The sequence below is a fragment of the Microbulbifer mixtoriginis (SeqCode) genome (assembly GCF_052467705.1).
Genome location: NZ_CP174322.1, coordinates 2,589,661 through 2,647,331, shown reverse-complemented (window position 1 = coordinate 2,647,331; position 57,671 = coordinate 2,589,661). Strand labels below are relative to the sequence as shown.

Sequence of the window (57,671 nt, the reverse complement as noted above, 5' to 3'; positions counted from 1 at the left end):
GTTTCCTTTACCGGCGAAGTGGGTACCGGCAAGAAAGTGATGGCCGCAGCGGCTTCCAACCTGAAAGAAGTCACCATGGAGCTGGGAGGCAAGTCCCCGCTGGTGATCTTTAATGATGCCGACCTGGAGCAAGCTATCTCTGCTGCCATGCTGGGCAACTTCTACACCCAGGGCGAAATCTGCACCAACGGCACCCGGGTATTTGTACACCGCAGCATTCACGATCAGTTCCTCGCTCGTCTAAAAGAGCGTGTTGAACAAAATATTATTGCTGGTGATCCGATGAATCCGGACACCAACTTCGGCGCGCTGATCTCTGCCAAGCACCAGCAATTGGTGATGGACTACATCAGCAAGGGGAAAGAGGAAGGCGCGACCTTGTTCTGCGGCGGCCACACCCTTTCACCAGAAAATTCACCTAACGGTTACTTCGTTGCTCCCACCGTATTCACCGACTGTCATGACGATATGACCATTTGCCGCGAAGAGATCTTCGGCCCGGTAATGTCGGTACTGGTCTTTGATGATGAAGACGAAGTGATCCGCCGCGCTAACGATACCCGTTTGGGCCTCGCCGCCGGCGTATTTACCCGTGATATCACTCGCGCCCACCGTGTGATCCACCAGATGCAAGCGGGTATCTGCTGGATCAATGCCTACGGCGCTTCCCCGGCAGAAATGCCGGTGGGCGGATACAAGTTATCCGGAATCGGACGCGAAAATGGACTTGCGACCCTGAACCACTATACCCAGCTAAAAGCGGTGTATGTGGGCCTGGCACCACTGGAAAGTCCATTTTAAGCGGTACCCTGTATGAGTGAGTTTGACTACATCATTGTCGGCGCCGGCTCTGCCGGTTGCGTTCTGGCCAACCGCCTGTCTGCCCAGGAAGATAAAAAAGTCCTCCTGGTAGAGACCGGGGGTAGCGATCGCAGCATCTTTATCCAGATGCCCACCGCACTATCCATTCCCATGAATACCGATAAGTACGCCTGGCAGTTTATGACCGAGCCAGAGCCGTACCTGGACAACCGCAGCATGCATTGCCCCAGAGGCAAGGTGCTCGGTGGCTCTTCCTCGATTAACGGGATGGTTTACGTGCGCGGGCACGCCAAAGACTTTGATGAGTGGGCACAGCACGGCGCCGAAGGCTGGGACTACGCCCACTGCCTGCCCTACTTCAAACGCTCTGAGACCTGGGCTTTCGGCGGTGACGATTACCGTGGCGACGAAGGTCCACTGGGGGTCAATAACGGCAATGAAATGGCCAACCCCCTTTATGGAGCCTTTATCGAAGCCGGTAAAGAAGCTGGCTACGACTACACCGCAGATTACAACGGCGAGCAGCAAGAGGGCTTTGGCCCCATGCATATGACGGTAAAAGATGGAAAGCGTTGGTCTACCGCCAACGCCTACCTAAAGCCGGCCATGCAGCGCCCCAATTTGACGGTATTGACCCACGCCACTGTGCATAAGGTGATTCTGGAAGGTAAACGCGCAGTCGGAATCAAACTTGAACGCAAGGGAAAGATCCTGGAATTCAAGGCGCAGCAGGAAGTCATCCTCAGCGCAGGTCCCATCGGCTCCCCTCACCTTCTTCAGCTCTCCGGAATTGGAGATCCCAAAACACTGGCAGAAGCCGGTATCGCACTCCAACACGAACTCCCCGGCGTTGGCCAAAACTTGCAGGATCACCTGGAATTCTATTTCCAGTTCCGTTGCAACCAGCCGATTTCCCTGAATGGCAAGCTCGACCCTTGGAATAAATTCCTGATCGGTGCTCGTTGGATACTGAAGAAGGATGGCCTCGGAGCCACCAACCATTTCGAGTCCTGCGGTTTTATTCGCTCCAAAGAAAACGTGGAGTGGCCGGACCTGCAATATCACTTCCTGCCAGCAGCCATGCGCTATGACGGCCGCGAAGCTTTCGATGGCCACGGCTTCCAGGTGCATATCGGGCACAACAAGCCCAAGAGTCGCGGCAGGGTCAAAGTAGTGAGCAGCGATCCCAAGCAATCCCCTTCTATCCTGTTTAATTATTTGCAGGAGAAAGAGGATATTGAGGGTTTCCGCGCTTGTGTGCGACTGACTCGCGAGATTATCAATCAGCCGGCTTTCGACGAATACCGAGGCGATGAAATCCAGCCCGGTACCGATATCCAGACTGATGAACAAATTGACGCTTTCGTACGGGAATCCGTCGAGAGTGCTTACCACCCATCCTGCTCCTGCAAGATGGGCACTGATGCAATGGCAGTGGTAGACCCGGAAACCCGTGTACACGGTTTGCAGGGTTTGAGAGTTGTAGATTCCTCCATCTTTCCGACCATTCCCAACGGCAACCTGAATGCGCCCACCATTATGGTGGCGGAGCGGGCTGCTGACCTGATTTTAGGGCGCCCCGTATTGGCGCCCTCCAAGGCACCGGTAGCGACCAAGGCTACCAGCACTCAGCGACCTGGCCGCCCTGCGCGCGCTCAGTGAGCTGAATTTACGTCGGCGCTCTGGCAGAGATTTGACTGCCCCCTTCAAACGCGACGGGGATATTCAAATCTCGCACAGCAATGCCCTCTGGGGGCGCCGGCATACCAATAACTAGCTGGAGACTCAGCATGACAGCTTGGCTTTCCGCGGGATTATTGTTTACCTTCACGGCAATAATTTTCTCGCTGATTAAATGGGGAAATGTGAAGATGGTCGGGGTAACCCCGGTCAAAACCTTCACTTTTATAGCGATCCTTTTCACCTCCGGCCTCGATGTAGGCCTGATCATGTTCCCCCTCACCGAGTTCGGTGGCTACGCAGACTTAGCCAATAGCCCAGAATATGGTTTCACCAACCCACTCGCGATTGAGTTTGGTTTTTGGGCCTTCCTGATCTGGGGCTTCTACTTCCTCACCTGTTTTTACTTCTGCATTATCGAACCTAAAGTTAAATTCTTTGAGTTGGGCCCAGTAAAACTGATTAACAATGTGGTGATTATCGGAACCTGCGCCTTTACCGCTTACTTGCTGCTTAGCAACTTGCCCTGGTATCTGCCGCAAGTTGGTGATGGTGAAACCATTGTGGGCACCTTCTACCTGATCGTATTTGCAGTGATCGCCGCAGCGGTCTACTCATCCACCAGCCTGCGCTATGTGCGCTTCCTCAGCCTGGCAACTACCTGGATGTTTATTGGCTTGATCGCGGTCATGTGGGTTGGCGCCTTTACCGGTGAGAACGGTAGCGTTGGCGACTTTGCCTCCACCTTTGCGCTGCTCGGCGGTTACTTTGGCAACATCCACCAGTTCGTGCTGCCGTTAAATGACTATCACGAGTTTTACCTGTTCTGGTGGTTTGCCTGGAGCATTATGATCGGCCAGTTTACCTCCCGCTTTGTGGGTGGCCTGCGCACTTACCAAGTGCTGGCGGCGATGCTAATTTTCCCATCCATCCCCATCGCACTCTGGTTCACCGTGCTCTACTACTACTCCAGCCAAGGCCTGGATACCAGTGGCTTCTACAACCTGGCTATGGTGATTGTGGGTATTACCTTCGTGATCAACTCGCTGGATTCCCTGATTCGCCTGTACACCGACAATCTGGGCATGACCGTTGCGCGCCTGGGCAAGTGGAAGTACTTCGTGCTGAACCTGGCTGCAATGAGCCTGCTCACCCTGTTGTTCAAGCTGGACTTCCTACAAATCCAGTGGATCGGCGCTTTGGTGATTGGCATCTTCTTCTGCTGTCTGGGTTACATCCTGGTGAAGCGCTTCAGAGCGGTAGCTGCTATCGACTCCTCGCCTAAAGAAAACAAAATCGACTTTAACAAGATCGAACTGGCGAGCTAACTGTTGAAATCCCCCACCCTCTTAGGTGGGGGCTACAAAATATAAATAAGCGGTAATTTAACAATGAAATCGACGTTGAAACTTTCTGCACTCACTTGTGCTTCCCTGCTGGTACTTGCTCAGCAATCCCAAGCAGAGCTGTCTTCTACTGTAAATCTGACCACCGACTACACCTTTAATGGTGTTAGCCAGACCAAAAGCGACCCAGCCCTGCAGGCAAGCCTGGACTACGGCTTCGATAACGGTTGGTACATTGGCTCCTGGGCTTCCAATGTGGATTTTGTAGGTGATGACGTCAATCTCGAGCTAGATTTCTACGCTGGCAAATTCTTACAACTTAATGACAAGGTAAGTCTGGATACTGGTATTGCTTACTACACCTATCATGGTGATAAGGATGTCTCTAGAAACTATGACTACCCAGAAGCTTATACCAAGCTGGGTTATAGCTCCAACCTGGGCGAGTCCGAAGTGAATGGCTGGTACAGCTGGGACTACTTTGGTCTGGGCGGCAGCCACTACATTATGATGCTGGCTCACACTTTTGAATTTGCAGAGGGGCATAACGTTCGTTTCAGTGTGGACCGCTCTACCTCTACAAATTTGGACAACTGGAGTTGGGGCAATAATAAAAAATCCTACAACCACTACCGTGTAGAATACATGACCTCTCTAAACGGTTTTGATTTCAATATTGCTGCTGAGAACACTACTATCGATACGAAGGATACCGACGAGCGTATCGTTTTCTCTGTCGCTCGCACTTTCAACCTGTAAGGTTAGAAGTTTATACCGGGGCCTGAGCCCCGGTATTCTCACTCTTAAAATCCTAAGACCTCTCCCCCGCACTTCCCTGTTTAGCGTTTTCAGAAGAACCTAAAGTGGTTCCATCTTGCTCGCCCCCCTCTTCTTGGCTCCATGGCACCTTTGCGGATAACTTTTCAAGAACTATTTCCTTTTCAATTAGAGTTGGGTGGGAGCCCAAGTCATGCCGTGCAACTTTAACGATTGAGAGACAAAGTAATAGAGCAACTAATAATAGAGGGATGCCTGCAATAATGCTCGCTGCCAATAACGCTTCGAATCCACCCAGTATCATTAAGGCAATCGGCAGTAATGCCAAGGCAAATGCCCAAAAAATTCGGTTCCAGCGAAGAGGCTCTGTGTCTACCTCATTTTGTACAACTGAGGCGAGGATATGGGAAATGGAATCAAAGGTAATAGCAGTAAAAACCAGTGCAACCAATGTATACACCAGTACCACCCACTGACCTGCTGGCAAAGTCTTCAGTATGGCGAAAATAGTGGCATTGGCTCCCTGGTTGTTTAGGAGCTGCACCAGATCAAGCTTCCCAGAAAACTGCAAATATACCCCATAGTTGCCAAGAACCATATAGAAAAGAAAACAACCGAGGGTCCCAAAAAATATAGAACCAATGATCATCTCTTTTATTGTCCGCCCCCGAGAGATATGGGCGATAAAAAGGCCAACGCTTGGTGCGAAAACTAACCACCAAGCCCAATAGAAAACAGTCCACTGTTGAGGAAAGCGAAAGTAGGAAAGTTGCTCAAAATATGAGAAGGATTCAGTCCAGGTAGCCATTCGCAGGAAGCTGTGTAACATCCGCCCTAATGTCTCCAGCCCATTATTGAGTATAAATAGAGTTGGCCCAGCAATAAGAACAAAGAGCAATAATAATAGGGCAAGCCACATGGTAAAATTAGAAAAGGTTTTGATCCCGCGCTTCAAACCAACAAAAGCACTGTAACCAAACAATAGAGCGCAGAGTATAAGTACAGCTATTTGTGTCTCAAGTCTAATAGGTAACCCTAACAACTCATGAAACCCCTGGGTGATTAAGGGTGCAGCTATACCCAACCGGGTAGCGACGCCACCCAACATACCGAATACCAAAGAGATATCGATAAGCTTTCCAGTGGCACCCTTGGCCCTGTGCTCACCCAGCACCGGGACAAGAGCCTGGCTAAATTTTAATACCCTACTTCTGCGCACATAGTAAAAGTAAGCGATTGGCAGCGCCGGGATTAGGTAGATGGACCAAGCCAGAGGGCCCCAATGGAATATGCCATAGGCCACTGCCCAGCGGGCCGCTTCCGGTGTATTTGCTTCAACCTGAAATGGCGGTTGCTGATAATAGTAAACCCATTCAACCATTGACCAATACAGAATGGAGGCGCCGATGCCACAGCTTAGCAACATGGCAACCCAAGAAACTGTCGAGAACTCAGGGGATTCCTTCTTGCTTCCAAGCTTGATGCGGCCGATATCACTAAAAGCAATATAAGCCATAAAAAGAATCGACCCTATTCCCAGTAAAAGGTAGAGAATACCAAAACGTTCTGTTACAAACTCCTTTGCCGCCAAAATCCACAGTGAGCCCAAATCTGGAAACAAGATCAAAGGCACTGTCGTTATCAGTAACAATAAGATTGCCCCAAAAAAAGTGGGCTTATCAATCAGCTCTCTTGACCCCTTACTCAACGACTATCTCCATTCCGAAGAGCAACAACTTAGGTTTTGGGTGTGGTTAAATTACGCCAATAATGAGAACGACACTTCTAATAACCAATTGGGCGTCAATCATCCACTAGAACGGCACATATCTCCCTGTACGGATATATTTTTAAAAATCAGCCACAATCCAGTATATCTGAACTTATACATACAATGATCATGAAGAACGGCGTCGGAAACGACATGCTATTGATGCTGAGGTTAGTTAAACATGTCCCACTACATAATTTTTGCATTGATTGTCTTTGTCCTAATTGCCTGTGGCAAAGACTCTTTGAGAGATATCACGGAGCAAGATTTTCAACCAGGGGCTGAAACAGGCATATTTAATGTATCTCAGAGCGAGTGCGAGTTAATGATGTATCGAAAAATAACAACAAAGGAATCCCCGGTTGGTTGCGAAAGATTAAAAAAAGTAGTTTTTGATTTTTATCCTCTACCCGAGGATTCAGATATTGCTAGCGCACTGAACAGTGAGCATGGTTTAAAAAATAAAAACGATACAAATAGGCAAAAAGGAGCGATTATAGTTCTTGATGTTGTTGCCGATAATGTTCTCGCTCTATTTGGAGAACTCTATCAACGGCAGTTCCCTATTAAGTCTGCTATCCCAATAGAATACTTCAGTAAAAAGGAGCGAAAAACAGAGGATATGAACAATTCTCTGGCATTTGATTCTCGACCAATTACCGATGGCAGCAAATGGTCTGAACATGCTTATGGGGTTGCGATTGATATTAATCCAATGCAGAACCCTTATCTTTATATTGATAAATCCTCTAAACCAATCTTGATACCAAAAAACACGAAGGAAGGTTACTTAAATCGAGCAAAGTATCGAGCAGGAAAACCGGTTCGTGCCGGGATGTCTGAAGATGTAACCTCTCTATTTGCCATGTATGGTTTTGCCGTTTGGGGCGGAGATTGGGATGTGCCTATTGATTACATGCACTTCCAGGTGGGATCTCGCCAGTTTATCGAACATCTAGTAGCTCTACCTATTGAGCAGGCAAGGCTACTGTTTGAAAATTACACGAGCCAATTGAGGCAGTGCTTTGAGCATGGAAAAAGTATTAGCGATGTTAACTTCCTTAGAAAGTATTGTGTAGACAAGGTAAGTGCAGCTTTTGAGCCGCGCCAAGATAAAGTAAAGGGCACCAGTAATATATAGTGCCCTTCTGCTCCCGCTGACTATACCCCTAGTTTAAACCTCCCACAGGCTTCAGCTGTTTGTTATCGTTTATAAACGAGACGGATGACTACCTGGATCCCCTTCAATATGTGGTTTGTCGTCATGAGATACCCCATGGGGGGAAGAAGCCGGCAACTCCCAATCCCCATCTTTACTCCAGGGGTCATCCTTAGGGAAATCCTCAATGTAAATTTCTTTTTCTTCGTAACTGGGCTGGTAGCGTAAATCATAGTGAGCCGCTTTAACGATTGAGATGCATAACAGAAGCGCAACAATCAGAAGTGGGACACCTCCAATGACACTGGCTGTTTGCAAGGTATCCAGCCCACCAAGAAACATCAGTGTTACGGGCATAATGGACAGGGCAAATGCCCAAAAGACCCGATTCCAGCGCACTGGCTCCTCATCTACTTCTTTCTGTACTACTGCGGCAAGAATATAGGAAATAGAATCAAAGGTAGTGGCTGTGAAGATCAGTGCAAGAATGGTATAAATCAATATTACGAACTGACTCGCTGGCAGAGTCTGTAAAACGGCAAATATTGCTGCAGTTGCTCCCTGATGGTTCAATACCTGCACCACATCCAATTCACCTGAAAACTGTAAGTAGACCCCATAGTTCCCCAGAACCATAAAGAACAAGAAACAGCCGAGAGTGCCAAAGAAAATCGAGCCGACTACCATTGCCTTTATGGTGCGGCCTCGGGATATTCTGGCAATGAACAAGCCTACGCTTGGTGCGAAAACCAGCCACCATGCCCAGTAGAATATGGTCCAATCTTGAGGAAAATGAGTATCAGGAAACTGTTCAAATTGTGCGAAAGGTTCAGTCCAGGAAGCCATATGGAAGATGTTGTCAAGTACCCTGCCCAAAGCATCCAGGCCGGTATTCAACATAAACAGGGTGGGACCAACAAGAAACACGAATACCAACAATAATACTGAAAGCCACATATTAATGTTGGAGAGGGCTCGAATACCGTTCTTTAGACCCACAAAAGCACTGTAACCAAAAATAAGTGTACAGATCATAAGCACAATAACCTGTGTACCCAAGTCTCTAGGTACTCCCAATAGCTCATGTGCTCCCTCGGTAATCAGTGGGGCGGCAATACCCAATGTAGTGGCCCCTCCTCCCAGCATGCCAAAGATAAATAGCACATCAATTAACTTGCCAATACCACCCTTCGCGCGTTCTTCACCTAGCACGGGCATTAGCGCTTCACTAATCTTCAGCACACTGTGGTTTCTGACATAGTAAAAATAAGCAATCGGCAGAGCGGGAATCAGGTAAATCGCCCAAGCTAATGGCCCCCAGTGAAAAATGCCATAGGCAACGGCCCAGCGCGCAGCCTCAGGTGTTCCCCCCTCAATTTGGAAGGGTGGAGTTTGATAGTAGTAAATCCATTCCACCATCGACCAGTATAGGATTGAAGCTCCAATACCAGAGCAAAACAACATGGATGCCCAGGACACTGTAGAAAACTCCGGATCTTCTTCCGAATTACCGAGCTTTATCTGGCCTATATCGCTAAATACGATATAAACCATAAAGAGGATGGCCCCTACCCCCAGTAATAGATAAAAGACGCCGAGCTGGTCGGTAACAAAATCCTTTGCGACTTTAACCCATACTGATCCGACTTCAGGGAAAACAATCAGTGGAACTGTAACTAGCAAAAGTAGTGCAAGTGATCCGAAGAATGTTGGCTTATCGATAATTTCTCTAAAACTCTTAGTCAATGCACTTCTCCGAGCAGTGTACAAAGCCGACAAAATAAAAGTGGGTTCGATCTCCGAAAGGAAATGAAGACAGATGGTAGAATGGAATAACTTTTATAGAGACGGAATACGATTGGTTAGATATGATTATTATTTGGTCCGCAATTTTAACAGGAAGGCTATTAATTTCAATAACAGGCTGTTTTTAGTGTTCAAAAGCAAAACAATCTGGCCATCAAACAAGAGCTTAGAAGATAAGATATAAGACACTAACCTCTGTAGCCTACAGCTTTTATAACCTCTTTATGAGTACATCCTGACTACGTATCATTCCCAAATAGATCAGAATGTATGCAGACTCTGGAATTCAAGCGTAAAGCCTATATGCGCACTCATAGGTATTTTATAGTGGGCTCATATACCCTTCTCACTGAATTGTCCCCTAAGACTGAGGGTATATAAGCCTTTAAAGATCCTTTTTTCTGGAAGCTTCTTTACTACCACCTTTCTTTACAGAGCTACAAGCCGCCCCCCAATCGCCCTCTTCACTCCAGGGGGTATCTTCTGGCGGGTGTTTGATATAGATTTCCTTTTCCTCGTAGCTCGGCTGGTGACGTAAATCGTAATGAGCTGCCTTTACAATCGATACGCAAAGCATTATTGCAACAAGTAGCAACGGAACACCACCGACAATACTTGCTGTTTGTAGGGCTTCCAGCCCACCCAAAAAGAGAAGTGTAATAGGCATTACCGATAATGCAAACGCCCAAAACAAACGATTCCAACGAGCTGGCTCATCATTCACTTCCTTTTGAACAACGGCAGCGAGTATATAGGATATAGAATCAAATGTAGTGGCTGTGAAAATTATCGCGAGTAAAGTGAAAACAATAATGACCAAATTGCTCATAGGGAGTGTTTGCAAGATGGCGAATATTGTTGCAGTACCCCCCTGTTGGTTGAGGAGCTGTACCACATTCAGTTCACCTGAGAACTGCAGGTAAACCCCATAGTTTCCCAGAGTTAGGAAAAATAGGAAGCAGCCCAGGGTGCCATAAAATATTGCGCCAACAACCATAGCTTTTATGGTTCTCCCGCGTGATATGCGAGCAATAAACAATCCAACACTTGGGGCGAATACCAACCACCAAGCCCAATAGAAGATGGTCCAGTCTTGAGAGACGTAGGTTTGAGGGAATTCTCTGAATCGACCAAAGGGCTCTGTCCATGTGGCCATATGAAGAATACTGTTAAGCATTTTCCCCAAAGAATCCAATCCCGCATTAAGCATAAATAAAGTAGGGCCAGCAATAAGGACGAAAGCCAATAAAAACATCGCAAGCCACATATTCAGGTTTGATAAAGTCTTAATTCCCCTTTTAAGCCCGGCATACACACTGCAGCCAAATATTGCAGTGCAGAGCATCAGAATAAAAATTTGTGTAGTCAGTCCTGTAGGCGCACCCAATAGTTCATGTGCACCCTCAGAAATCAAGGGCGCAGCAATTCCTAATGTCGTTGCCCCACCACCTAACATACCAAAAACAAAACAAACATCTATCAACTTGCCAATAGACCCTTTTGCCCGCTGCTCACCTAAAACAGGCATAAGCGCCTCACTTACTTTTAAGACATTGCGGTGCCTTACATAGTAAAAGTAAGCAATTGGTAGAGCCGGAATCAGGTAAATCGACCAGGCAATAGGACCCCAATGGAATATACCAAAAGCGATTGCCCAGCGGGCAGCCTCCGGAGTAAGCCCTTTTAATTCAAATGGCGGCGTTTGGTAATAATAGATCCACTCCACCATTGACCAGTACAAAATAGATGCCCCAATGCCTGTACAAAAAAGCATGGAGGCCCATGACAAGGTGCTAAATTCTGGCTCTTCTTCAGGTTTTCCAAGTTTGATTTGACCGATATCACTAAAAATGATGTAGGTCATAAACAGTAATGCACCAACTCCCAGCAACAGATAAAAAACACCCAAGTCATCCGTTACAAAGTTCTTCGCGTTCAGAATCCACTTCGCACCCAATTTTGGATAAATAATGAGCGGAAGGGTAACCATGAGAAGCAAGCCAAGCGCCCCAAAGAAAGTTGGCTTATCGATGATCCGCTGAAAGTTTCCTGCCAATACTTCTCTCCAGGATACTCAAAGAACTGATCAGGCCAATTAAAAGAAACGTGCTTGTCAGCCTGGAGTTAAAATGTGGGGCTGAATCCGTTTGTTTTGGGTAGAGGCAAACTGAGTAGCTTGCTAGCAAGTTTAGCTGCCTACGAATTAGTCAGCCAAGGCGATAAGTTCATTTTAGAGGCAGCTTGGGGCGAGACTGCCTGGACATACTGCCGCAAACTGCCATTTGCGGTCTAACAGATTCAAAGTAAGGGCTGGAAATTTAGTAAAAGGGAGGCTATTTGCCCTGAATCGCTCAATTAGAGCTTCATCTAGAAGTATAGCCAGCCCAAGACTTGTCTAGGGTTTTAGAGAGTTCTCCAGCTGAGAAAACTGCCCCTGAATCACCGCTTTCTCCTGAATCAGGGTGCGGTTCTCATCGGCGAGTTGTTCGAGGCGATCTTTTGTAGTGGTAAGCTCCAACTCTAATCTGTTTAGGGCACTCTGTTGTAGTTGCACTTCCTTCTGAGCCGAAGAACCTTCACGTTGCAGCTTAGAGATTTGCTCGCGCAAGCTAGCCACCTCTGCCTGCCTGTCTTTCAGCTCACACGCCTGCTCTTCTGCCTGCCCCCTTAGGTTTGCAGCCTCTGTACTAGCCACCCCAACCTGTTCGCTAAGCTGCTGTTTCTCTCGATTGATTTCAGCAATTAGCGCCTGTCCCTGCTTGTAAAGCAACTCCTGCTCGTTGAATCTACGCTCTGAGAGGGTCAGCTGTTCAGTAAGTACTGCGATCTGCCCCTTCAGTTGCTCCGCAGCTGAGCGATACTGGTCTCTCTCATATTGCCGGTCATTGGCAGTACGCTGTTGAAAGTGCTCAAAGTGTTCGCGGACATCCCTATTTTCCTGCTTTACTTCCTCAATCATCACTTTTTGCTCCGCAATACGCTGCAAAGCTTCCTGCTTCTGGTACTCACTTTTTTCCAGGGCAGTCTGGGTCTCTTGTAAGGACTGCTTGAATCTACGCTTTTCCGCCTCGGTCGACGAAAGCCTGTGCTCAAGATCACGAATACTGGCGGCCTGCTGGTTACTAGTGGCTCTCAACTCCTCTAACTGTGAAGTGATCTCTTTTTCCTGTACGAGGAACTCCTGCTGAAGCTCCTCTACCTGCTTGCTTGCCGCTTCCTGGATCCTTTGGTGTAGGCCTTTCAGTGCATCCACCAGGTCTCGCGGGAGCCCACTACTATCCGTATTGCTCGCAGATTCACTGCGCCATCTTTTAAGCAGAGGGGCAATAGTGCTTTTGCTGCCGGTTCCCAACTGTGCCCTCACTCGATCAACGGTGGGCTCTTCTCCACGGGCCTTGATGGCCTTGGCGGCCTGAACAATATCCAGATACGTGACCCCAGTGCGTGCCATAAGCTTCACCTTAGATTATTTCGTTACAAATTACATAATACGTAATATTACATTATTTTATATTTTTTCATACCTGAAAAATGCCGCTGCATAACCTTCGATAATGACTATTATCGCAGGTTATATTTCTGTAAGATTCCCGTAATAACGTACCTCCAGTACAAACAGGAGGTTTCCCAGCAATTCGAGCATCATGAAACATCACAAATCTCTTACCGCCAAAAAGCATCTCGAAAAGAACACTCCCAGTACACACGGGGGCACTGGTGTATTGTTGACCGATGAGGACATTCAGAAATACCTGAGTGCCGCCACATCCGATAACACCCGCAGGGCTTATCGCTCGGCAATTCGCCAGTTTGAAAAATGGGGAGGGAGGCTACCCACAGATGGCAGCACTTTGGTGCGCTATGTACTCGGCCGCGCTGAGGAGCTTAATCCTCGCACTCTAGACCTTCACCTCACCGCAATCGGGCAATGGCATCAATACCAGGGAATGCTAAACCCCGTCACAGATCCATTGGTTCAGAAAACCATGCGTGGTGTCCGTCGCACTCACGGCAAACCTAAAGAGAAATCAAAAGCCCTCAGCCTGCAGCATATTGCTAGCATGACCCGATATTTACGCACTCAACCCCAGACGAGGAAGAGCGCACGTGATCTGGCTCTTATCCTGGTAGGGTTCTTTGGTGCCTTTCGTCGCAGTGAGCTAGTGGCTATTCAGGTGGAAAACCTGGTATGGGAGGAGGAAGGCGTGATCGTAAGGCTTCCCAAGTCAAAAACAGACCAAAGTGGCGAAGGAATGATGCGCGCCCTGCCCTTTGGCGCTCCTGAGGCTTGCCCTGCAAGAGCTCTGAAAACCTGGCTCAAGGTCAGCGGCATTGAAAGTGGGCCCGTATTTCGAGCGGTGAACCGGTGGGATACGGTGCAAAGCAGGCAGCTAAACCCAGCAGCAATTAATGACTTACTAAAAAACTTGGGTACCTCCTGCGGATTCGATTTTGTTGACGAGTTAAGCAGCCACAGCTTTCGCCGTGGCTTATCGACCTCTGCGGCTCGGGAAAAGATTGGTTTTGAGCTTATCAAGAAGCAAGGTGGCTGGAAGAGCGACGCCACCGTGTGGGAGTATATTGAGGAGGGGCAGCAGTTTAGTGAGAACGCCTCGGCCATCCTAATAAAGAAAATGGCAGAGCTTCTCTAAGCTGCAACCCTCTCCTTGCTAGATTGTTGCTTGATGATTCTTTGCGTCTTTCGCTCCTTTTCGAAAGACGCGGCTATTTCCTTTTGATGGGAGGGCCAACACCTATTGCTTCTTATGTGTCGCCTGGAAGACGGACTCCCACTCCTGATCAAATTTTGCTGCTGCTGGTATAGGGCCTGGAGCCCTCTTGAAAGTCAAAACTCCCACATGCGCTTCGTGAACTTGAGCATCAGAAGTCACCTCCTCGGTAAACCCCTGCATTATTCCGCTACTGTCGAGAGTAAAGTTGCCCACGCTTTCATCTGATACGTCGACAGTCACTATACGAGTGGTATCACCGGAGTTCGAAAAGACAAAGATACCGACATCCTTATTGGTAGTCGCTCCATTTTTTGTCTCTTCGTGACCGCCCAATTTATGCTTAAAGTCAGCAGGCTTCTTGAAGCTGTCAATGAAGCGGCCACCCCCACCGGTTTTAGTTTTCTTAAGGACTTTGAAAGTTCGACAATAAATATCCTTACCTACATCCAAAGCGTCTTTTTGGCTTTCATATAAAATAAACGACTCCCCATCGACAGCACACCAAGTGCCATCTAAAGTATTTTTCATGTCAGGATTTGCACTCAATGGAGCAGAGTAAAGAGCTGTCAGAATGAAAACGGCCGGTAGGAACCTATAAGTCAGAGGTAGATTCGCCTTCATGGTGCACCTCGGTAAGTCGCTTGTGAACTTTAAGTAAATAAAGTAGCGGATTAACCCAGGTACCTCCTAAAATTTTCAGACTTTTAGTGGAAGAGAAGCGCCAATTCAAATTTCAGCTAGCAGGCCTGTAGCTCCCTGCCCATTTCGCTCTCATTATCAATCGTTGAAGTTCACCACTGGGATCTATGGCAGCGAGAACAGCAGTCGCGCTAATCTCATGCCTTTAGCCATTGGTTGTTGGAACCAACCGGCAGCTTTAATAGCTCCCTGGCTGCTATACCTGTATTCAAATCTCGACACTTGCTCAATAGTTGATGCAAAAGGAGCTCTGAGATGCCTCTCAACAATCAACAAATCAAAGAGTGCGAATCCAGCCACTGGGATTTCTCAGATCTGAAAGCACTGTTCCTAAACTGTACCCTCAAGCCAACGCCAGAACTCTCCCATACCGACGGACTAATTCGTATTTCACGAGAGATTATGGAAAGAAATGGCATATCGGTAAGCCTGCTCAGGCCCGTTGACCATGATATCGCCTTCGGTGTCTATCCAGATATGACCGAGCACGGCTGGGAAAACGATGACTGGCCAAAAATTTATCACCAGGTTAACGAGGCAGATATTCTCGTTATCACAACCCCGATCTGGCTCGGTGAAAAATCCTCTATCTGCACACAAGCCATAGAGCGCCTCTACGCCAACTCGTCAAACCTTAATGATCAGGGGCAGTATGCCTATTATGGAAAAGTCGGCGGCTGCCTGATAACAGGTAACGAAGATGGCGCTAAACACTGTGCAATGAATATCCTTTATTCCCTGCAACACCTGGGTTATGTCATTCCACCACAAGCAGATGCCGCCTGGGTTGGCGAAGCCGGTCCAGGCCCCTCTTACCTCGACCCCGGTTCTGGCGGTCCACAAAATGATTTTACCAACCGGAATACCTCCTTCATGACCTGGAACCTAATGCATTTGGCCCGAATGATAAAAGATGCGGGGGGTATACCCGCCCATGGGAACCGGCGCTCTGCTTGGGATGCAGGTTGCAAGCCCGACTTCTCCAATCCCGATTACCGATAACTACGTTCGGAGCAGGCAGTAATGGGGTGAAATGGCCAATCAAGGCTGTAATTTACTCTGCCCATTTACAAAATGGGCCACCTAAAGATACATTGCGCACCTTCCTTCTTATTACAGCCCACTGATTTCGCCTTCAACTGGCCCAGTGCTCTCAATGCACCTACCTAAACAGATGGGCTTATAAGGCTACAACCTAAGAAACAACCAAAAAAACTGAGGTCTACCACCCCGAATGAATCCCGAGTTACTGGAACAGATTTTCCACAGCAAACTCTTTATTACTCTCTGTGTAGTTGCCGTCATTCTTTTAGTCCGCGGCTTACTGACCCTTGCCATTGCTCGCAGTAACTGGGCAAAAGCCGATAAGCGTCGTAGGATCAACACCGTACACAACATCGGCAACCTGCTATTGGTCATCGGTGTAATTGCCGTTTGGGTGACAGAATTACGAGATTTTGCCCTCTCTATTGCCGCCTTTTCTGTAGCGATTGTCCTCGCATTGCGAGAGGCCGTGCAGTGCTTGGTGGGTGGCCTATACCAAGCCAATATGCGCTCCTTTACTGTTGGCGATTGGATTAAAGTGGGCGACCAATTTGGCGAAGTTACTGATAGTGACTGGTTAAGCACCACGCTTTTGGAGATTGACCCCCATGGCCTCGGCAATGGTTATACCGGAACCACTCTCTATATTCCCAATAATGCTTTTTTTACTCAGCCGGTAAAGAACCTGAATTTTATGCGCCGTTATATCGAGCACACTTTCTCGATAACCCGTGAGCGCAGTGAGATTAACCCCTTTGAAGCCAAGAAGTTTATTGCCGAACGACTGAAAGAGCACTGCGAATCTTTTCGGGAAGTTGCAGAGCGCTACTGCAAGCTGATTGAGAATCGGATGGGTGTAGAGCTCTCAGGCCCTGACGCAAAAGTAAGCGTGACCACTAATGATCTTGGCCATGATGTCATCACCGCGACCGTATTTTGTCCGCGTGAAGAAGCAACCAATATCGAGCAGCTGGTAACTGAAGATTTTTATGCTTTCTGGTTTGAAAAAACCAAGCAACTAAAAGACAGCGCCTAACGCCTTATCACGCACCAACATGTAAGCTTTCAAGTTGTTGGCGGATTATTTCCGCCAACCGGCGCGCTGCGGGCGATATGTCATCGCGATTAGGAAAAATAAGATACAGAGGCTGCCACCTTTCTTGCCCTCCTTTTAAGGGGAGAGGTTTGAGTGTTCCATCGGCCAGCTCCCCAAGAATCTTATCCTGCGGCAACCAAGAAAACCCATAGCCCCTACAAGTTGCCCCGATTACCGTTGCCATATTACTCAGCGTCCATCGCTTGGCAACTTCAACTGTTAGGGTTTCACTATCGCTTTGGGGGTTTGAATCTCTAACGATCAGGTGCCGATGACTGCGCAGATCCTTCAGGGTTAGTTCGCGTTCCAGTTGATGTAATGGGTGACTGGGGTGGGCCACTGGGATAATACGTGCCGGTGCTGGCAGTAACTCGCCATTGAAACCGGGAGGAATTCTCGGATCAATCGCAAAGTCCACCTTTCCCTCGGTAAGGGCATCGAGGGCACCGCTAATCACCACTTCGTAAACCTCTACTCGGGTATGTGGGCTCTCTTGGCCAAATACCTCCAGGCAATCTAGCAATAGCCAAGTTGGAAACAGCACTTCCACAGAAATTGACACCAGCGACCCCCAACCCACAGAAGCACGCCGGGCAGCCATTTCCATTGCCGAAGCATCTTCCAGTAATTGTTTGGCATGGCGATATAACATTTGCCCAGCAGCCGTAAGTGCCGCTTTGCGACCAGTGATTGTAAATGCCTTTACATCGAGGATGGATTCCAGCTTTTGTACCGCATAGCTCACGGAAGACTGACTCTTGTGTAGGAGTTCCGACGCCTGTACATACCCTCCCCCTTCAACAACCGCAACTAAACAACGCCATTGCTCCAGAGTGATCTTTGGGCTTAAAGCCGGGTTCGCTAACTGATCAGTCATGTATCGGATTTTTAGATGGATTTCAGCAAAATTTTCTAATTTTTTATCTAATTAATCAATGATTCAATAGTGCTCAAGTTAAATGATTCATAAGGAACCCGTCATGACAAAGTTGCTCAATATCCAATCCAGCATGTTTCAAGCCGGTGGCCAGACCTCCCAATTGGCGGCAAAGTATATTGAGCGCTGGAAGGCGAATAATCCGGAGGGCGAAGTTGTGCAGCGTGATCTGGCAGCAGATCCGGTACCGCATTTATCCTTGGATCGCTTCCAGGCCTTCAATACCCCGGCTGAGCAACGCACTCCAGATCAGCAGGCGGTTGTTGATTTTTCAGACAAACTGATCGAAGAAATCTCTTCAGCAGATATCTTGATCCTCGGCGTACCTATGTACAACTTTACAATCCCCTCTATCCTGCACACCTATTTTGACCATATCGCCCGAGCCGGCATCACCTTCCGCTACACGGAAAATGGGCCAGAAGGGTTACTGAAAAATAAAAAAGCGATCATCTTTGTTGCTCGGGGGGGCTACTACGGTGACAACCATGCACAGAGCACATTTTTGCGGCAGTTCCTCGGTTTTGTGGGCATCACTGATGTTGAGTTTGTTTACTCCGAAGGGCTTGCCACTGGTGAAGAGGCAAAAGAGAAAGCCACCACTGCGGCAAATGAACGTATTGCTGAACTTGCTTAAACGAAGAATTATTCCTGAATTAAAAAAGCCAGGCTCTATTCTCAAGCCTGGCTTATACAGCGTAATTTCTGCGAAGTGGCCTTACTATGTGTCAATGTCAGCAATTCTCGGCATGGAGCTTACAGGCAGGCCAGCTATCCATAAGAAACCTGTAATGGAAACTCAAGCGGGCGGTATCTACTTCACAAATACAAACTTGTCTTCACTCAAGACCTGTTCACCATCAAAACGATAAGCAACCAGTTTGCCGTTACCCGCCACGGAATAATCGAGACAAGCAACTTTCTCGGTTAGAGGTGCTGGCACACCTTTAAGCCAATAGTGACCGATAAAGCAGGGCTTATCTGCTTTAGGGTAATAAGGAATACCCCAAGGCACAGGCAAGCTAGCGGCGGAACCGATATCAACACCACGCGGTAACGCTATCTCCCCCAGCGCTTTTGCAGAAGCGTTCCACCATTGAACGCGGACAGCAGAGCGCCGATTACCATCCTTATCCAGAAAACTCACTCCTTGAGGCAGTTCAATTTCACACCCTTTGAGCAAAGTTTCCACCGCTTTGAAGGCATCACTGCCCGGGGAGCTAGCTTGCAGCAAAAGCTCAGACGTTAACCTGCCGCTATTGGTTCTCGATGCTAAAAAATTGACTTTCTCCTCGTCCCAGCAAGCGTGTACCGCACGCAGAGGGCCAAGATCAAGCCACAGAGGCAATGATCTGAAGAAATCCAATACCTGAGATTTTTCTGGATCGTTATCCGGGTACTCATTCAAAAAAGCCTGGTGCTGTTTTGTATTTTTATCGGTATGTGGGCGCAGGGGCTTGCCATTGACTTCGGTATGATAAGCCAGGGCGTTAAACTCGTGATTGCCCATAATTGCTTTGGCATGATCATTATTTACCATGCTCATAACTACCTTTAGGAGTTTGCGATGCTCCACCAGGTGCTCACCGCGGTCGATAAAATCTCCAAGAAATATGACCTTTCGCTCAGGGTGAGCATAACCACTGCTTGTTTCCCGATAACCCAGCACATCGAGCAACTCAATCAATGCGCTGCCGTGACCATGGATATCGCCAATAATGTCGTACTTGCAGTGTTCCATCCTGCTCCTGCCTCTAAAATACAAGAAAGCTTCAGTATCAAAATCCCGCTTTTTTTGTATCAAGGATTACTCTGTTCATTTTATGAAATGAACGCATTTCTCGGAAGCTGGGCATGGGGCGAAGAAATTAGCCGAAACTACTGCCAGCCTGGGAATTACTGAGTTCACTTACATTTAAGGTGTGCTCAATCAAAGAGCGAATGCAAAAAAGCCAGGCCGGAAAGTGCGGCCTGGCTTTTCTCAGGCTTGAGACTTACAAAGCTTCCGCAGCTTCTATCTTTTTATTGGCAAGAACTTGATCCTGCCCAGTATCAGTACTGCTAGCTTTACGCCCAAACAGTCTCTGCACCACTACAAAGAACAGCGGTATAAAGAAGATTCCAAGCAGAGTGCCCACAACCATTCCCCCCAGTACCCCGGTTCCAATTGCCCGTTGTGCGCCGGAACCTGCACCAGTGGCTATCGCCAGAGGAAGAACCCCCAAGCCAAAAGCCAAAGAGGTCATCAAAATTGGGCGCAGCCGATCACGGACTGCGCGCATAGTCGCCTGCACCAGCTCCATTCCGTTTTCCAGATTTTGCTTGGCAAACTCCACAATCAGAATGGCGTTCTTACTGGTCAAGCCGACAGTGGTCAGCATAGCCACCTGGAAGTAGATATCCCTCTCCATGCCGCGCAAACTGTTGGCAAGCACGGCACCGAGAATACCGAGCGGTGCCATCAATAATACGGCGGTCGGTACTGTCCAGCTCTCATAAAGAGCCGCAAGGCACAAGAATACAATCAATAATGACAGGGTATAGAGCAGTGGTGTTTGTGCACCGGCGGCGCGCTCCTGATAGGAAAGACCGCTCCATTCAATGCCAACCCCCGCCGGCAATTGCGCTACCAAGCTCTCCACTTCTGCCATGGCCTCACCAGAACTGACCCCCGCTGCGGCCTGGCCATTGATCTGCATGGAGGGCACACCGTTATAGCGTTCCAAGCGGGGAGATCCATACTCCCAGGAAAAACTGGCAAAGGAAGATAGAGGCACCATATCGCCTTTATCATTGCGCACAGACCAAAGCTGGAAGTCTTCCGGCACCATGCGATATGGCGCATCCGCCTGCATATAAACCCGCTTGACCCGGCCGCGATCGATAAAATCATCGATATAGGAACCACCCCAGGCGGTACTCAGTGCGCTGTTAATATCGGCAATAGACAAACCGAGGGCCGCAGCCTTGGCGTTGTCGATTTTCACCCGAAACTGCGGCGTGTCCTCCTGGCCGTTGGGGCGTACGTTAGAGAGTAATTTACTCTGCCCGGCCATCCCCAAGAATTGGTTGCGGGCAGCGGTCAGTGCTTCGTGCCCCAGATTGCCGTTATCTTTCAAGTAAAAGTTAAAGCCACCAGAAGAACCCAACTCTGGCAGAGGCGGCGGCGCAAAGGCAAAAGCCATGGCATCTTTAATTTGCATCAGCGCGCCCATAGCACGCATGGCTACTGCGCCAGCACTTTGCGACTCTTCTTCCCGCTCAGACCAGTCTTCCATATTCACAAAGGCGATACCGGTATTCTGGCCGCTACCGGCAAAGCTAAAGCCCTGCACCGAAAATACTGATTTCACGGTGCCCTGCTCATTATCCAGGAATTGATCTTCCACTTTGCGGATGGATTCCATGGTGCGTTCCTGGGTCGCGCCCACGGGTGCCTGCACCATAGAGAAGAGCACGCCCTGGTCTTCATCGGGCAGGAAGGAGCTGGGTAAACGCAGGAATAAGAAGGCCATCACCGCGGAAAGGGCCACAAACAACAGCATAAAGCGGCCGCTACGTTTTAGGATGCCCTGCACTCCGCCCTGGTAGCGCCTACTGCCGCGCTCAAAGTTGCGATTGAACCAACCGAAGAAGCCTTTCTCACCGTGGCTTTCACCTTTTGAAAGTGGTTTTAGCAAGGTGGCACATAGTGCGGGGGTCAGGATAATCGCCACTAATACGGACAAGGCCATAGCAGCAACAATGGTTGCTGAGAACTGCCGGTAAATTACGCCAGTGGCGCCATCCATAAATGCCATTGGCACAAACACCGCCGACAGCACGACACCAATTCCGATCAGTGCTGGGGTAATCTGATGCATGGATTTTTTAGTGGCTTCCTTTGGCGATAAGCCCTCTTCGCGCATCACCCGTTCTACGTTTTCCACCACCACAATAGCGTCATCCACTAGCAGTCCGATGGCCAATACCATAGCGAACATGGTGAGCATATTGACTGAGAAGCCCAGTGCTGCGAGTACGGCAAAGGTACCCAACAGCACCACCGGTACTGCGATTGTAGGGATCAGGGTTGCACGGAAATTCTGCAGGAACAGATACATCACCAGGAAGACCAGCACAATCGCTTCAATCAATGTGCTGATCACGCCTTTAATGGAGACCTCGACAAAGGGCGTGGTATCAAATGGTACGACAGAGGTAAGCCCCCGAGGGAAGAAAGGCTCCAGTTCTTTGAGCTTCGCTTTCACGCCTTCGGCGGTGTCCAGTGCGTTGGCACCGGTGGCCAGGTTAATGGCGATACCGGTAGCCGGCTGACGATTGTAGCGGGAAATAAATTCATAATTCTCTGCCCCCAACTCAACGCGGGCGACATCGCCAAGCCGCAGTATTGAGCCATCATCATTAGCTCGTACCACGATTTCCCGGAACTGTTGCGGGGTTTGCAGGCGCTCCTGGGAGGTAATAGAGGCATTGAGTTGCTGCCCTGGCACCGCCGGTGCGCCACCAAGGCTGCCCACTGTGACCTGGGCATTTTGGGCCCGGACCGCCGCGGCTACATCATTCGGTGTCAAATCGTAAGTGGTCAGCTTGTTGGGATCGAGCCAGATACGCATTGCATATTTGGAGCCGAACACCTGCACATTACCGACACCTGGCACCCGGCTAACCGGGTCCACAATCGCTGAGTTGATGTAATCAGCAATGTCGTTGCGGTTCATACTGCCGTCTTCGGAGACAAAACCTGCAACCATCAAGAAGCCACCACGGGACTTACTGACATTGACCCCTTGTAACTGCACCTCTTGGGGCAACAGCGGCATTGCCAGCTGAACCTTGTTTTGGACTTGCACCTGTGCGGTATCCGGGTCGGTACCATTCTCAAACGTAAGGGAGACAGACACACCACCGTTAGATTGACTGACAGCAGACATATAGAGAAGGCCATCGAGCCCTTTCATATTCCGCTCCAGAATCTGCGTCACCGAATCTTCCACCACTTTGGCGGAGGCGCCGGGATAACTGGCCTCAATATTAATAGAGGGCGGTGCGATATTCGGATAGCGCTCCACCGCCAACTTGCTGATAGACAATGCACCTGCCAGCATGGTGATAATTGCCAGAACCCAGGCAAAGATGGGCCGGTTGATAAAAAAGCTCGCCATAACCCCTACCCTCAGGAACCCTGCTCAGCAGCAGCGTTGTCGTCACCAGCTGCTGCAGGTACCTGTTTATCCTCACGTTCACTAGGCTGCACCGGCGCACCGGGGCGAATTTTCTGCAATCCAGCCACTACGACACGGTCACCGGGCTCCAGCCCCTCTTCTACCAACCAGCGGTTACCGACTGTGCGACTGACCCGAACAGAGCGTTGGGCAACAATATTCTCTTCATTGACCACCATTGCCGAAGTGTTACCTTTCGGGTCCCTTGCAATACCTTGTTGAGGCACCAGAATGGCTTTTTCCCGTACACCGCTACCGACTATCGCGCGCACGTACATGCCTGGCAGCAGCATATTGTCTGGATTGGGGACAACGACTCGCAGCAACACACTGCCAGTAGAGGGATCGACACTGGCTTCGGCAAACTCGAGCTTGCCTTGATGTTCAAACTCACTGCCATCTTCCAGCAAAATCTTAACTGGCAGGTTTGTGGCATCTGCCAATGTACCCGCCTGGAGGGCCCGACGCAGGCTGACCAGCTCTGCTGCGGACTGGGTAACATCCACATAGATTGGGTCCAGCTGTTGCACAGTGGCCAAAGTTGCGGCCTGATTGGCCGCTACCAAGGCGCCCTGGGTAACACTGGATTTACCAATACGGCCAGTAATCGGCGAGGTAATCTGGGCGTAGTCCAGCTGGATCTCGGCTCGGTGTAACTCCGCCCTGGCAGCTGCAACAGAGGCGCGGGCTTCCTGCAAGTCTGCCTCCGCGACATCATTCTCCTGCTTGCTGACCGCGCCACTCCTAACAAGGCCTGCGGTGCGCTCGGCCTTAAGACGGGCGATATTCATGGCCGCATTTGCCCCCTGTAATTTAGCGCGCGCACTATCCACATCCGCTTGGTAAATGGCGTCATCCAGCTGATAAAGTGGCTGATTTGCATCGACACGCCCACCTTCACGGAACAATTGCTGTTTTATGATGCCATTTACCTGTGGACGAACTTCCGCCACCTTGAAAGGTGAAGTGCGACCAGGCAGCTCTCTGGTAAGCGTAACCGGCTCGGATTCCAGCGTAACCACAGTCACCTGTGGCGCGGGCATCGGTGGCGCAGCGGTTCTTTCATCACAAGCGGCAAGCAATGCACTAGTGATCAAAAGACTGATAAACGCTTTTTTATTGAGCATGGTTACCTCGATCAGGGCTGACGGCCTGGATACTGCGGTCAGTTCGGGAGAAAAAGAGATGGTGACAGGAAGGTCAAACTCCAGTGGCCACGCATTTTATGTGTAGTGATGAAATCCGATCAACTATTCATCAGCGCATGAATATCGACTAACATGCGCTTTTACCCAGTGTTTTCAAGGGTTTGCACTAAAGTCTCATTTGTTTTCATGCGGCGAACAGCCGTGAATATGCGGTCAAATGAGGCGATTACGATAATGAAGAAGCTGCATTGCCCATGGCTAAATATAGAGAAGAACAAATACTTAACACCCGAGAGCGTATCTTAGACGCCGCGATTCGTGTTTTTCACGAATCTGGCGTCACCCACGCCTCACTAACGGCAGTCGCAGAGCTTGCCGGAGTCACTCGTGATTCCCTGCATAGCCATTTCCGCGACAGAGTTGGGTTACTCAAGGCTCTAACCGAGCGCATGCGCCTGCCCGGTGAAGACCTCTGCACGGCGGCCGGTGATGATGAGTTGAAGAGAGACCCTCTAGGCACCCTGCGTACCCGCTGGATATGGCTATTCGATGAGATTGCCTGTAATGATGAATGGCAGCGCTTACTGGAGATTATCTTCCTACCATGCGACCCAATCAGTGAAGTATGCGAGTCCACTCACCGCATTAAGCAAGGCCGCACAGAGCGGCTGGAGCGAATGGGAGAATTGTTGGAGATTGCACTATCAGTCGGTCAATTACCTGCTGACCTGGATTTGAAACTGGCCCAACAAATGCTTCACGGAGGCCTTTTTGGTGTTCTGGAAGACTGGCTTCTTTCTCCTCGCTTTGTAGACCTTGGCGACTTAGGCGAACATTATTTTGATGCTCTCCTAGATATGATTCGCTTCTCCCCAGAACTGCGTCTAAACAGGCAGCAAGCACGAACTTTGCACTGAGCAGTGTATTGAGCAAATTCGAATTTTCTTCCTATTGGGGCAAGTCAACTAACTGCTGCTTGCCCCTAGAAGACAATCAGCCGAGTTTACTTTTCGAATCTACTAATTGTGCACCGCTCGCATCTCTTACTGCATAATTAAAACCCGGGTGAATACAGTGAGCACCGTAATTACCGGCTTTATCTAAAGCCAGGAAACCCACCTGGAACTTCTTATAGTCCCCTAGCTTGCGCGCAATACGCTCCACCGCCTCACGACAGGCTTCCTCCGGTGTGTAGCCATGACGCATCAGCTCCACTACTTGATGGCAACCGACAGTCTTGATCATTAGCTCGCCCATACCCGTGGCAGTAGCCGCACCCACTTCATTATCGACATAGAGTCCGGCGCCGATAATCGGTGAGTCCCCTACCCGCCCGTGCATCTTGAAAGCCGCGCCACTGGTGGTGCAGGCACCTGAGAGGTTGCCGTCCTGGTCCACGGCTAAGATGCCGATAGTATCGTGGTTTTCTATATTGATTACCGGCTGGTAACGGGACTCGCGCTTCCACTCACGCCAGGCGGCTTCAGCTTTTGGAGTTAACAGGTTCTCAATGTCAAACCCCTGTTCAACTGCAAAACGCTGTGCGCCCTCGCCGACCAACATTACATGTGGAGTTTCCTCCATCACCTTTCGCGCAACCGAGATGGGATGCTTGATACCCTGTAAAAAAGCCACTGAACCACAATTTTGTTTGTCATCCATAATGCAGGCATCAAGGGTCACTACACCATCGCGATCGGGAAAACCGCCATAGCCAACACTGGTTACCTGCGGGTCAGCTTCCGGCACCCGAGCACCTGCCTCTACGGCATCCAAAGCCCTGCCACCTTCGCTGAGAACCTGCCAAGCTGCCTCATTGGCTGGGCCCCCATGGTTCCAGGTTGATATGACTACGGGCTTTTTTCCCTTCTTCGTATAACGCCTTGCCATAGCTGCCACTGAAGAGGTTGCCAGGGCGCCAGCAGTACCCAGGAAGGAGTATTTCAGGAATTTTCTTTTGCTGATCACAATGATTTGTCTCAAGTGGAAAGCGCACAGAGACATTACTGTATCTGTGCGCCGAAGTTATGGCGGGATCAGAAGCTGTAAGTCAGCCCCATATAGGCGCGGCGACCTGAGTAGGAGGAACCCAAGACTCTGTTTTCTTCCCCCCAATATCTATCCACCTTCTCTTCGGTGAGATTAATAATGGAGGCAGTGAGAGTTAGGTTTTCCATCAAACTATAAGAAGCATTTACATCAAGCTGATCATACTCATCAGTAAACGTATTCACACCGTTGCTATAGCCATCCGCATAGGCGCTGCGATAGTTGTAAGAGGCTCTCACACTGAAAAGGTCATTCTCGTAGTACACCGAAAGGTTGTATTGATCTTTAGAGGTACCCGCAATTTCTGTTTTGATTGTTTCACCGCTTTCGAGGTCAAGATTGGCCAGTTCTGTGTCCGTATAGGTATAGTTGGCAAAAACTCCAAAACCGTTATCAAAGGCATATTGCACAAACAGCTCGGCACCCTGAGCGGTGGCATCGGTGCCATTAACAGGCATCGACATATTTACATTCCAAATGTCACCATCTATTTCCCTGGTTACCAGGGAACTGCCGTTAATGACGAATGATGCAATATCCTTCCTGAACAGGGTTACTCCCATTGCGGAAGCATCGTCGAAGTACCATTCCAGACCCAAATCAAACTGATCCGCTTTGTAAGGTTCCAATTCGGAATTCCCCGCAAATCCATCTCTTACGGTCGCTCCTGGCAGTGGGGCGTGTATTGATTCAGAGCCACCGAGGTCATCATAATTAACTCGGGCAACAACCCTTGCGAGGGCTGCACGCATTACTAAATCATCGTTAATATCCCAAGCGATATTGGCGCTTGGCAGAAAATCGGTGTTACTGCTATCGCGAATATTGGGCTCATCTTGCAAAACCCCGTCAATATTGTCATATGTTCGGGCATATTGCTTGGTCTGCACCGCGCGAACACCAAAATTACCGCGCAAAGTGGCAGAAGCAAAATTTTGCTGTACATAGGCCGCAGTCACTTCCTCACCGATGCGATAGTCCTGGTCCCGTTCTACGGTTACTGTAGGATCACCATAAGTCTCATAGAGAAACTCTTTTAGCTTCTCAAACTCCAGGTGGGCAAAGTTGGGCACTTTGACACCACCAATAATATTATCGAGTGGGCCACTGGAAAGGATATCAATCGTATCCGGAACGCCATTAGGGTCGGTGTGGAAAGAATCGTCCGGCCACCAGGGATAACAAAGACCATCTTTACCGTCTTCATTCGGCCAGTTAATAGTCGGACACGGCGGGTTATCATCATCCCAAGCTTGTTTAGTAATGCGTCGGTTAATTTCGTGGTCGCGGTATTTGAGTCCTACATCAAGGGAAGTCAGCCAGCCGTAATCCATATCGATAGATACATCTAGCTGGTAGTAGTTTTCATCATCTTCACTACTGGTCCAGTGCGAAGAAAACCAATCGTATAAGGGGTAAGTATTGGGGTCTCCCAGATCGGCACTGGTATCAATCTCTGCAGTACCACTGCTTAGGTCCCAGCTCCAGTCAGTCACAGTGCCATAGCGAGAGTTTACTGAGGCAAACAATTTCTCCGAAGGTCCGCCTTCCGCACTGGTGCTGCCCACAACCAATCGCACGCTATATCCATCTCCTTGGTAAATAGCATTAAAATCCAAGGTATCTGACACATATTCAGCTCGCGTGTAGTCACCAGCGACTTGAGGAGACTGCAATTCGGCCTGGCCTCTGTCCAACATGCCAATACCGAGTAAGGTATCGCCATCCTCATCAAATTTAAGGCTGCCGGGTGCAACTGCATCACCATAGTTCCACTCTGGAAATACAATACGGTAATTCTCTGAGTTGCCACCCTGCTCAAAGCGAAAATAATTGACACCTAGCTCAAGTTGTTCAACCGGACGCCACTGAGCACTGAGCTGAATTCCCTCGCGGGTACGCTCCTCTTCAAAAACGCTACCCACTACGGCTCTGGGGGCATAGAAATCCCGGTACTCATTACCATCGATATCTACCATAGCCCCCCTGGCCTCTACACCATCATGGGGCTTTTCATCACCTTGCCATCCCCAGTTTTCTGTGGTGGTGCTAATCACCCGATTCTGACGGTCTTGCTTGGAATAACCAACTAATACACCAAAGGTTTCCTGATCATTTTTCCATGAGTAAAAACCCGTGTATTGTGGCTCATACTTCTCAGTGACATCCGCGTAGGTTGTTTCAACCGATAGCATGCCCTCTCCCGCGTCCAGATCCAGAGGTTTGCGGGTATGCAAAATGACAGTACCACCGATTCCGCCTTCATCCAGCTTTGCCTCAGGGCTCTTATAAACATCTGTACGGGCAATCATTGTTGCGGGCAACAAGGAATAATCTAGCGAGCGTGACGGCTCATCGCCCGGAGTAGCAATATAGTTACCGTTCAGCTGGGTAAAGGTAAGCTCCGGAGCAGTACCGCGGATACTCACTTCCGCACCTTCACCACCACTACGTACGATAGAGACTCCTGGCACCCTCTGTAAGGCATCGGCTACGTTTTTATCGGGGAACTTACCAATATCTTCAGCGGTAATTGAGTCCACCACCGCATTGGAAAAACGCTTTACATCGAGGTTTTTCTCCATGCTCTGTCGAATGCCCAATACCTCTACTTCTTCAAGAGCCAAGTTTTCTTTTTGGGCTTCCTCTGTATTTTGCGCCTGTGCCATGCCGACGACACTGCATAACACCAGTGCACTGGCGGATGTGCGAAGTAACTCCGCCCTGCGGTTTTCTTTTTGGGTTTTCTCTTTCATAGATAAGCATCACTTTTATTATAATTTTTGAGCCTTCCGTGCACCCTCTAAACTCGGCATACCCTCATACCAAGTTTTCGGAATAAGCCCGGTTTCAGATCTATCCATCCCTGGCTTACTTTTATAGGCAACCCCTTTCCCAGGGGGTTGCCTTACACGGTTATCAGCTTTCTAAGCCGAGTCGTTTTAATACTTCAGGCGGTGCGCCAGGGAAGCTGGCCATAGGCCTATTACCTACATAGCCAATATCCGCCATGCCTTCCTCGGTGGTGTAGAATGCGGTAGATACAAGAACTCTTACCTTGGCAAAGAAACGTGCACCGGCTTGGAATTCTGGCTTCGCGTTACGAGTCCATTTGATGTCCTCGCAGATTGCATTTTTTTGAGATTCATTCAGCTCAACAAATGGGCCTTGGTACCTGCGCCTGGACTCTCCATCTAGCCAGACCACCCCTCCGCGAATAGTGACAAGGTCCGCCTTATTGTTGGAATAAGGTGCGCTGACATATTCATTGATGTAATGGTGTGCACCTACTGAAGAAGCGCTCGGTGAAATTTCATCTGCAGGTATAATCACATCGCAAAGCGCTGCGAGTACCGCCAACTCACGCGCATCTAATTGCATTTCCCATGGTACGACGGGGTTAAGCAGATCAGGATCTGTTGGTGTACCCCTGGCTAAAGTTTGTTTAGGTGCGTCAAGATTCTTAACCGCTGGTTTTGTTGCTGCTTTATCTTCCTTCAACTCAACTTTTGGTGCTGCTTTCTCAGAACAACCGATTACTGGGACCGCAGCCGCAGTAGTAGCAATCAAACGCAGGGCATTACGGCGGCTCAGGTTTGTTTTATCCTTGCTCATATCAAATGTTCCTCTTTTTAAACTGTTCCACGATGTAGTCACAGGTACGCCAAGCCAGCGCCATAATGGTCAGGGTTGGGTTTTTATCGGCATTGGAAACAAAGGGAGCACCGTCGGTTAAAAAGAGGTTCGGAACCTCCCAAGACTGGCAGTAAGGGTTGAGCACAGAGTCTTTTGGGTTGGAACCCATTCGCGCGGTGCCAACTTCATGAATAATCGCACCACCGTTGATAATGGCCTTGGCACCATCGGTCTGTACTGTTGTGGTCACATTGCCGCCCATACCCTCGATAATTTCGGCGAAGGTTTTGTGCATGTGGGCAGCCTGATTTAGCTCCTGGTCGCTCCACTTCCAGTGGAATTTCAGAACCGGGATACCCCACTGGTCAACTTGATTCTTGTCAATTTCACAGTAACTATCATCATTAGGGATCATTTCCCCACGACCATCGAACCAAACAAAGGAGCCGTAATAGCGTCGGCAGGCCTTTTTCAAATCTTTACCATAGGCACCTTCGGTAAAGTCACCCATACCACCGAAGGCACCTGCTCCAGGCATACTGCGGCCACCACCGAATTCAATGTGATAACCGCGCGCAAAATTCAGGTCTCCGCGCAACTGCTCTTTATATAGCCACCAGGGCATATACATATGCATTGCCGACGCGCCGTCTTCGTTGTGGGCGGGCATATTTTCCAGGGCTGGAATTTGGCCACCGACTCCGGCACCCACAGTATCCATCAGGTATTTACCTACAACACCACTGCCGTTGGCGAGACCGTCTGGGAATAAGGTACTTTTTGAATTGAGAAGAATACGCGATGTCTCGGCGGCACTGGCCGCGACGACAACGGCGCGGGCACTGGCAAACTTTTCCTGACGGGTATCTTTATCAATGTAAACAACCCCGTTGGCTTTGCCTTTCTTATCAACGGTAACTTCGCGCACCATCGCGTCAGTGATGATGTCTAGGTTGCCTGTAGCCAACGCAGGAGGCAGTAGTACTGTGGTGGACTGGAAATTTGCCTTGATGGAACAACCGCGACCACAGGGTGTGGCCCAAAAACAGGCAGCGCGGGATTTCATCGATTCGCGGGTTACATCCTGGGCAAGCTTATTATCGGGGAACAGTTTCTGCGGAATATTTTCATGGTCGAGGCGCTCACTGAGAATCGCCAAGTGTGAGGGGATCACGGGGATACCCAGCTTATCACAAGCTTTTTTCGCTAGCAGTTCATAAGCACGGGGGCTAGGGGGCGGCAATAATACGCCGTCGGAAGAGTCCGGAGTATTTTCCAACCCCTCATTGGTGCCGTAGACACCAATAAGCATCTCGGTTTTATCGTAGTAGGGTGCCAGGTCTTGGTAGCTGATGGGCCAGTCAAAGCCGAGCCCATCCCTTGAGTAGGGCTTAAAGTCGTATTCACCCATACGCAGGGAAATACGCCCCCAATGGTTCGTGCGGCCACCCAGCATACGCGCTCGCCACCAGTCAAAACGTCGACCTTTCTCTTGAGATCCCTGGGTATAGGGCTCGCCGGGTACCTGCCAGCCACCATCCACTGTCGCATCGTAAAAACCGAACGGTTTTTCTGGCGTACTACCACCGCGCAGGGGTGCGTCTTTGGGCAAGTTAAACATAGGGGTTTCTTTGACCGGGTCGTAGGATCGTCCCGCTTCAAGCAGCAGTACCTTTAAACCGGCTGTGGCCAGCACATAGGCAGCCATGCCGCCCCCAGCACCAGAGCCGACTATTAAGGCGTCGTACTCTTTATTCTCGATATCTTCACTCGCCATAACATCTCTCCTACATGATCATTTATTTTTCTTCTGACCGGATAAATTCTATCAGCTAGAAATATTTTCCTGTAACCGGTTACATTTTTGGAAAATTTTTCTGCTTTTTTCCGCGCTTATAAAGTCTAGATTTAAAATTTTTAGCGTTGGAGTCTGATTTCTTAAAGAAAACAGACATTAAAGTACATATTTTTACGTCTGGAGAAATTAAAAATATGTAACCGGTTACATGCGAAACTAAATTTTATCAATTTTTTTCATTTAGTTGCGCGGGCAGCTCCACCTTCCTGCCAAGCTGCTCAAGCAGCTGCTTAGTTGCCAGGATTCCATGGTCCTCATCTCCCGGCCCTTCAAACTCAATGCCGATATAGCCTCGATAACCCGCATCGCGAATGATCCGTAACATCCGAGCAAAATCCGTATTGATTTCAATTCCCGCTGAATCGAACTCAAAGCTTTTGGCACTAACACCCTGGGCGAACGGCATCAGTTGCTGAACCCCCAAATAGCGATCGTAATCTCCGAAGTTTCCAAAATCCGGCAAGCTGCCACAGTTGGACATATCTACACGCTGAAGGACCTGTGACAACCACTCCCCGTTCGATGAATAGCCACCATGATTCTCAACAATCACGTTAATATTGAAATCCTGGGCGAATTCCGAAAGCGCACGCAGCCCCTCAACAGCAGCCTTACCGACTTCTTCGCGACTCCCCTGCCCTGCGGCATTGACACGCACAGAGTGACAATTGAGGTACTTAGCCGCTTCGACCCATTTGTAATGGTTCTCTATGGCCTGCTTTCTCTTGCCTTTATCGGGGTCGCCTAGGTCGCCTTCGCCATCAACCATAATCAACAGACTGCGAACATTATGGTCTTCTGCTCTAGCCTTCATTGCAGCGAGAAACTTCAAGTCCTTTGCCTGATCCTTAAAGAACTGATTGACATACTCAACCGCTTCAATGCCAAAGACTTTGCGTGTTTTTACTGGAAAGTCCAGAACTTTAAGAGCTCCACTTCGCAGTTGCCGATGCAGGGACCACTGGGCTAAAGAGATTTTGAAAAAGCGTTCACTTGCAGTGCTGTGGCTAAGACGACTAAACCCAATAAGGGGAGCAGCAAGCCCCAAAGCTGCCAGCCTTGCACTATTTGCCAAAAACCGCCTTCTATTGATAGTCATTGCCGCCCTCCTATTTGGGAAACCTCAGCAGCAGATTTTGAGGGAGATTCAGCAGAGAAGCCTTCTTCTCCGTTATCCTTTAAAGAGCGGCGAAAGCCACTGATTGCTCCCCCCAGGTCTTCTCCCATACGACGAATCTTGCCGCTGCCAAACAGTAAAACTGCAAGCACCAGTACTATCAGGATTTGCCAGAGACTGATTCCTGAAATACCCATGAGCTTATAGCTCCCGAATTTTTATATTGCGATACCAGACCTTGTCACCATGATCCTGCAAAGCGATATAGCCGCTTTCAGAGCGTGCGAAATCTGGATAATTCGAAAACTTGCTGCCCGCCAAACGCTTGCCCCAATCCTCTGACCAAAGCTCGTAGCTAACAATCTTGTTGCCGTTCAACCAATGTTCGACCTTTCCGTTCTCTACGCGTATACGAGTTTGGTTAAACTGCCCCGCAGGTTTGACACTCTCTTCACTGGGCGCATACATATCAAACACTGAGCCGGCGCTGTGGCTTGGCTTTTCCAGATTGGGAAACGCAGCATTGTCCAACACCTGGTATTCCATGCCACTCATCCAAACTGGCGCATCTCCATCAGCGACACGATAAATAATGCCACTGTTGCCACCCTCAGAAATTTTCCACTCCAGCTGCAATTCAAAATCCTCGAATTGTTCAGCTGTTACCAGGTCCCCAGCACCCCCGGCAGTTAAGACCAGATTGCCATTAACAACCTGCCAGGCCTCTCCAATTTGCGAGCCATTTGTGCCAGTCCAGCCCTGTAACGTTTCTCCATCAAACAGGTAACGCCACTCTCCGTCCACTTGTTGGGTACTCGACACGGGCACCCGCTCGCAACCTGCAGCACCCAGCATCACTGCTGCTGCAATCGCTACGGATAGTTTGGATCTGGCTTTAGTAAGGTTTTTCATCATTATTATCTCCACACCTAACGCTGTTATCTAATCAATGCCGCTCTTTTTAGGGCAACAGTCCATGGGAATCTGCGGCTCTCACTTGTCCGAACAAGGACCTGTGCTCTCCCGTTCCACCAGCTCAAATGGCAAAATAGTCCGGCTGGATTTCAATGGCTTGCCATCGATGATCAATCGCAGCGTTTCCATTGCGTAACGGCCTAACTCCTCTGCGGGCTGGTTGATCGTAGTCAAAGGCGGATCTGTGAATTGTGAGAATTCAATGTTATCGAACCCTGTAACAGACACATCTTCCGGCACCCTGAGGCCCATTCTCTTCACTTGGTGCACAGCACCAATTGCCATCTCATCGTTCATACAAAAAATGGCAGTCGGCCGATGAGGGGTCGATAGCAAAGTCTCTGCGCCTTTCTGCCCAGAGGTCATGGTGAATTCCCCATGAACAACCATTTCAGGATCAAGTTCTAACCCACGTTTTTTTAGCGCCTCGGAAAATCCGGACAGCCTGTCTCGCACTATAGGGCTCTGCGAGGGCCCGGTAATAACCCCGATGCGACGGTGTCCCATCTTCATCAAGTGCCGCGCAACTTCCTGGGCCGCACCATGGTTATCCAACTCCACCACTGGATAACGATCATCTTCTACTATGCGCTCACAGGCATTCACCAAAGGAACAGATGCAGCCAGGTTTGCGTCCTTCTCTGCAAACGGATAACGACTACCAAGCTGGATAACACCATCCGCTTGATTGGTTAGCGCCATACCTGCATAAAATTGCTCATTGCTGGAATCCCCTTTTGTGTCCCCCAGCAGCACCGAATAGCCTTGATCCTGTGCAGCTTTCTCAATCCCGCGAATGACCCGAGAAAAAAATGGATTAGCTATATTGGGAACCAAAACCATCACTGCGTATGACTTGCCCGAACTGAAGTTCCGCGCAAGGAGGTTCGGCCGGTAGCCCGCCTCCTCTACAGCCTTTAGCACCCGCTCTCTGGTTCGCGGAGAGACCATCTGCGGATCTTTCAATGCTCGGGATACGGTCGCGACCGATACGCCGGAGCGGCGTGCAACTTCGCGAATGTTTGACATAATTTCCTGCTAATTACCTGTTAGAAGCGGGTTATTTTCGCACAGATGGATACCATCTACGGATTCCCCACTGAAACGGCTGCTTCTGATTTGCTGGCTGCTTGCCTTCGATCCCAAAGCCAAATAAAGGCAAAAATGGGGAGCAGGATAAGTGGAACTACTGCCAATGACTGGAATGACTCAACAGAAGCGGTGGCTAATACCGCATCTAACTCATCCCCACTCAACTTTTCAAAGGCTTCCAAGCCCCCCGCTGCCTCAATCTTGGCATTGTCAAAAATAGCGCCAAGCTTTGGCAAAACAAATTGGATAGACATACCACCGGCAAAACCCAGCAATCCCAGAAACAATGCCCCACCGCGCACAAAACGCTCGGAGACTGTGGCCAGCATAGTGGGCCACATATAACAAACACCAATGCCCCAGACAGTCGCTGCCAAAAATGCAGTTACTGGCGTCCTAGCCATACCCAGGCAATAGAGCCCAATTGCGGCAAGGAGACTGCTTAACCATAGAAGTCCAATAGGAGACAGTTTCTTTGCCAGCCGTCCGGCAAAGTGGCGCATCACAAACATCAACATACTGACATAAACAAGGATAAGAATACCCTTCATGCCAACTACTCGGGATAGGGTCAGGTCTACCCACTGCCCAGGGGCCAGCTCGGTTGCGGCGGTCAGCCACATACACACCCACAGCAGGATAAACATCGGCTGCTTGAATACCTCTTTAAACATTTCGCCATAACTGATACCTGAAGAAACCCGTTCAGTAACTGGGAAATCTGTTTTAGCCACAAGCCAAGCCATAACAACAGCCGGCAGTGCCAACACGACAAGGTTCAACTGCCAGGGAAGCTCGAGGGCAGAGATTGACAACCCCAGTAATCCTCCAACCACAATGCCCGCAGGCCACCAGGCATGTAGTACGTTTAAACGTTGCGTTTTATTTTCTGGGTCGACTGCAGCAACCATAGGATTACTGGCTGCCTCCACGGCACCCCAGCCCAAGCCTGTCAGTAACAGGCCCGCTAGTACCAGGTTCTCCACCCCCTCCCCTGGAGCCACAAAAGACGCAGCAATAATAAGCAAACTGCCCAATACATAGCCTATAGATGAGAGCATCAGCATTCGCTTGATACCGACCAAGTCCACAAGTGCGCTTCCAAATAGAAGTGTGAAAGCAAAACCTGTGAAAGTGAAACCCAGAGCTTCACCAAGCATGGCGGTAGAGTTGGCAAGATCAATATGATCGTAAATGTCGCTTTGGAGATCACCGGCGATTGAAGCCCTCACAGCAAATCCGAGGCCAATCATAAAAATCGAGAGGTTCCCCACAAGAAAGACATTCTTATGCAGGGATTTTGTCTGTGTACTCATCTATCCAGTCTCCGCATGATTTATTGTTATTGGTTATTCACTTGGTTTGGAAAAATTTAATCCAATCCTAAAATCCGACGATTTCGCGCACGATCTGTTTCTGCACCAGCAAAATCATCAAAAGCCTTGCCTGCCACGGTAATCAGGTGATCCCGAATAAATGGTGCACCCTCACTGGCCCCCTGTTGTTGATCCTTAATGCAACACTCCCATTCGAGTACCGCCCAGCGGTCGTAACCGTATTGGGTCAAGCGGCTGAAAATCCCACGGAAGTCCACCTGACCATCGCCCAGGGAACGGAAGCGGCCAGGTCTATCAATCCAAGGGGCATAACCGCCATAAACTCCGGCCCTACCACTCGGATGGAATTCAGCATCTTTCACGTGAAACGCCTTGATTCGCTCGTGATAGATATCGATAAAAGCCAGGTAGTCCATCTGCTGCAAAAGCAGGTGGCTGGGGTCATAGAGGATATTCGCTCTTGGGTGGTCCTCCACTTCGTAGAGAAAACGTTCAAAGGTCAACCCGTCGTGCAGATCTTCACCGGGGTGAAGCTCATAACAGACATCAACTCCAGCACTGTCAAACGCATCCAATATAGGGCGCCACAGCCGGCCCAGTTCGCGAAAGCCCTCTTCCACCAACATTGCGGGGCGTTGGGGCCAGGGATAAAAAGTATGCCAAAGTAGTGCGCCAGAAAATGTAGCGTGCGACTTAAGCTTTAAATTGGCACTGGCACGAGCAGCCAACATCAGTTGATTGCTCGCCCACTCAGCGCGGGCTGGCAAGTTGCCTCGCACTTCCTCTGGGGAAAAAATATCCAGCATCTCTTTATATGCTGGATGCGCTGCAACCAGCTGGCCCTGCAAATGCGTGGACAGTTCTGAGATTTCGACTCCCGCCTTCTCACAGATTCCCAAAACATCATCACAGTAAGCCTGGCTACTGCTGGCTAATTCCAGATCAAAGATGCGCTTGTCCCAAGTGGGAACCTGAATGCCTTTATAACCCAGATCCGATGCCCAGCAGGCCATAGACTCCAGTGAAGCCGGTTGGTCGCTCGGAGGGAGGAACTGGGCGAGAAATATCCCGGGCCCCTGAATTCTGGGTGCCTTCATTTATTCTTATCCTTTTTACTGCTGTACTTATTTACCTCTGCAACCAATCAATCCTTCCTGGGTGATCAGCTTGCTTCTTTTGAAAAGCACAATGCTGTCTTTCCAAAAGCGGACTGGCACTGGGCCGACATCGACACCTCCCTGTGCCGTACTAACTGCCGGACTTCCACCCTGCCAGAGGTTCCTAAATTATTTGAAAATGAATCAATACGATTTAGCGGCTTATTCCCAATATGGCGACAGCGCCACCCAAGAAGAACTCGCACGGCTGCTTTCCAATGCACCGCGCACAAATGCCATAGCACGGACACCCGCATCAATATCCCCCACGACAGAACTTTCTTTAATGGGCTGTTCTTGCCGGCGGCATCGAACCTGGGCAGCAAAGTCGCGGTAAATATTCGCAAAGGCCTCTATATAACCTTCAGGATGCCCCTGCGGGGTTCGACAAAGAGCTCGGACCTCGTCATCCAGGTATTCACAGTCTGCACCAGCCTTCAAAAGGGCCACTGGCTCCCCCCTACGCTTTAACTGCAATTGATTGGGAGATTCCTGCTCCCAGAACAGCGAACCATGTTCGCAATAAACGCTGATATTCAGGTTATTCCCTTCCCCACCACAGACTTGGCTGGCTGTCAGGGTGCCGCGCGCACCCTGATCTAATTTAAATAGCGCCGCACCATCATCATCCAGAGCCCTTTGGTCGACTACTGATTGCAAGTCCGCACAGACCTCAGAGATACGCTGACCGGTAAAGAATTCGACCAAGTGGTGAGCATGGGTACCAATGTCGGCAAAACAGCCGCTTTCTCCCGAGCGTGTGGGATCTGTCCGCCAACTGGCTTGTTTACTTCCGCTGGAGTCGCCAGCCAATGCCAGCCAGCCTTGTGGGTAGGCAACAGTTACCCGGCGGACTTGCCCTAGCTCTCCCCTGGCTAAGATTGCCCTGGCCTGTGTCGCAAGTGGATAAGCCGCATAGGTATGAGTCAAACCATAGAGATGGCCGCTCCGTACGACCTCGTTTTTGAGCGCAAGGGTTTCCTCAAGTGTGGAAGCAGCTGGCTTATCAGAAAGAACATGAAACCCCGCTCGCAGTGCGGCAATAGAAACTGGGAGATGTAAATCATTGGGAGTTACTACAGAGACAAACTCTATGCGCTCATCAACAGGACGCTGGGATTCCTCCAGGAACATCTGCTCATAACTCTGGTAAACGCGCTCTGGGTTAAGGCCCAACTTCTCTCCACTGCTACGGCCATGCTCGGGATTACTGCTAAAACATCCCGCCACCAGCTCTATCTCACCATCGAGGGAGGCTGCCATACGATGGATAGCCCCAATAAAGGCACCCTCTCCACCACCGACCATGCCCATTCTTATTTTGTTTCCCATACCACTTCCCGTATAGCTGCCTCTGGCAACCAGGTTCTTATTATTTTGAGTCTCTATCCGGCCAAGTATCTTGCCTCGCTATTGGTCCATTTCTTCTTTCACGGACCCTTGCAGCAAAATGTAACCGGTTACATTTTGTTTTTAAGATACAGAAAAAACTCACCGTTGCAAGCAACAGTTTCATTGCATGACGTTTATTTTGCCTCTTAGAGCGATGTATTTATATCCACACCGAACAGAAACCAATCAAATTGATTAACCCGAAGAGGTTAAAGTTAACGGTGATAACCTACTTTTCGAGCGAAATCTTCCCAGCACAGCCAATTGAGTTTGTCGCTCTGCCACTTATTTTCTATGGGATGGCCAACCCCCGAACCTGGAGATAATCCACTATTAGCGCCCGGCTGGGGGTGACAGCTTTTGAACTTGGTACGCACCCAGTTTCCAGCATCATCGGCGACATTAGCAGCCAATCCCCAATGGTTTGGCCACACTGCGAGAAAATTTTTCACGCCATAATCATCCAGTTGGTATGGAGTGGGATAATCCAAGTGCACTAATAGATCACCATCTGGTCCCGGTGCATCTGTTTTCCAGCCTGCATATACCGACCACTGGCAGCCCTGCGCCCAAGCCTCAAAAGCCACCATCGCGCTGGAAAGGCGCTCAAAAGATGCACAAAGTAGATCATTCTCTATTTCTGGCGGGATACACATATCGACAACACCCGCCTTGAACCTGGGAACTTCTGGGTTAAGCGTAAGAATCCAGAGCCCTTCCCCATCCTCCAGCGGGTGGTACATCACCACCAAGTCGATCAACAAAGCTGAAACTGGCGGGATATTGGGGCCGCGGGCTAAGAGCATATGCAGAGGTCTTACTAACTGGGCATTTTGTATCTGCTCCTCTGCCACACCCAAGTGCCGAATTACTTCAGCATTCCCCGCACCACAGGCAGAAATCACCAGCTCTGGTTTTAACTCACACGAGCGACCATCCATATCCAGAGTTACTTGCTCAATCCCTGCCCCCCCAAGCTGAAACGAGGCCAACCTCCCACGATAGATTTGCTTCCTCAAAGGTTCGCTCACACTGCGATAGGCTGCAGCTCCATCAAAAATAAGATCATCAGGAAATCTGAACCTGCGATTTGATGGCAAATTATCCGGATCAAAGATCTCGGGCAACTCAACTTCCTCAAAGGGAATAGCCGCTCTGGCCCAGTTATCTTCAACAGTGTTTAGAAAGTCCGGAGTCAGCGCTGCATGGAAATCTGTTATGCGACTGTTCACGCCGCTAGTCGCAAGTTCTTTGTGCCAGCGCTGCGCGGCACATCGGTAAATTTCAGCAGCTTGGGGGTTAGCCGCATTCCAGCCGGAAGAGAAATAACCGTGGAAATGTAGAGACTCGGCGTCACCGAACTCATCGTCGACCAGTACCACCGAGTACTCTGGTATCAGCTCTCTCATCAGGGTTACCCCCTGAATACCACCTCCTAGGATCAGTACATCAACGGGAATTTCCTGTGACATAGGATGGCCTGCTTAATGATTTGGCATGATTGGAGTAGTTATCAGCCCTAGTTTCCGCAATGAATTTGCGACGATGCCGGAAAAACAACTTCAATCTATCTCGTTTGATACCTGCTTGTTGCTGTTTTTTTATTCAACTATTTTCAATTTCCGGAGATCTGGGGCGCCGTAACCTCGCGAGAAGAGCCACCTAAATGCAAGAACATAAGACAAAAACCCACCCACGATACAAAGAAGGTACCAAAACCAGATTGGAAACTCATAGCCCAGTTTATGTAGAACGGAAAACGGCATGTAAATTGGAAGGTTGATAAGGATTGCTCTCCAGCTAACCGCCCATGTCAATGTAACTACGGCCGATAGTGATGGCGTTTTGCTCACTGTTGCTCCCTTGCTACTGCGCTAATGGATAGGCAGTTAGTCAAGATTGCCTTTTTTGTCAATCGATTGGCCTAAATTCAGCGGGCAATGCTGGCCATTCTTGAAGTTATTGTGAAACTTTGCCCCAACCGGACAATTGATTAATCCGTTCCAGCTTGCCTTCCGTAAAGAGTTTGCCATCGCACAATTGGTACGGTGGAAAGTGATTCAATCCAATGACAAGGAAATGTGAATATGAAGGGTTTGGCAAAAGGTTTGGGGGTTCTTCTATTGGCTTTTGGAGCGCATCTCTCCTGGGCTGATAATGAGTCTGAGCTTGAGACGGTTCCCTACGTGGACGTCTATCAGTACGTTGGCAAGTGGTATGAAATAGCCCGATTGCCACAGATCTTCCAGCCTGCTTGTACAGCAGTCACGGCAGACTATGGTCTCAACGATGATGGCACACTCAGTGTTTTCAACTTTTGCCGAATCCTACACCCGAAGTACGGTTTTCCCATCAGCGTGCAAGGTACCGCTACCCCTCTAGATGATACTAATAGCAAACTTGCGGTTTCATTCTTCGATGGGAAAACCAATGGTAATTACTGGGTTCTAGAGCTAGACCCAGCATATCAATGGTCCCTCGTGGGCGACCCCGATCGCAGCAGCCTTTATCTTCTAAGTCGAACTCCACAACTGGATGAGGCCATTGTAGATGAACTGCTTGAATTAGCTGTCACTAAGCACGGTTACAATATCGACCACATCATAATGACCAAGCAGCTACCAAATTAACCCAATGAACCAAAGGCGAGCGGAGCTTTTGCTTCACTCGCCCTCTGAAAGTTAGAATTTACATTAAGTTTTAAAAAATACATATATATCAATTAGTTAAATCTATTTATTAATGTATTTTCTAGCTTAACTGTGTCCTTTCACACCACATTCGCAGGCCATAGCGTCTACTCTTACTCACCGTCATTTCTCACAATCACATAACCATTTCTCTCTCCCGCAGCCTCTTGGCCACTCTCGTGAAAAAGGTCATCTAAATATCTGGGACAGCTGTGATAGCAGAAACATGAGGAATCTGTACCCACGATATCTGCAGAATGCAAAATCACCGGCAACTCCGCCAAAAGATATCTCACTGCTATTGAAACCATCTCGACAGTAACTTCTTCTTCTGCAAGATGGTGCTCCAGCACCCATCTACTAGCCTCCAAGCAACCCTCGCGGAAACCATCATTCAAGTGAAACTCCTGCTCAAACTGATAGAGCCAGCGAGAATAGAGCTCAGATTGTTTCAACCACTCGGAGTCAACCAATTCACTGTCTACAGCACACGAGCCCGAAGCGCGATAGACCTTGTTATGCAGATAGTGGCACTGTCGTCGAGCTCTTTTTCTCGCCTTCTCTTCCTCATAGCCAAGTGCGATCTGTGTATATTCAGCAGCATTATCGGGAATAAAAAACATGACTCGCTTAAAGTGACTTTGCGCCCACTCTGCAAGCCGAGCAATCTGCCCCTCGGAAAAGTAGCTGTTGAAAGGACTTACACCTATTACCGCTAGGTCAGCCATCTCATAGATTTCTTGTGAACGCGACGTTGCAAATTCAACCTTCATCCTACAACTCCATGGAACAGCACTAAGGAGCCAGTAGATCGATTCAGTGCAACATTTTTACCGGGAATAATGAGCAGTATTAAGCAGAAAAGGTTGACCTGAACCGCAATTAACTCTCGCCTAGATGCTTACCTTCAATATCAGTACATATGTCTTAGATATAAATAATCGGTAACCAATCCCATTAATTGAGCCCTCGGGCGTGACCGTTAAGCCACGTTGAAGCAGTACGCATTTAAAAGGCCTCTGAACTAATTCAGAATGACTCTGCGGGACTTGAGGATTGCCGCTGCTTGGCACAGCTCGCCGTAAAAGAAAATTCGGCCTTAGGGGCCCTTCTTGTAAGTCTTTTAGAGCAGTTCACTCTGTGTTGCGATTTCATTCTGAGGGCTAGATATCCTTGCGAAGCCGCACTTTCACCCGAACCACTCAGAACGCTAAAGACATCCCGGAACTGTTTAGGGGCTCTTAAAACAGCGGGCGTATCAACTCAATTCCTTTTCTTGCTTTATCGGTATCCATTTTCCCTGCACTCAATCACTCTATACTCGACTAACCGGTCAAAAATGCTCTTCCGGCGTAAAAATCATCAAAACCGAGCCGTGCCAACCGCCTCCATTTGAGACCAAATGCCCTAAATAATGGATAGCAGGAAACTCTATTTTGCTAAATGTGCCTAATGTGGAAAAGATCCATCTCTGATTGGAGGTATTTCATGCCCTTCGGAGCTTTCAGCCTTTATACTTGTCCTAAGCTATAGGTCGCTAAGCCATAAAGGCTGGTCGCCTATGAAGTAGGACGTATAAAGAGACTCCCTATGCTTACCAATCGGATCGCCGCTCTATTTTCCGGCTTCTTGGTCATTGGCCTGCTTTCCACAACCGCTCTGGCAGAGACCGAGCCTCTGGCTCCTGAAAAGGACCAGGGCAGTACTGCCAGGGAGATTGTCGGCAAGCTAGAAATGCTGCACTACAACAAAATCAAGGTCGGAGACGAAATGTCGGAAGACCTTTGGGACGAGTACATTGATGCTCTAGATCCCACCAAAAGCTACTTCCTCGCCTCAGACATCAATGAGTTCCGCGAATGGCAAACCAAGCTGGATGACCAGCTACGCGCTGGCAATGTCAAAGCAGGCTTTGAGATTTATAACCGTTTCCGCCTGCGTATGGGCGATCGGTTGGACAATATCCTATCCCAGCTCGAAAAAGGCTTGCCCGCTTTCGATTTCGATCGCGATGAATCCCTCGAACTCGACCGTGAGGAGAGTCAGTGGCCTACCTCCATCAGTGATGCCGATGATCTTTGGCGTAAGCGCCTGAAGAGCAGCGTCTTAAACCTGAGGCTCACAGGTAAAGAGGATGAGGATATTCGCGATTTGCTGGAACGCCGCTATAAAGGTCAAAAGAAGCGCCTTGAGCAGCAAAACAGCAATGACGTATTCGAGCTCTATATGAACTCGTTGACTCGCCTTTATGATCCCCACAGTAACTATCTGTCCCCACGCTCCCTGGAAAACTTCAACATGAGCATGTCGTTGTCTCTGGAGGGCATCGGTGCCGTGCTGCAAGGGGATGAGGAATACACCAAGGTTGCCCGATTGGTAGCAGGTGGTCCTGCTGACCGCACCGGTAAGATCAAGCCTAACGACAAGATTGTAGGGGTCGGCCAGGATAAGGATGGTGAAATGGTCGATGTCGTCGGCTGGCGGCTGGATGACGTGGTGGATCTAATCCGCGGTAAGGCCGGCACCTTCGTGCGCCTGGAAACTATTCCCACCGGCGGCGACGGCACGCACAAGACCATCCTGATCAAGCGCAGTAAAGTGAAGCTTGAAGATCAGGCTGCCAAGAAGGCCGTATTCGAATTTTCAGATGGTAAGAAGAGCTACAAGATCGGTGTAATCAATTTGCCGACCTTCTATATAGACTTTGACGCCTACCGTCGCCGCGACCCCAATTACAAGAGTACTACCCGCGATGTGGCTAGATTGCTCAGCGAACTGAAAGAGGAAAAGGTAGACGGTATCATTCTGGATCTACGCAACAATGGCGGCGGCTCCCTACAGGAAGCCACCATGTTGACCGACCTGTTTATCGATCAGGGTCCAGTAGTACAAATCCGCCACGCTAATGAGCAGATTTCACGGCACAACCGCTCTCGCTCTCGCGCAATGTATCGCGGCCCGCTGATGGTATTGATTAACCGCCTCTCGGCATCAGCTTCCGAGATTTTCGCCGGCGCCATCCAGGACTACAACCGCGGCTTGGTTGTTGGCAATCAATCTTTTGGTAAAGGCACCGTGCAAACCATGGCGCCCCTGAAAGAAGGCCAGTTAAAAATTACCCAGTCCAAGTTCTACCGTGTATCCGGTGATAGCACCCAGCACGCGGGCGTGAAACCCGATATCCCCATGCCGCAACTTATTGATGCGGAGAGTGTTGGTGAAAGCGCTTACGATACCGCCCTGCCCTGGGACCGTATCCACGCCGTACCTCACGCCAAGTACTTTAATCTGAAGACTCTGATTCCTAATCTGCTCACCAAGCACAATAAGCGCACAGCATCAGATCCGGACTTCATATTCCTGCGCGATCAATTCAAGTTTGAGAGCGAACGCGCCGACAGAAAGCATCTCTCCCTTAATGAGGTAATGCGAGAGCAAGAACGTGAAAACGTAAACCAGCGCCTGCTCTCCATGGAGAACCGACGTCGCGAAGCAAAAGGGCTTGAACCCTACAAAAGTTTCGAGGCTTATGAAGAGAGTGAGTCTGAAGAAGTGGCAACTATTGGTGGCCCTGTGGAAATCAAATTGGAAAAAGATCCAATCTTGAACGAAGCGGGCTATATAATGGCGGACTTTATTGGACTGGCTGACAAAGCCAGCAAGGCACCGCCGCAAGTCGCCAATTTCTAAAGATGTGATGCCCTTTGGGTGTGCCAAGCGCACCCATGCGCACAGTAAACAATTAGGTCGGGCTTGCCCGACCTTTTTCATTTGGGGGAAGAAATGAAAGTCGTTTCCTTTAACGTCAACAGTATTCGCACTCGCCTGCACCAAATGCAGGCTCTGGTAGATAGCCATCAACCCGATATCATTGGTCTCCAGGAAACCAAGGTCACCGATGAGGACTTTCCTGTAGATGCCATTCGCGACCTGGGTTACGAGCTAATCTATTTTGGCCAAAAAACACACTACGGTGTTGCCCTGCTCTCACGCCTACCATTTATCGATCGCGAATATGGCTTTCCTACCGACGACGATAACGCCCAGCGCCGTATGGTCATGGGAAAGTTCGATATTGGCGGCAGTAAACCTCTCACCGTCATCAACGGCTACTTTCCCCAGGGCGAGAATCGTGAACACCCAGTAAAATTCCCGGCGAAGCAAAAGTACTACGCTGACCTCGATACCTATCTACAAACCACCTGCGATCCCGAAGCCCCGGTGCTGGTTATTGGCGACATGAACATCTCTCCGAGTGATCAAGATATCGGTATCGGCGAGCCCAATCGCAAGCGCTGGCTGCGCGACGGCAAGTGCAGCTTCCTTCCAGAAGAGCGCGAATGGCTGCAGAAAATTGAGGCCTGGGGCTTGGCGGATACTTTCCGTGCAATGAATCCTGATACAGATGATGTATTTAGCTGGTTTGACTATCGTAGTAAGGGTTTTGACCGCGAGCCCAAGCGTGGGCTGCGGATCGACTTGATTATGGCTACAAGCCCTCTGATGGAACATTGTGTGGCGACAGGGGTCGATTATGATATCCGCGCTATGGAGCGCCCCTCAGACCATGCGCCGGTCTGGGCAGAGTTCAAGCTCTAAGCATTTAGTGAATAACCGGGACCTGCTCCCGGTTTTTTTGGTCCTTTGAATATTCGCTTTTCCATATATAATGCCCACTAAGTTGAACGGATTGCCGTTCTGGAGCGTTCCTATGAAGAGGCGCATCCTGTTCGTCTGCTCAGGAAATTCAGCGCGTTCGTTAATAGCTGAGGCTTTATTGCGCTACTACGGGGGAGAGCTCTTTGAGGTTTTTAGTGCAGGAACAGATCCCACCCCCGTGGATGTCCGAGCTATAAAAGCCCTTCAGCGCTTCGGCATTCCGATCAAGGGACTGTGTTCCAAAAGCTTGCAAGAGGTAGCTGACCGGAACTTTGATTTGGTCATTACCCTGTGTGACAAGAGCCATAACGAGTATGTACCCACCGCTGGGCACGGTAGGCTGATTTCATGGAATTTTGAAGACCCTGCCAGTCGGCATTGCTTCAAACCTTTTTACACAACGGTGTTGGAACTGAGTACCCGCATCAAACTTTTTGTACTGGTGTATAACAAGGCCGTGAAAGCGGCATAAACAAGATTTGGGGTAAGCCTTGAACCCAGTTCAGTTCTACAAGTGCCTGGCAGACGATACCCGCCTGCGCACGCTTCTACTGATCGCCCACGAGGGAGAACTTTGCGTGTGCGAGCTCACTGCTGCTATGGGTTTGAGCCAACCCAAAATATCTCGGCACTTAGCCCTACTCCGCGGCGCTGATTTATTGCGGGACCGCCGCCAGGGACAGTGGATCTTTTACCGCATCAACCCTGAACTGGGCAGCTGGGCCAAATCGATCCTTCAAGACACTTTGCAGGCAAATCAGCACTTTATTGCCGAAGATCTTCGCAACTTGATCCTAATGGGAGATAGGCCCCAAAGAGCTAGCCTATGCTGCTAAGTCACGGCAGTAGGTATTTTGCTGGCAAGTAATATCACTAAGTCGCTGAAAAAATTTACCTGGATATATGCGATTTTTCATATATTCAGATTACTCAGGAGTTACAACATGGCTATCAAAGTCGGAATCAATGGATTTGGTCGTATCGGTCGGCTTGTGCTGCGCGCAGCCTGGGACTGGCCAGAATTGGAGTTTGTGCAAATCAATGACCCCGCTGGAGACGCTTCCACCCTTGCTCATTTACTGAATTTTGATTCGGTACACGGGCGTTGGCAGCATTATGCAGAAGCTAAGGGCAACACAATTACGATTGCTGGCCAGGAAATAAGTTGTAGCCATAATCTCGCCATTGCCGACACAGACTGGAGTGCTTGTGACCTGGTTATTGAAGCCTCTGGGAAAATGAAGACTAGCGCGCAATTGGAGGGCTATTTAAAGCAGGGGGTAAAGCGTGTGCTGGTTTCGGCTCCCGTAAAAGAAGACGGGGTACCAAATATTGTTTTGGGGGTGAATCAGAACATTTATGATCCAGCCAAGCATCAAGTTGTTACTGCAGCCTCCTGCACCACGAACTGTTTGGCCCCGGTGGTAAAAGTGATACATGAAAAACTGGGCATCAAGCATGGCTCTATCACTACTATCCACGATATCACTAATACCCAGACAATCCTTGATGCGCCCCATTCAGATCTGCGCCGCGCAAGGGCCTGTGGAGCCAGTCTGATACCCACTACTACCGGCTCAGCCACAGCAATCACCGCCATCTTCCCGGAGTTGACTGGCAAGCTGAACGGCCATGCCGTAAGAGTCCCACTGGCCAATGCCTCCCTGACGGATTGTGTTTTCGAAGTAGAAAGGGAAACAACTGTGGATGAAGTTAATAACCTACTGAAAACCGCAGCAGAGGGCGAGCTGAAAAATATTCTCGGTTATGAGGAACGTCCTCTGGTATCTGTGGATTACAAAACCGACCCACGTTCCAGCATTGTTGATGCACTGTCCACCATGGTGGTCAATGGCACTCAAGTGAAAATTTATACCTGGTATGACAACGAGTGGGGCTATGCCAACCGTACTGCAGAGCTGGCTCGCCTGATTGGATAAGCCAATGTCCTGGATCCCACCAATAAAAAACTGATAAATACCCGCGGGGCTGGCCTGATCTTCAGGCCAGCCCCTAGTAGTTAGAGCCAAAACCCATGCAGTTTTTCTCCACCCTTTCGCCCTCGGTACGCCAATATTTATTGGTGACTGGTAACTATTGGTCTTTTACTCTAACCGATGGCGCACTGCGCATGCTGGTGCTTCTGCATTTCCATACCCTTGGGTACACCCCTCTCGAAATAGCCCTACTGTTTCTTTTCTATGAGTTTTTTGGAGTGGTCACCAATTTGGTGGGCGGATGGCTCGGTGCCCGGCTAGGCCTTAATCGCACCATGAATATTGGTCTGGCATTACAGATTTGCGCTTTAGCTATGTTATTAGTCCCTTCCAGCTATCTCAGTGTGCCTTTGGTTATGGCTGCTCAGGGAATATCTGGCATAGCCAAAGACCTAAACAAGATGAGCGCGAAAAGCTCAATCAAGCTTTTACTACCTGACGACAATACCCAAGGAACTCTTTATCGCTGGATTGCCCTACTGACTGGCTCCAAGAATGCCCTGAAAGGCATTGGGTTCTTTATGGGGGGAGGCCTATTGGCACTACTGGAATTTCGCGGGGCTATATTCGCAATGGCAGTCGCTCTCACCTCAGTATTGCTATTGAGTAAAAAATTTTTACGAAAAGACTTGGGTAAAGCAAAGGTGAAAGCCCGCTTTCAAGATGTATTTTCTAAGAGTCGCCCGGTGAATATCCTTGCGGCAGCAAGACTGTTCCTTTTTGCATCTCGTGATGTTTGGTTTGTAATCGCCCTGCCCGTTTTCCTGGCGAGCCAATTCGACTGGGGCCACTGGCAAGTCGGTGCATTCCTAGCCTGCTGGATCATCGGTTATGGCGCAGCACAAGCCTTTGCCCCAAGGATCACTGGAAGTTTTTCTTCGGCACTGCCTGATGGGCGAACCGCCCTATTGTGGGGCTGCGCATTAACTCTGATACCTGCGCTGATTGCCTTCTCACTCTATATCGGCTTCCACCCTCAACTCAGCATTTTGTTGGGCCTCATGGTATTCGCTGTGTTATTTGCAGTGAACTCTTCTGTGCACAGCTACTTGATCGTCGCTTATGCCAGAGAAGATGGCGTTTCTATGGATGTGGGGTTTTACTATATGGCAAACGCTCTGGGCCGCCTTACCGGAACTCTGTTGTCGGGCTGGATTTTCCAGATTGCCGGTTTGCAAGCTTGCCTGTTGGTATCCACGTGCTTGCTGTTTTTGGCAACCTTCATTTCGCTTGCATTGCCAAAACACAACGAAGAAGACAACCCGATGATCAATGCAGTAACTTAATCTAATAGCTGATTAGAGGCTTTCAATTGAAAGTATGACCAATGGTTCCACCCTCGCTATGGGGTGGAATTCCCCGGGGGGATCACAGCCAGCCAATAACAAGAGAGCTCCGGACCACAATATCCAAGATAAACGACTACACATAAGCTACCACTTAGGACCCGCAGTAAACGACCATACCGGTTATTACCTAGACTCCAAACTATCAGGCCATCTCTATGGATGGGTACATTGTTATGGGCAGAAGATTAGAAAACCGAGCGCCAAACTTCTATGCCAAATTGGCATCAAATTCTGCCAATACACCTGGGTAAAATCTTGACGGGGTTATATATGCAAATTACTCAGTACAATAAACATTCAGGTTTCCTTAGAAGGATCTCCAAAATTTATATAAACATCAATTGCGGGAACGGCACTGAAATCTGGCGCCAATACTAGTCTCAAAACTCTGTCAGGTGCGGAGAACTTTTTAGCTCAATAGCGCTTACATAGGTATGAAAGACCAAGGTTATCAGCCCCCTGCAACTTTCAGATACTGGACTTAATCGCCAGTAAAGCCTTTTATATCTTTGAGGATGCGATTAGGTAAAGTAATTTCCTCACTAGAGTCATAAATAAAACCTTAATGCAGGCACAACTGATTTTCAAAAATACATTCCTGGTCTCTGCAACATTATCAAGGGTCAAACAGAGCACTCTGGCTTTATGGTTTTCGACCAACGAACACATAGTAGAGCCATTTAAATCACGGGCAAGGTAAATGACTTTATAAGAGTACTTGTTTCACTGATTACCCGTAGTCATCCTAATCAGTGTACGGTCTTTCTTTATAAAGTGATGATAAAGGGCTACCAAGAAGTGTCCCAAAATAAGTAACCAGATAAGCCATTCACCCAGCACTTCCTTATGAATGAAATCGATAGGTTCCTCGAACTGTTTGAAGGTCAAGCCCATTTTATTCTGAACAAGGTGGGCAAAAAGGGAAGTGTCAGCAAACTGAGGGATTTCAAACAGGAAAAAGTACTCAGTATTCACCCCAGTTCCTAGGTATCCGGTTAATGGTGCAAGTATCATGACTACATATAACAGAAAATGGCCTGTATGCGCGGCAAAGTGCTCTAGCCTGGAGCCAGGTTCCAGTTTCGGAGTGGGATTAGTCAAACGCCAAAATATCCGTAACAGTACAAAAGCACCAATCGTTATGCCAATAGACAAGTGCAGCTGTAAGGCAATCCAGTTTGCTGGGGTATCCTCTTCAGTAAACCATTGGAGGTAGTAGACACTGACGTAAGATCCTAGAATTAAGAATGCTATTATCCAATGAAGCCACTTAGCTACTGCCCCATATTCATAGATAGTATTTCGGGCGCCCATAGAATGCCTTCTTTATAAATTTTGCAGCCTAAAACACTATAAACCTAAAGCTGGCCAGGGGCCTTATAATACAGCTTCAATCATGAATACTTAGGGGGGTGTGGGCGCCTTTTATCAGCCCCCTATAGATCACAGCACTTTTAGTAGAGGGTTTCGATTCAGAAAAACCTAAAGAATTAAATTGCGTAAAAAATCATATTGATGCCTGCAGTGACTTTCTTATTCCTGCAAAAAAGAACAATACGCCTATTGTTTGAACCATATGATAAAGACTATTGTGGTTAAACGTCCAAATAAACGTAAACTCCAGAGCCGTTCTGACTTGTAATACCACAGCCAGGAGAGAAATAAGCCCGCCGACAACCATATACCAAGCCCCGGGTAAACGCCCCCTAACCCCCACCCATGTATAACCAATAACAACAGGAATCATCACTAACGCTTGATAACCCACAAATACTATGAAACCATCAATTCTAGATACTGCAATGAAATAAAATATCAGGCCAATTAAAAATATGTAGGGCAATAACTTTCTTGATATTCGCTCACCGGCAAGATCACCAATAATAGCAAGTGTAAACGACACCAGAAAAAGACCGAGAAAAAAAAATAAAACATGCCACATGAATATTCTTTCAGGTCCGGCAATCTGAAAACCATGAATTACCGAACCCAATAGGCCAACGACAAACATCACCCCAAAGAAACAAATCCAGCAATTTCTCTTCCAGCTAGACTTGAATTCCGGCCTAATAAAATAAAGAAATATAAACAACGCCAATACAGCCAATACCAAGTCTGTTATTGCCGAAACTTGTTCAGTAGGTACATCTGTTAACTTAAGCACCTATTTCACATCCCTTCAACGCAGTATATTTATATGGAAAATACCACTCAATATCACATCACCTATTAAACCGTAAAAGCCACCCATAACAGCAATGGCAACACTAGCCGACACCGAACGACCAGCCTCATTACAACCAATACCAAAGCGCCAGGGTTAAATTAATCATCATCATGATAAAATCCATAATAAATATAAACTTCATCACACCTTTCACTTTCCAAGGCCCACCCCCTTTTCGGTTCTTTAGCGCGACTGGCAAGTTATAAATAAACTGAGAACCATGTGTAACAGAAAAAACAAAAAGCAATATAGATCTTTGAATATCCCCGGAAAAGGAGGCGTGATTAACCAATAAAAGAATACTCATTAGCGCCAATGAAAAATTAAACCCGCCTAGAAATTTACCTGACTCAGCCAGTATTCCAAAGACAGGGGTATCCCTATGCTCTCTAGGAACAACCAGCTTGGCAAAAATCTTTCCCCGCAAGGAGAAAACATTGAAACCCATTAAAAACCAAATAGTATTTAGCACTAAAACCAGCTCAAAGATCACGTTACTCTCCAAATTTATTATAATAATTACTTGTGATTACATACGGCTATATACAGTACAGCGTCATCTATTTAGAACCATGTAAAGATGTTTTTTCAGGAGTTACTTAATACAGGCCAGCGCTCCACGATCTCCCCTTTGTCATACACAGCTATATCCCCAAACTGAAGAAATACAGACTCACTTTGTGTTGGTCGCAGGAAAACCCAGTCATCCTCTTGTAGGACAACCTGATTGGAAGCATTGAGCATTTCCTGATTTGTAGAGCGTCCATAAATAGGATTGATCGAAAGACCTTCTGGAGATTCGGGCAGCGCCTTCCAATACCCCCCAGAGATAAAGAATGTCTGCTCGCGATTTGGGTTTAACCAGCGCATCGTACCCGTTAGTTTCTCCAAACCAGGAATTTGAGTCTGCGGTAACTTCTTCAATACTGGGCTGGCGATAAATGCAGCCGCCTTGTGATCACTGAGGGTGGGGATATCAAAATCTGTAGGTTTAACAAGACAGGAACCTGCCGCCAGCTCATTACAGGGTGCACTATCTGAGCGTGATTTATAAAGCTGGTAAGTCGGGCTGCCGGCGCCATTCAGCGTCAACCTTTTAGGATACTGGTCACCCAACAATTGTTTAGCTTGCTCAAGCCTCTGAGTATAAATCTCCAAACCGCGATCAATGGCTTTCTCTGGGCCACCTAAAATACCCGGCATCTTAGCCGCATGGGCGTCATAGCCCATAAATCCCGACAGAGTAAGTAGCGGTTCTGTCTTAATAATATTGAGCATTTCAGTAAGGTCCCGAGCATCGCTGACTCCACCGCGGTGCAACCCCACATCCAACTCGATATTGATTTGTAACCTTTGCTCAAGGCTACCGGCTAGTGCCGCATACTGTTGTAGCCGCCGAGGGCTATCAATCAGCCACTGAAGTTGTGTTCTAGGGTCAAATCCACTGGTTGTTGGGCGGCTATAAAAGCTCTTGGCCGCAGCAATCGGAAGAGGCTTACCCAGCAAAATATCTGCCTGTGGTTGTGACTGGGCCAACTGTTGCAAAAAAGGTAGATGGAAAACCATATACCGCTGCGTACCAGTCTGTTTGGCAACCGCCTCCAGTAACCCCAGAGCTGGTAACGATTTGGCAACAATTCGATAGTCAAAGTGCCCATTTAGATGCCCAGAAAGTACAGTCGCATTGGCTCTCAGGCGGTTTAAATCCACTACCATTGTGGGACCAGAGAAACCTGCGGAATCCAGAGCCTTAGAGAGACTTTGAAAATAGTTAGTGTGCCCCCCCTGCCCCAAAGCTTTAGGCCTTAACAAAGGAAATGCGGCCGCAACCCCCAATGCCGCTCCGCCCAGTAAAAATTTTCTCCGCGTTTTCTGCACAGTTCGCTCCCCTAGTCTCTCTTCAGCCCTGAGAATGAATAAGGGCCCTATCAACCAATTAGTTTTTTCAGGTACGGGTTTAAAAATTTTCCTTTAGGGTCAAGCTCACGTCTTACCTCAAGAAAATCCTGCCAGCGGGGGTATAAACCAGCCAGGTCCTGCCGGTGCAAGGTATTAAGTTTCCCCCAGTGCGGTCTGCCGCCATGCTTGCGCATAATGGGTTCCAGTGCCTTAAAAAGGGGCTGGTAATCCTCCTCAAAGTAACGGTGTACCGCAATAGATACGGAATCCTGCTGGTAGAAGGGGCTCAACCAAATATCATCCCCCTTTACAAAGCGCACTTCGATAGGAAAGAACACATTAAGATTGTTCTCTTCGATTGTACGGCGTAGCTCCTCAAAAGCGGCCAGTCCGGCTTCCCTGGGAAGGTGGTATTCCATCTCATTGAAGCGAACATTTCGCTCACTGGCGTAGTTTCGCCAAGAGGACTCCACAACCACCTCCTTTTCAATATCCTCCATTGCAGACTGTAAGGCGTATTGCCGTAATCTGGGCGACCAGCCAAGCCAGTCTCGAACAGTTTTAAGGGTCATTACAGCTTCGTTAGTATCTTCACGCGCGGTAGTAAAGATCTCTTCATCCGTTAGTTGGTGCGTATCAGCCATACACATTCCGGAGAAAGGAATATAGTAAAACTCGAAATTGCGATTTGACTCCGCCAGTGTCTCCGCCTGCTCAAGCACCTCCCCCATGGGAGCCACCCAGGATTCTCGCCGGAGTTTGTAACTGGACTGGTTCTGCATACGCACCTTGGTCACTAACCCCAGGCTACCCAGGGAAACTTTGGCTGCTATGAAAGTCTCTGGGTTTTGCTCTGCATCGCACCACAGAGTGCTGCCATCTGCCGTAACCAGCTCCAATCCCGTTACATAGCTGGACATACAACCTAAACCGGCCCCAGTGCCATGAGTGGCAGTGGCCAGGCATCCGCCGAGAGTTTGCTCATCAATATCCGGCTGATTAATCAAGGCTTGACCAATATCTTCAAGCGGCTGGCCAAGATCGGCTATACGTGTACCCGCGTAAATCGTAGCCTGGGTGGTTTCGCTACTATGATCGGCCACACCGCTAATACGCCCGAGCGAGAGAATGGTGTCATCGGTGGGTACCAAGGCCGTGAAGGAGTGCCCAGCCCCCACAGCTCTAACAGTGCCTTTAGCATCAGCTACACGTTGCTGTAGTTCGGCGATTGTCTTTGGTGCCAGACGTTCACTGGGCAGGCAGTCTTGCGAACCAGACCAGTTGCGCCAGCGGATACCCTTACGCTTTACTGGGCCACTCGCCTGTACCAAGGTGCGTGCCATAGAGGAGATTGGAGTAGCAGCGATAGCTGTAGAACCAGCGGCAATAGTTGTAATAAAGCGGCGACGTGACTGCTGCATAATCCCTTACTCCGCAGAGGCCATAAAGGCAATTAACTGTTCAAACTGCTCCGGTGAGCACTCGAAACAAAGACCCAGTGGCGGCATCCCCTGGAAACCATTAATCGCGTTTTCAACCAATACATCCATTCCCTTGTCGAGACGCGGTTCCCAGCCGGCAATGTCCCCAGTGAGTGGCGCAGCGCTGACCCCAGTGCTGTGACAGCTGCGACAGGTTCGCTGATAGATTTCAGCAATTTCTGGATCAGCGGGCGCCAAAGTCAGCGCTTGTTGGGCTAAGGCCAAACGGTTTTTAGGGCTACTGTCGTTGGATTCCGAGCATCCACTCGTCAGTAAAGCCACAATAAGGGGGGCGCAGAAGAGCCTAAGGCTCCGGTGAGGTCCTACCAGTTCCATGTATGTACACCTACTACATTATTGTTAATATTTCCCAGGCTCTGGAGCCTGAGGTGGGCGTTGTGTACTTAAACTGCAACCATTGTTAATCAGGCTGGCAGCTAAGACAACAAGCGGAACTGCTCAGTCTATTATTGATTTTAAAATTTACTAATCCTGTATCCACTCATATCACCAATCCTTTATTATTCCGGCAATTGCTTTCTAGTACGCTTGCCCAACCTTTTATTTTGGCCATAGCCCGTTAAAGCTCTTTCTATCTTACTTATTGATGAAATGACAATTAGTATCTATTACTGAAGTCTTTTATCCGTCCGGTAGGCGCCAAATAAAATCGCTTAAATATTGCTAGTAATATTTGTCAATTAAGGAGGCCTCATAATTAATTAAAAATCGTTCCCCTTATCACGCACAACCAAAAGACCGATATCCGAGATACACCATTGATAGAACAATAAAATCGGACAATTTAAATAACGGATAACAATAAATGAAAAACAAACTATTAAGATCAGCTCTTATCGTAGGAAGCCTGGGCCTAAGCGCTTCTGCTTCAGCAATAACTTTGTCAGAAATATGGGATATTCTGGTTAGTTCCAGCACTCAGGTAGGTTTTACCGGCACTGTGGGCAATCAAGCCTATAGCAGGCCGGGAAGCTTGGCTGGGCAAAGTGGCCAAATTAGAGTAATGGCAGCCAACATAAAGGGCTTTCCTGAAGGTTTACAGGGTATTTCTGATGGCCAGGCATCTCTATTTTCATCCACCTATATTGCTGGGCAGGCCTACGATATTGTCGGACTCCAGGAAAACTGGGTCAGAAATTACGCGGTGATGTCTCCCCTTAGCCAAACAGAATATCCTTATCGAAGTGATCATTTCCAGGGCGGGGTCTTCAGTTTTGGCGATGGTTTAAGCACTATCAGCAAACACCCTATTAATGGAAGGCAGCTGCATGTTGAGTATTCAAGCTGTAAGGGTACCTACTCAGACTTTATCGCAAACGGCTCAAGTCCCGATTGTGAGACGGAAAAAGGCTTCACCTTCACTGAAGTTCAGCTAGCCAAGGACCTAAAAGTACACTTTTACAATACTCACATGGACACCAGTAACGGCCAGGAGAAAACAGGCCAGTTCAACCAGCTCAAACATTTTATTCAACAAAATTCGGCCGGATATCCAGTGATTGTAATGGGCGACTTTAATGCATGGATTGACAACGGCGGCTGGCAGCCAGGCCCTAATCAGTCGGAGTTGGGGCGCTGGGCTTCCGAGTTGGGCTTAACCTGGTCCTGTAGCCAGGTAAGTTATGCCGCAGGTAATACGAATATTAACGATGTAAAGGGCCCCTGTAAGGGTGTTGACCATATTGCTTTTCGCGGCAACTCGCAAATTAGCTTCTCTACCAACCGCTATGATGAAGTCCACCAGAGCATCAGTGATCACAACCCCATTACGGCAACATTAAGTTGGACCAATCACGCTGCCGCCTATTCATCCACTTATGCGAGGGCACATACAGCTTCCCTGCTTAATACCCACCACAACACACGCATTCAGGCTGTCTACGGTGGTAACGATGAGGCAAAAAATATGCCTGCTGCGGCTGCAGAATGGGAGACTTTTACTCTTGCGCTGGAGCAAAAAGGGAATACCCAGCAGTGGGTGGATCACCGCTGTATTCAGAGTGGTGACACGGTTTCACTGCGCGCCCATAACGGTCATTACTTACGTGCCACTCCACATAACAACCATAATGTCGATGTAAGAGCCAGTGTGCTTTTAGGCTGGGAGAAATTTGTCCTTTACAACCATTCCAACGGATGGGCCTGTTTGAATCAAAATGACAAAATCACTTTGAAAACAGCCCACGGAAAATATGTGATGGCGGACGCAAATCGTAACCTGTCCGCTTCAGATAATCAGTTAGCCTGGGAGTTCTTCCAGGTTGAGCTTGGGAGATAGCATGTATTCAAATACTTCCAAACAGTTGCTTTTGCACTCACATACTCAAGGAGAAGTAGCTCTAAACTAATGTCCAGTTTTTAGAAGCAATTCGGGCTTGGACGGGCACTTTAATTGTCAAAAGAGCTCGAATTGCATTATTTAGAATCTGCCATCCTTAAGCCAGTATTTAGGAAAACTCCTTCACGCAATGAGCGATGGATGCTAGTTTCCC

General features: G+C 48.8%; 46 protein-coding genes (1 of these 46 running past the window's edge). 18 read left to right on the top strand and 28 right to left on the bottom strand.

The window, feature by feature from the left end; all coding sequences use genetic code 11:
- The 4 genes from betB to ACJJIB_RS11680 all read left to right on the top strand — a co-directional run.
- On the top strand, positions 1-801 hold the 3' portion of the coding sequence (gene betB / locus ACJJIB_RS11695; RefSeq protein WP_444886164.1) for a betaine-aldehyde dehydrogenase. 663 nt of this gene lie to the left of the window's left edge; the window shows 801 of its 1,464 coding nt (coding positions 664-1,464); the start codon falls outside the window, past its left edge; it ends in the stop codon at positions 799-801.
- Between the two features lie 12 nt (positions 802-813).
- A complete protein-coding gene (gene betA, locus ACJJIB_RS11690) occupies positions 814-2,484 on the top strand; it encodes a choline dehydrogenase (RefSeq protein WP_444886163.1) in 1,671 nt (556 codons plus the stop codon).
- 128 nt (positions 2,485-2,612) lie between these two features.
- Positions 2,613-3,830, top strand: coding sequence for a BCCT family transporter (locus ACJJIB_RS11685; RefSeq protein WP_444886162.1), 1,218 nt, complete (start codon positions 2,613-2,615; stop codon positions 3,828-3,830).
- Between the two features lie 63 nt (positions 3,831-3,893).
- Entirely contained in the window at positions 3,894-4,607 is a 714-nt protein-coding gene (locus ACJJIB_RS11680) for a TorF family putative porin (protein ID WP_252085897.1), read from the top strand.
- 52 nt (positions 4,608-4,659) lie between these two features.
- Here ACJJIB_RS11680 and ACJJIB_RS11675 read toward each other — a convergent pair whose 3' ends face one another.
- Positions 4,660-6,333 (bottom strand): BCCT family transporter, encoded by a 1,674-nt coding sequence (locus ACJJIB_RS11675; RefSeq protein WP_444886161.1) that lies wholly within the window; start codon positions 6,331-6,333, stop codon positions 4,660-4,662.
- Between the two features lie 244 nt (positions 6,334-6,577).
- On the opposite strand from ACJJIB_RS11675, the gene ACJJIB_RS11670 reads away from it, so the two are divergent.
- Complete coding sequence (locus ACJJIB_RS11670; RefSeq protein ID WP_444886160.1) at positions 6,578-7,537, top strand: M15 family metallopeptidase; 960 nt, start codon at positions 6,578-6,580, stop codon at positions 7,535-7,537.
- Positions 7,538-7,606: 69 nt separating this feature from the next.
- Here the strand turns inward: ACJJIB_RS11670 and ACJJIB_RS11665 are convergent, their stop codons facing one another.
- From ACJJIB_RS11665 to ACJJIB_RS11655, 3 genes are all read right to left on the bottom strand, one after another.
- Positions 7,607-9,301, bottom strand: a complete 1,695-nt coding sequence (locus ACJJIB_RS11665; protein ID WP_444886159.1) for a BCCT family transporter — start codon at positions 9,299-9,301, stop codon at positions 7,607-7,609.
- A 445-nt stretch (positions 9,302-9,746) separates the two neighbouring features.
- A complete protein-coding gene (locus ACJJIB_RS11660; RefSeq protein ID WP_444886158.1) occupies positions 9,747-11,417 on the bottom strand; it encodes a BCCT family transporter in 1,671 nt (556 codons plus the stop codon).
- A gap of 339 nt (positions 11,418-11,756) precedes the next feature.
- The gene (locus tag ACJJIB_RS11655) at positions 11,757-12,812 is read right to left on the bottom strand and encodes a DNA-binding protein (RefSeq protein ID WP_444886157.1); all 1,056 of its coding nucleotides are present in this window, start codon (positions 12,810-12,812) and stop codon (positions 11,757-11,759) included.
- A gap of 190 nt (positions 12,813-13,002) precedes the next feature.
- Between ACJJIB_RS11655 and ACJJIB_RS11650 the strand changes: the two genes are divergently transcribed.
- Positions 13,003-14,013 carry a site-specific integrase gene (locus tag ACJJIB_RS11650; protein ID WP_435583643.1) on the top strand — a complete coding sequence of 337 codons (1,011 nt, stop codon included), beginning with the start codon at positions 13,003-13,005 and terminating at the stop codon, positions 14,011-14,013.
- A 102-nt stretch (positions 14,014-14,115) separates the two neighbouring features.
- Here the strand turns inward: ACJJIB_RS11650 and ACJJIB_RS11645 are convergent, their stop codons facing one another.
- Positions 14,116-14,715, bottom strand: coding sequence for a hypothetical protein (locus tag ACJJIB_RS11645; RefSeq protein WP_444886156.1), 600 nt, complete (start codon positions 14,713-14,715; stop codon positions 14,116-14,118).
- A gap of 333 nt (positions 14,716-15,048) precedes the next feature.
- On the opposite strand from ACJJIB_RS11645, the gene ACJJIB_RS11640 reads away from it, so the two are divergent.
- Positions 15,049-15,795 carry a flavodoxin family protein gene (locus tag ACJJIB_RS11640; RefSeq protein ID WP_444886155.1) on the top strand — a complete coding sequence of 249 codons (747 nt, stop codon included), beginning with the start codon at positions 15,049-15,051 and terminating at the stop codon, positions 15,793-15,795.
- Between the two features lie 232 nt (positions 15,796-16,027).
- A complete protein-coding gene (locus tag ACJJIB_RS11635) occupies positions 16,028-16,873 on the top strand; it encodes a mechanosensitive ion channel family protein (protein ID WP_252085888.1) in 846 nt (281 codons plus the stop codon).
- 7 nt (positions 16,874-16,880) lie between these two features.
- Here the strand turns inward: ACJJIB_RS11635 and ACJJIB_RS11630 are convergent, their stop codons facing one another.
- Positions 16,881-17,810 carry a LysR family transcriptional regulator gene (locus ACJJIB_RS11630; RefSeq protein WP_444886154.1) on the bottom strand — a complete coding sequence of 310 codons (930 nt, stop codon included), beginning with the start codon at positions 17,808-17,810 and terminating at the stop codon, positions 16,881-16,883.
- Positions 17,811-17,913: 103 nt separating this feature from the next.
- Between ACJJIB_RS11630 and ACJJIB_RS11625 the strand changes: the two genes are divergently transcribed.
- On the top strand, positions 17,914-18,507 hold the full coding sequence (locus tag ACJJIB_RS11625) for an FMN-dependent NADH-azoreductase (protein ID WP_444886153.1): 594 nt from the start codon (positions 17,914-17,916) through the stop codon (positions 18,505-18,507).
- A gap of 177 nt (positions 18,508-18,684) precedes the next feature.
- On the opposite strand, the gene ACJJIB_RS11620 is transcribed toward ACJJIB_RS11625, so the two are convergent.
- The 3 genes from ACJJIB_RS11620 to ACJJIB_RS11610 form a co-directional block, all read right to left on the bottom strand.
- Positions 18,685-19,611 carry a metallophosphoesterase gene (locus ACJJIB_RS11620; protein ID WP_444886152.1) on the bottom strand — a complete coding sequence of 309 codons (927 nt, stop codon included), beginning with the start codon at positions 19,609-19,611 and terminating at the stop codon, positions 18,685-18,687.
- Between the two features lie 253 nt (positions 19,612-19,864).
- Positions 19,865-23,035 (bottom strand): efflux RND transporter permease subunit, encoded by a 3,171-nt coding sequence (locus ACJJIB_RS11615; RefSeq protein WP_444886151.1) that lies wholly within the window; start codon positions 23,033-23,035, stop codon positions 19,865-19,867.
- An 11-nt stretch (positions 23,036-23,046) separates the two neighbouring features.
- Entirely contained in the window at positions 23,047-24,222 is a 1,176-nt protein-coding gene (locus tag ACJJIB_RS11610) for an efflux RND transporter periplasmic adaptor subunit (RefSeq protein ID WP_444886150.1), read from the bottom strand.
- Positions 24,223-24,497: 275 nt separating this feature from the next.
- On the opposite strand from ACJJIB_RS11610, the gene ACJJIB_RS11605 reads away from it, so the two are divergent.
- A complete protein-coding gene (locus ACJJIB_RS11605; protein ID WP_444886149.1) occupies positions 24,498-25,160 on the top strand; it encodes a TetR family transcriptional regulator in 663 nt (220 codons plus the stop codon).
- Between the two features lie 76 nt (positions 25,161-25,236).
- Here ACJJIB_RS11605 and ACJJIB_RS11600 read toward each other — a convergent pair whose 3' ends face one another.
- The 12 genes from ACJJIB_RS11600 to ACJJIB_RS11545 form a co-directional block, all read right to left on the bottom strand.
- Positions 25,237-26,247, bottom strand: a complete 1,011-nt coding sequence (locus ACJJIB_RS11600) for an isoaspartyl peptidase/L-asparaginase family protein (protein WP_444886148.1) — start codon at positions 26,245-26,247, stop codon at positions 25,237-25,239.
- A 32-nt stretch (positions 26,248-26,279) separates the two neighbouring features.
- Positions 26,280-29,048, bottom strand: coding sequence for a TonB-dependent receptor (locus ACJJIB_RS11595; RefSeq protein WP_444886147.1), 2,769 nt, complete (start codon positions 29,046-29,048; stop codon positions 26,280-26,282).
- 163 nt (positions 29,049-29,211) lie between these two features.
- A complete protein-coding gene (locus tag ACJJIB_RS11590; protein ID WP_252085880.1) occupies positions 29,212-29,907 on the bottom strand; it encodes a gluconate 2-dehydrogenase subunit 3 family protein in 696 nt (231 codons plus the stop codon).
- A 1-nt stretch (position 29,908) separates the two neighbouring features.
- Positions 29,909-31,705 (bottom strand): GMC oxidoreductase, encoded by a 1,797-nt coding sequence (locus ACJJIB_RS11585; RefSeq protein ID WP_444886146.1) that lies wholly within the window; start codon positions 31,703-31,705, stop codon positions 29,909-29,911.
- 247 nt (positions 31,706-31,952) lie between these two features.
- Positions 31,953-32,885 carry a sugar phosphate isomerase/epimerase family protein gene (locus ACJJIB_RS11580; protein ID WP_444886145.1) on the bottom strand — a complete coding sequence of 311 codons (933 nt, stop codon included), beginning with the start codon at positions 32,883-32,885 and terminating at the stop codon, positions 31,953-31,955.
- Positions 32,882-33,100, bottom strand: a complete 219-nt coding sequence (gene tatA / locus ACJJIB_RS11575) for a twin-arginine translocase TatA/TatE family subunit (RefSeq protein WP_152453619.1) — start codon at positions 33,098-33,100, stop codon at positions 32,882-32,884. Before tatA ends, ACJJIB_RS11580 begins: the two co-directional genes overlap by 4 nt.
- Before the next feature lie 4 nt (positions 33,101-33,104).
- Positions 33,105-33,818 (bottom strand): 3-keto-disaccharide hydrolase, encoded by a 714-nt coding sequence (locus ACJJIB_RS11570; protein ID WP_444886144.1) that lies wholly within the window; start codon positions 33,816-33,818, stop codon positions 33,105-33,107.
- A 78-nt stretch (positions 33,819-33,896) separates the two neighbouring features.
- A complete protein-coding gene (locus ACJJIB_RS11565) occupies positions 33,897-34,907 on the bottom strand; it encodes a LacI family DNA-binding transcriptional regulator (protein ID WP_444884951.1) in 1,011 nt (336 codons plus the stop codon).
- 56 nt (positions 34,908-34,963) lie between these two features.
- Positions 34,964-36,286: an MFS transporter gene (locus ACJJIB_RS11560; RefSeq protein ID WP_444886143.1), complete on the bottom strand. Its 1,323-nt coding sequence runs from the start codon at positions 36,284-36,286 to the stop codon at positions 34,964-34,966.
- A gap of 56 nt (positions 36,287-36,342) precedes the next feature.
- A complete protein-coding gene (locus ACJJIB_RS11555) occupies positions 36,343-37,404 on the bottom strand; it encodes a sugar phosphate isomerase/epimerase family protein (RefSeq protein WP_444884953.1) in 1,062 nt (353 codons plus the stop codon).
- Positions 37,405-37,626: 222 nt separating this feature from the next.
- The gene (locus tag ACJJIB_RS11550) at positions 37,627-38,796 is read right to left on the bottom strand and encodes a Gfo/Idh/MocA family protein (protein ID WP_444886142.1); all 1,170 of its coding nucleotides are present in this window, start codon (positions 38,794-38,796) and stop codon (positions 37,627-37,629) included.
- 275 nt (positions 38,797-39,071) lie between these two features.
- Positions 39,072-40,328, bottom strand: a complete 1,257-nt coding sequence (locus ACJJIB_RS11545; RefSeq protein WP_444886141.1) for an FAD-dependent oxidoreductase — start codon at positions 40,326-40,328, stop codon at positions 39,072-39,074.
- A 615-nt stretch (positions 40,329-40,943) separates the two neighbouring features.
- Here ACJJIB_RS11545 and ACJJIB_RS11540 point away from each other — a divergent pair.
- A complete protein-coding gene (locus ACJJIB_RS11540) occupies positions 40,944-41,486 on the top strand; it encodes a lipocalin family protein (RefSeq protein ID WP_444884956.1) in 543 nt (180 codons plus the stop codon).
- A gap of 173 nt (positions 41,487-41,659) precedes the next feature.
- Here the strand turns inward: ACJJIB_RS11540 and ACJJIB_RS11535 are convergent, their stop codons facing one another.
- On the bottom strand, positions 41,660-42,319 hold the full coding sequence (locus ACJJIB_RS11535) for a tRNA-dependent cyclodipeptide synthase (RefSeq protein WP_444886140.1): 660 nt from the start codon (positions 42,317-42,319) through the stop codon (positions 41,660-41,662).
- Positions 42,320-43,136: 817 nt separating this feature from the next.
- On the opposite strand from ACJJIB_RS11535, the gene ACJJIB_RS11530 reads away from it, so the two are divergent.
- From ACJJIB_RS11530 to arsJ, 6 genes are all read left to right on the top strand, one after another.
- Complete coding sequence (locus tag ACJJIB_RS11530) at positions 43,137-45,236, top strand: carboxy terminal-processing peptidase (RefSeq protein ID WP_444886139.1); 2,100 nt, start codon at positions 43,137-43,139, stop codon at positions 45,234-45,236.
- A 93-nt stretch (positions 45,237-45,329) separates the two neighbouring features.
- Positions 45,330-46,145, top strand: a complete 816-nt coding sequence (gene xthA / locus ACJJIB_RS11525) for an exodeoxyribonuclease III (RefSeq protein WP_252085867.1) — start codon at positions 45,330-45,332, stop codon at positions 46,143-46,145.
- A 112-nt stretch (positions 46,146-46,257) separates the two neighbouring features.
- Positions 46,258-46,677: an arsenate reductase ArsC gene (locus tag ACJJIB_RS11520; protein ID WP_444886138.1), complete on the top strand. Its 420-nt coding sequence runs from the start codon at positions 46,258-46,260 to the stop codon at positions 46,675-46,677.
- A gap of 19 nt (positions 46,678-46,696) precedes the next feature.
- Positions 46,697-47,041 carry a metalloregulator ArsR/SmtB family transcription factor gene (locus ACJJIB_RS11515; protein WP_252085865.1) on the top strand — a complete coding sequence of 115 codons (345 nt, stop codon included), beginning with the start codon at positions 46,697-46,699 and terminating at the stop codon, positions 47,039-47,041.
- 108 nt (positions 47,042-47,149) lie between these two features.
- Positions 47,150-48,145, top strand: coding sequence for an ArsJ-associated glyceraldehyde-3-phosphate dehydrogenase (locus ACJJIB_RS11510; RefSeq protein ID WP_444886137.1), 996 nt, complete (start codon positions 47,150-47,152; stop codon positions 48,143-48,145).
- 95 nt (positions 48,146-48,240) lie between these two features.
- A complete protein-coding gene (gene arsJ / locus ACJJIB_RS11505; protein WP_444886136.1) occupies positions 48,241-49,488 on the top strand; it encodes an organoarsenical effux MFS transporter ArsJ in 1,248 nt (415 codons plus the stop codon).
- Between the two features lie 786 nt (positions 49,489-50,274).
- On the opposite strand, the gene ACJJIB_RS11500 is transcribed toward arsJ, so the two are convergent.
- From ACJJIB_RS11500 to ACJJIB_RS11475, 6 genes are all read right to left on the bottom strand, one after another.
- A complete protein-coding gene (locus ACJJIB_RS11500; protein WP_444886135.1) occupies positions 50,275-50,865 on the bottom strand; it encodes a cytochrome b in 591 nt (196 codons plus the stop codon).
- A gap of 193 nt (positions 50,866-51,058) precedes the next feature.
- Positions 51,059-51,715, bottom strand: coding sequence for a DUF6962 family protein (locus ACJJIB_RS11495; protein ID WP_444886134.1), 657 nt, complete (start codon positions 51,713-51,715; stop codon positions 51,059-51,061).
- A 130-nt stretch (positions 51,716-51,845) separates the two neighbouring features.
- Entirely contained in the window at positions 51,846-52,271 is a 426-nt protein-coding gene (locus tag ACJJIB_RS11490; RefSeq protein ID WP_252085860.1) for a hypothetical protein, read from the bottom strand.
- Positions 52,272-52,366: 95 nt separating this feature from the next.
- Complete coding sequence (locus tag ACJJIB_RS11485) at positions 52,367-53,656, bottom strand: DSD1 family PLP-dependent enzyme (RefSeq protein ID WP_444886133.1); 1,290 nt, start codon at positions 53,654-53,656, stop codon at positions 52,367-52,369.
- A gap of 50 nt (positions 53,657-53,706) precedes the next feature.
- The gene (locus ACJJIB_RS11480) at positions 53,707-55,098 is read right to left on the bottom strand and encodes an FAD-linked oxidoreductase, L-gulonolactone oxidase family (protein WP_444886132.1); all 1,392 of its coding nucleotides are present in this window, start codon (positions 55,096-55,098) and stop codon (positions 53,707-53,709) included.
- A gap of 6 nt (positions 55,099-55,104) precedes the next feature.
- A complete protein-coding gene (locus tag ACJJIB_RS11475) occupies positions 55,105-55,494 on the bottom strand; it encodes a c-type cytochrome (RefSeq protein ID WP_444886131.1) in 390 nt (129 codons plus the stop codon).
- 490 nt (positions 55,495-55,984) lie between these two features.
- On the opposite strand from ACJJIB_RS11475, the gene ACJJIB_RS11470 reads away from it, so the two are divergent.
- A complete protein-coding gene (locus ACJJIB_RS11470; protein WP_444886130.1) occupies positions 55,985-57,457 on the top strand; it encodes an endonuclease/exonuclease/phosphatase family protein in 1,473 nt (490 codons plus the stop codon).
- The last annotated feature ends 214 nt before the right edge of the window (positions 57,458-57,671 follow it).

Bases quoted from the DNA above. Each gene is read 5' to 3' on its own strand.
- betA (WP_444886163.1), top strand. From the start codon at position 814: ATGAGTGAGTTTGACTACATCATTGTCGGCGCCGGCTCTGCCGGTTGC.
- ACJJIB_RS11685 (WP_444886162.1), top strand. From the start codon at position 2,613: ATGACAGCTTGGCTTTCCGCGGGATTATTGTTTACCTTCACGGCAATA.
- ACJJIB_RS11680 (WP_252085897.1), top strand. From the start codon at position 3,894: ATGAAATCGACGTTGAAACTTTCTGCACTCACTTGTGCTTCCCTGCTG.
- ACJJIB_RS11670 (WP_444886160.1), top strand. From the start codon at position 6,578: ATGTCCCACTACATAATTTTTGCATTGATTGTCTTTGTCCTAATTGCC.
- ACJJIB_RS11655 (WP_444886157.1), bottom strand. From the start codon at position 12,812: ATGGCACGCACTGGGGTCACGTATCTGGATATTGTTCAGGCCGCCAAG.
- ACJJIB_RS11645 (WP_444886156.1), bottom strand. From the start codon at position 14,715: ATGAAGGCGAATCTACCTCTGACTTATAGGTTCCTACCGGCCGTTTTC.
- ACJJIB_RS11640 (WP_444886155.1), top strand. From the start codon at position 15,049: ATGCCTCTCAACAATCAACAAATCAAAGAGTGCGAATCCAGCCACTGG.
- ACJJIB_RS11635 (WP_252085888.1), top strand. From the start codon at position 16,028: ATGAATCCCGAGTTACTGGAACAGATTTTCCACAGCAAACTCTTTATT.
- ACJJIB_RS11630 (WP_444886154.1), bottom strand. From the start codon at position 17,810: ATGACTGATCAGTTAGCGAACCCGGCTTTAAGCCCAAAGATCACTCTG.
- ACJJIB_RS11625 (WP_444886153.1), top strand. From the start codon at position 17,914: ATGACAAAGTTGCTCAATATCCAATCCAGCATGTTTCAAGCCGGTGGC.
- ACJJIB_RS11620 (WP_444886152.1), bottom strand. From the start codon at position 19,611: ATGGAACACTGCAAGTACGACATTATTGGCGATATCCATGGTCACGGC.
- ACJJIB_RS11615 (WP_444886151.1), bottom strand. From the start codon at position 23,035: ATGGCGAGCTTTTTTATCAACCGGCCCATCTTTGCCTGGGTTCTGGCA.
- ACJJIB_RS11610 (WP_444886150.1), bottom strand. From the start codon at position 24,222: ATGCTCAATAAAAAAGCGTTTATCAGTCTTTTGATCACTAGTGCATTG.
- ACJJIB_RS11605 (WP_444886149.1), top strand. From the start codon at position 24,498: ATGGCTAAATATAGAGAAGAACAAATACTTAACACCCGAGAGCGTATC.
- ACJJIB_RS11600 (WP_444886148.1), bottom strand. From the start codon at position 26,247: ATGTCTCTGTGCGCTTTCCACTTGAGACAAATCATTGTGATCAGCAAA.
- ACJJIB_RS11595 (WP_444886147.1), bottom strand. From the start codon at position 29,048: ATGAAAGAGAAAACCCAAAAAGAAAACCGCAGGGCGGAGTTACTTCGC.
- ACJJIB_RS11590 (WP_252085880.1), bottom strand. From the start codon at position 29,907: ATGAGCAAGGATAAAACAAACCTGAGCCGCCGTAATGCCCTGCGTTTG.
- ACJJIB_RS11585 (WP_444886146.1), bottom strand. From the start codon at position 31,705: ATGGCGAGTGAAGATATCGAGAATAAAGAGTACGACGCCTTAATAGTC.
- ACJJIB_RS11580 (WP_444886145.1), bottom strand. From the start codon at position 32,885: ATGACTATCAATAGAAGGCGGTTTTTGGCAAATAGTGCAAGGCTGGCA.
- tatA (WP_152453619.1), bottom strand. From the start codon at position 33,100: ATGGGTATTTCAGGAATCAGTCTCTGGCAAATCCTGATAGTACTGGTG.
- ACJJIB_RS11570 (WP_444886144.1), bottom strand. From the start codon at position 33,818: ATGATGAAAAACCTTACTAAAGCCAGATCCAAACTATCCGTAGCGATT.
- ACJJIB_RS11565 (WP_444884951.1), bottom strand. From the start codon at position 34,907: ATGTCAAACATTCGCGAAGTTGCACGCCGCTCCGGCGTATCGGTCGCG.
- ACJJIB_RS11560 (WP_444886143.1), bottom strand. From the start codon at position 36,286: ATGAGTACACAGACAAAATCCCTGCATAAGAATGTCTTTCTTGTGGGG.
- ACJJIB_RS11555 (WP_444884953.1), bottom strand. From the start codon at position 37,404: ATGAAGGCACCCAGAATTCAGGGGCCCGGGATATTTCTCGCCCAGTTC.
- ACJJIB_RS11550 (WP_444886142.1), bottom strand. From the start codon at position 38,796: ATGGGAAACAAAATAAGAATGGGCATGGTCGGTGGTGGAGAGGGTGCC.
- ACJJIB_RS11545 (WP_444886141.1), bottom strand. From the start codon at position 40,328: ATGTCACAGGAAATTCCCGTTGATGTACTGATCCTAGGAGGTGGTATT.
- ACJJIB_RS11540 (WP_444884956.1), top strand. From the start codon at position 40,944: ATGAAGGGTTTGGCAAAAGGTTTGGGGGTTCTTCTATTGGCTTTTGGA.
- ACJJIB_RS11535 (WP_444886140.1), bottom strand. From the start codon at position 42,319: ATGAAGGTTGAATTTGCAACGTCGCGTTCACAAGAAATCTATGAGATG.
- ACJJIB_RS11530 (WP_444886139.1), top strand. From the start codon at position 43,137: ATGCTTACCAATCGGATCGCCGCTCTATTTTCCGGCTTCTTGGTCATT.
- xthA (WP_252085867.1), top strand. From the start codon at position 45,330: ATGAAAGTCGTTTCCTTTAACGTCAACAGTATTCGCACTCGCCTGCAC.
- ACJJIB_RS11520 (WP_444886138.1), top strand. From the start codon at position 46,258: ATGAAGAGGCGCATCCTGTTCGTCTGCTCAGGAAATTCAGCGCGTTCG.
- ACJJIB_RS11510 (WP_444886137.1), top strand. From the start codon at position 47,150: ATGGCTATCAAAGTCGGAATCAATGGATTTGGTCGTATCGGTCGGCTT.
- arsJ (WP_444886136.1), top strand. From the start codon at position 48,241: ATGCAGTTTTTCTCCACCCTTTCGCCCTCGGTACGCCAATATTTATTG.
- ACJJIB_RS11500 (WP_444886135.1), bottom strand. From the start codon at position 50,865: ATGGGCGCCCGAAATACTATCTATGAATATGGGGCAGTAGCTAAGTGG.
- ACJJIB_RS11480 (WP_444886132.1), bottom strand. From the start codon at position 55,098: ATGCAGCAGTCACGTCGCCGCTTTATTACAACTATTGCCGCTGGTTCT.
- ACJJIB_RS11475 (WP_444886131.1), bottom strand. From the start codon at position 55,494: ATGGAACTGGTAGGACCTCACCGGAGCCTTAGGCTCTTCTGCGCCCCC.
- ACJJIB_RS11470 (WP_444886130.1), top strand. From the start codon at position 55,985: ATGAAAAACAAACTATTAAGATCAGCTCTTATCGTAGGAAGCCTGGGC.